Genomic DNA, 44,068 nt, shown 5'->3' with positions numbered 1-44,068 from the left:
AACCGAGCGAAAATGTACATATTTGTGTTGACATTTATAGTATTGTATTAAACTAAATTAGGGGTGTTCAAAATATTGATAAAATTCTTTGAATATAACTGGCAAGTAAGAGATGAATGGTTTGACTGGTGTAATCAATTAACAATTAAAGAGTTATTAAAAAATCGTATTGGCGGAGTAGGAAATATTTTATTTACACTTTTCCATATAATTGATGTGGAATATAGTTGGATTCGTGGTATTAAAGGGAAAGAGGATGTAGTATTTCAGTTTGATGACTATAATACACTTGAAAAGGTTAAAGCTCTTTCAGATAAATTACGGAAGGAAATCGCTGAATATTTGAGAAACATAGATGACTTGAAGGAACAGAGTGTCAGTGTCCCTTGGGATGAAAAGAAATACGCTGTAAATGATATAATTCACCATATTATTGCACACGAAATTCATCATATCGGACAACTTTCAGTTTGGTCGAGAGAATTGGGACTACAACCTCCGTCTTCTAGTTTTGTTGGCAGAGATCTAAAATTTGTTCATTTTTCTTGAACTATCAGGCACATTTTTTTCTTTTTGTTATTATCAGGAGCTGTATTTCTATAATAAATGTATTATGTGACAAACGGGATTAACTTAGGAAATTTAGTTATAAAGGAAAATGGAGAAGGAGGGAATTGTTATTTTCGGAATAAAAAATTACAATCCCAAATTGTATGAAGAATCGTTTGGAATCATAGCTGAATATAAATGTAAGCTGGAATCTCTGAAAGGGCAAACAATAGAAGAACTATGGGTGTCCTGGGATAGTATTAATGATGAATGGTTTAATGACCTGCCAGTAATATTAAAATTTAAAACTTGCCAGTTAGAACTATGTGCATACAAGACTAATCAATATGCTGTAACTTTTGACCACATTGACCTGTTACAAGAGATTAATTACTTTGGTAGAAAACTAGTTTGGAAAAAGAACAAATTGGTAGAGCTTAATAAATTTTTAAAGAAAGAAATAAATACTGTTGAAATTATTCAATGGATGGAACAATTGATTGGCGTCGGTTTTGAAACTAATGAAGGTTTTTTTGCAATATGTAATGGCTTAGATGAAAATGAAATTGTTACAAGAAAGCATATAGATCAGGATTATAATTATATCAATATATAGTTTGCTCAAAGGGTAACTTGCTTAATATAGGAAAAAAGAGGCAGCATGATTGGAATAAATTAAAGTAAGGGAAGAATTGTACTTAGACTAGGGGCATTGATCCAAGACGGATGAATGCTTTTTTATCCATTATGGTACTGAAGCGGCAGGCTGCTTGGTATTAAACTTATGAATACAAAAAAGGTGTGATCCATATGAAATTATACGATAAACCGATTAGAGCATATTTACACAACGAATTAAGTGCTATAGAGGAACATGACGGTGAACTCATTTATCATTTTGAAAAGGGGTACGTGACAGTTCTTGGTGAGTTTGAATGTGAGAAGTATGTTGGAGGAACAGCTTGTATTATTTTTAATCAAGAAGATGTTATATCTGTTGGAAAAGGAATGCTACGATTTATTGACAAAGGAGTCAATGAAAAAGAGGGAGCCTTTTTTTAATGACTAATAGATACTATGAAGCAACGGCACTCTTTCTTGATCTTGCTATAATGGCAGATTAGTCAGTAAAGAATTTATAAATATTGGTTTATTCTGCATTTTATAAGAAAATAAAATGATTATTGAGTTAATAGGGGGTAATTTATGAGTATTGAAATGATAAAAATTTACGATGAACAAAAAAATCCATTAGGCATAACTAGTCGTGATATCGTTCACCAAAAAGGTTACTGGCACGATACCTTTCATTGTTGGTTTTTAAAAAATGAAAATAATATAGATTATATATATTTTCAATTACGTAGTAAGGTTAAAAATGATTTTCCTAATTTATTGGATATTACGGCTGCTGGTCATATCTTGGCCAATGAAACTGTTGGAGAGGGTATTAGGGAAATAAAAGAAGAATTAGGCATGGATGTATCAATGGAAGATTTAGAATTAATAGGTGTTATAAAGGATTGTATTATTACTGAAAATTTTATTGATAAAGAATTTGGCAATGTATATATGTATAGAGTAAATGAAGAACCTGTATATAAACTTCAAAAAGAAGAAGTATCTGGCATTGTAAGAACCAAATTCAAAAATTTTTATGATTTTGTTTTTGAGAAGAGAACTGAAATTACTGTAAATGGTTTCATAATTAATACGTATGATGAAAAGTTAGAAATTACAAAAAGTGTTACAAAAGAAGATTTCGTACCACACTCTGGTTCATATTTGAAAGATGTTGTAACAATAATTAAGAATGTTATGGATTGCTAAAGAGAGGTATAGTTGTCAGGGATGCATTTCCTTAATAAATAAACAAATTTTATTTAAAAAGGCAACCAAGTTTGTAAAGAAATGTACTTCAACTAAAGGGGGCATTAGCTCGATAAAACGATGGTCAGTTTTTTGCGGACTTTCAACTCGAAGTAATAAATGTTCCTAATCGTCGTTATGGGAAAGTTACTTAACTTTATTCCAAATCTTTAAATATCTATTGTGAAATTCATTATGATAATCTGATTATATAGTATACTGGGAATCTTATTACAATAATATACATAAGGATTTTTGCAATGGAAAAGTGGGATTTATTTGATAAGTATCGTAATAAAATAGAGAAACAAATAGCTCAGGGAGGATGAAATGAAACCAGGAGAGTTCTATTTAATAGTACACATATGTATATTTAATTCAAAAGATTCAGCAACGTCAGCCCTTTAAGCAAGGGTGGTCGAACCTTTGGAATATCACTTGTGGTGGTAGTGCTGTTGCAGGTGATACAGTCAGCAGGCTGCTTCAAGCGAGCTATTCGAGGAATTGGGGAATTCATAATAACTTTGAAAGGATTCGTCTACAATTTACTATTAACTTTGAACATGGCTTTGATGATTATTATTTAATTGAATATGAATTAGATTTGAATGAATTGACAATACAGACTGAAGAGGTACAAGCAGTCAAATGGGCCTCTAAATAAGTACAAAGAACTTTTTAAGTTAGTAAATAATGTAGAAATCGATGAATGGATTCTCTATCCTATTAAAACCCAAATAAATTCTAAAAAAACATGGGACGATGTTGTTAGACAAAATAAGGAAGCAAGAGATGAAAGAATGTCTGAAGACCTTATTGCAATTGGTGATGATGGTTCGGGAGATCTACTGTGCTTTAAAAAAGTGAACAGAAAAATTGAAGATACCATTTTTCTCTGGAATCACGAAACAAGGGAATTAGACGAATATGCAGCTAGTTTAGAGGAGTTTATTAATTAAATATCTGAAGAAAATGATGAATTAAACAGTAACACCCTTATTCAACGAATGCTTTCGTTAAAGATGGAATGGCTGTGGCGCTCCCGTTTACTTCTTGTGCTAACTTGCAGTTTAATCGTTCATAGCTTTTTTTAGAGCCAGATATTATTCAAGAGAGACGAAACCGGCGCTCCCCTTTTGTTTAGGATAGAACCGGTTTAGGCATAATGAGTTTATAACTAGTCATAATGGATAACAATTTTAGATACCAGGAAAACCGTCTTTAAACATACATTCAACTTAGCTTTTTTCACTCTTTTTTTTACCTTTTTTCAAAAGCCATTTAATAAAAAAGTTTGGCTCTTTGATTCGACAGTTGTGAAAAGCAGAGATCTTCCATTCCCCATTTTGTTTGGCTATTACATTAGTATTGATAGATTCTCTTTTCTTATTATAATTTTTTTGGTTTGACATTTTTGTATTTCCTATACAGTGAACAATTGCTAGTTCATCATTTAGGAAACGAATGCTCGTAATTCGTCCTTGCATTTGTGATCCCTTTAAGACACCATTAAATAAATCCTGATGTGATCTCTCTACTTCTTTTTTTCCTTTTAAATGCTGTCCGAAAAAAGTAACATAGTCAACATCTTCCGTAAAGCAATTCGCAAATGCTTCGCCATCTCCATGACTCCATGCCGAAAACATTTCATTAAATAAAAAGTGTATGGCTTCTTTATCTGTTTTCCATTTTTGTGTCATTTGAATGTTCCTTTCTCTTATCGTTTTTTATGCTCATCTTAATCTGTTCTTTAAAATTAGTTGCCCATTGTTTTTCTAGATTCCATTGCTCTGCATTTAGGTGCATTAAACTTTCTATGGTCGTATAAAATGAGGTACGATGCATTGACTTAACATGCTCAGGATTTTCATCAAATTCTAATTGTTGGGCCTTGATATGATCAATTGCTGTTTGACAATATTTTATATAGTGATGAACCAAATAGAGTTGATCTTCTTCGTTTAGAAATTCAAAGTAGATGGCCTTTATGTGAAAAATTTTTTGGTAATTTCCAAGATTTTTTTTTGTATCCATCATCAACTCAAAAAAACGTGATTTACCTTTATTCGTTATTTCGAAAGTACGACTTGGCCGATCGGTAGGAAAAGGGACAGTGGCTGGATCAGATTCTTGAATCAGACCAGCTTTCTCTAATTTATTAAGCAATGTTGAAAGAGTTCCTCTGCTCACCTGCTCCCATGGACCAATGGTGTCATTTGATATTTTTGAGATAAGATATGCATGTAATGGAAATTTCATTAATAACGAAAGTACAAGAAGTTCATACATTCATTATCAAGCTCCCTTCTATAGTTTTGTTAAAACTAATTTAATAAAACTATATTCAATACTTTAACTTTTGTCAATGAAATATGAAAAAAGTACGTATTGCTTATTAAATAAACTGGCTCGTTTCTAATGTAAGAAGTTGTCTTTTTTATACTCTAAACAAAAGATTGTGAGGTTATTCACTTAAACTAACATGTGCTTTAAAGCTTGAAGTTAGATCCTACTTTTATAAAGCTGGATTTCAAAAATACATATTACAGACGCCTTTCTAGTCATGGCAGCTAATGTATCGTTCGTTGGATTGTACTTATTGTATTAATGCTTAAATCATTAAACGTCTAAACCTTGCTAAATAAGGATTAGACGTTTTCTTTATTATTCAATAATCTAGTTAATAGAAAAATGAACACTACTTCTTATATAATACTGTGCAATAGTTTAAATTAAATAGAGATTCTAGCTAGAGTTAGTACAAGCTGAATTATTTTTCCATTTTCCAGCATTGCATTAATTGGTGTATGCTTTCCTCGATTTTTTCTAATGGAATGCCTCCAAACCCTAACAGGAATGTTGGATACTTATATTCAATTGGTTTTATAAGATAATCGCTTAATGGATAAATGGAGATATGGCTTTTTGCTGCGATAGCTTTTAGCTCATTTTCACTTTTGGGCAAGGGTAGGGAAATTAAAATATGCATCCCGGCTTGATCTCCAGTGATGATGACTTCTGGATAATCTGTTTTAAAGATATGGATCAGTTTATCAAGTTTTTTACGATAAATTTTCCGCATACGATTTAAGTGTTTTGAAAAATAACCGTCTCTCATGAAGCTGGCTACTATATGCTGGTCAAACCTTGGTACAGTTGCCGAATAATAACTGAATGTTTCCTTATATTTCTTCAACAATGTAGAAGGCAAAAGAAAATAGGCCAATCGCAATGAAGGCATTAATGACTTGGTGAACGTACTTAGATAAATCACCTTATTGTTTTGGTCCATCCCGTGTAAGGCGGGAATGGGTTTACCAGTGTAACGAAACTCGCTGTCGTAATCGTCTTCAATAATGTAGCGATTTTTACTTTTGGCTGCCCACTGCATTAACTGTGTTCTCCTTGTGGCGGAAAGAACGGCACCTGTCGGAAATTGGTGAGAAGGTGTAATATAGACCACATTCGCCTTTGTTTTTTCCAGTTGATCCACCATCAATCCGTCTTCATCAACTGGAATAGGGATGGCTTTATTTTGCAGTTGAATTCTAGGGCTTGCTGAATAGCCAGGATTTTCAAGGGCTAAGGTTGAATCTTTTTCAAGCAACTTTAAAATCATAGGAAAGAGTTGTTCTGTTCCTGACCCAATCACAATTTGCTCTGGTTTACATATTATCCCACGCGATTGATATAGGTATTTGGCTATTTCCGCCCGTAAAGTGTATTCCCCTTGTGGTTCTCCAATCTGTAGCAACTCCTTTGACGGTGTATCATATAAATTTTTTGCATACTTTCTCCACTGGGAAAAAGGAAAGGAATCTGTGTCGATTTTTCCAGGATGAAAGTCAATTCGGATCATTTCTTTCTCTATATCCTCCATAGGCAACTCAACATTTTCTGTTTCAATATAAGGTAATTCGTTTATATCCTCTACAAAAAAACCAATCCGTGGTTTTGAGACAATAAATCCCTCTGCAACCAGCTGAGCATATGCCACTTCGATAGTTGTTTGGCTGATGTTTAAAAAATCGGCCAATTTTTTTTTGGAGGGGAGTTGCGTTCCAACTTCAATTTGTTGGCTTAAAATAGCAGATTTGATTCCCATATATAGCTGCTCATATAAGGGTTTTGTTGTGTTTTTATTCAATTCAAACATAAGCATATCCATTCGGGAAGTATCCTTTCTGACCACGTTATTTTTATAAAAATTGACACTTTTTATATTGTCAGATTTTATTATACTAGTAATCATGAAGAAGAGGATATTCTTTTTTTAAACTGAATAACAAATACTTGAAGGAAGAGGAGAATTTTGCATGTTTACGACAAAACAAAACAAAACGAGAATCCTAGTTCTCAATGCACTTTTTATTACTTTAACGTTTCTTGCTACAATGTTTATCAACATCAGGCTGCCACTGATGGGAAATGGGGGACTAATCCATTTGGGTAACGTGCCGTTTTTGATTGCTGCATTTCTTTTTGGCAAGAAATCTGGTGCGATTGTAGGCGCTTTTGGAATGGCTTTATTTGATATTATGTCAGGCTGGACATTATGGGCTCCATTTACATTTATAATTGTTGGTACTATGGGATATATAGCAGGACTTATTGCGGAGAAGATGCCTGGCAAAAAGTCTTTTGTATATATAATGGCAGTTGCTGTTGCCATGATCATCAAAGTTGTCGGCTACTATTTTACAGAAGTAATCCTTTATGGCAACTGGATCCAGCCATTCGGCTCCGTGCCAGGTAATATCATGCAACTTGTCATCGCCGGCATCATCGTCGTGCCACTTACAAAAGGGTTTGAACAACGAATTATTAAAAGTGTCCATTAAGAGTGCCTGGCACCACAAAAAGACAAAAGGGATTAAAATGTCCTTGCTGAGAGTACATTTTAATCCCTTTATTTAGTGTGGAACTAATCAACCAATTTGTTTACATATTAAAAAAATTCATACAACCCTTCGTCAAAATATCGAAATTCATCCATGGTAATCTGATAATGTTTATAGCGTGCATAAAAGGCTTCTATAAACCTGTTATTATGAACAAAGCTTCTAATGGCTAATGCTTCATCATAGCGGGGATCACCAACTGTCATGCCAGCGACATCAATGAACTTTGTTGCAGCGCCATTCACAACAAGAACATTGTCTGTTGTGCAATCTCCATGTATAATCGTTTGGTTTATTGGCGCTGGCTTATTATTTTTCAACAAAGTGAGAAGGTCATTGGATCCTTCTGTCCATCCTTTTTTAACATAATACTCCGCTTTTAGGAGACGTTCAGATAGCCATTCACCTACATGATGAAATGGATCCATTATTTCTGTAGTATGCAGATTATGTAAAAGTTGACCAAAGCTTTGGATTAAAGCACATTTCTCTGTGTCTGTTTTTGCTTGGTTTAAAGCAGCTGTTAAGGTAATCCCTTGTTCATAAGACATGATCAAATGACTGCTGGCTTGTTCCTTTATAAATCCATAGTAATACGGAACAGGAATAAATTCTTTCCCGATTAATTTTTCTAAAACACATGCTTCTGTCTGAAGCCAATCTCGATATTTTTCATCAAAAGCGCTTTTTAGTATGTAGGTGCCACTTCTGGCCAGCATTTGATACACGGTAGAAGTACTGCCTTGTTCAGCAACAAGAGAAATAGATAGAAGCGATCCAATTATTTTCTCTAACTGCTTTAGTGGTAATTCGTTCAATTCTTTCACCAGCTTTCCATTATTCTATTTTTATATGGCCAAGAAAAGAGTAAAGAAAGAATCTTGATGAGATAGGTCACTAGAATAATTTATAATAATATTATTATGTTAACTAATGATTTTGGGACATTTTTTTCAAGCATATCCTCTATAATGATAGAAGAGTGCAATAATTTATTGCTTTCGACCATTATCCTTTTTGCGATACATATTTAAAAGCAAATCATAGATAAGATAGACAATGACAAATACAATAAAAATGTTATACCAGATAGTATCAATGTTTGTTAAGATTAATAGAAGACCTAAACCAGTAATCAAAATTTTTATCAATACATGTAACTTATTCATCATGACTCACTCCTAACCATTTTTTTAAATAAACGTAACCCCATTCAAACAAATTAATAGTAATAACTCTATCAAAGAAAAAACATAAAGAGCTAAAAATAAATCAAAGTAGAATTCTCCTATAGAAAAAAATCCGCTTTATCTGTTATCAATGCCTTAAATAGAAAGTATATAAGGGAAACTAAGGGAAATTAAGGTTCATTCCAAAAAATTGAAGTAACAAACGGTACTATACCGTTAAGAAAAAGATAAGGACATTGCCGATAAGGCGCTAATTTGAATGACTCCTTTTTTTAAGAAACCAGAGATAATCCCAATGAGAGGAAGAAGCCATATGAGTATGATAGAAAGAGTATTGGAATAGAGACACGCATAAAAAATACAACGATAAAAGCCATCAGCGATATAATAAAAATAACAAAAGATCCAACACCAAAGAAATTCCGTTTTACATAATCTCTTATCCTTTTTTGTTTAATATTACCATATTGCAGCTTTTTCAGAAATAGAAGAAATGAAATGCCCTTTATTCGATGGCTGTATTTACAGCTTTTATAATAAAGAAAAGGAGCTTGATAGATAAATGCCTATTTACTTCACCAACCAAGAAATCGAAGTGGTAAATCAATTAAATAAAACTGGCTATTTAACTGGAAAAGCAGAATTTGTGGATATAGACTTTCTCCCTTCTTATAGATGGATGATAGAACAAATGGGTAAGAGGCTGAATCATAATGGCTCCTATCCTATTTGGCTGTGGACGACAAAACCAAATTTACAGTCGGAAGGACATTTTAATAAAGGAACAAAAGCTGTATGTTTAACAGTCGAGATACCAGAAAACCAAATTCTGTTTTCTGATTTTTCTGCTTGGCATTGTGTGCTAAATAACGGTTTTTGCCCTATGAATGAGGAGGAAGATACTTTATTCGACGATGGTAAATTAACTATTACAAAGGAGCAAAGCTGGGAAAGAATTTTCGATTTAGCAAAATTGCGTAATTCAGAAATGTGGAATAACGGGGATCAAATAGTTCAAGGGGTGACACCTATAATTCAAAAAGAACAGATTGTAAATATAGAATATTTTATTGCAAAATAATAGATTTATTGAAATAATATCGTGAATGAAAAAGAGGAATTAGCTCCTTTCTATGGAATTTTTAAATTAATGTCATAGATTAGGAAAAAAAAGATGAAAAATATATTAGTGCTAGGCGGCACGCGTTTTTTTGGAAGGAAGCTTGTGGAATTGCTGCTGAAAGAGGGACACCGTGTTACGATTATGACTCGAGGGACTGTAAGTCATCCATTTGACAACGAAGTGAAACATATTATCGCTGATCGTTCTAAAAAGGAACAATTACAACATCATTTCGCAGGTCAAACCTTTGATATTGTTTATGACAATATCTGTTATACACCTAATGAAGCAAAAGACTTTTGTGAAGTATTTAATGGGAAAATAGGAAAGCTTGTGTTTACTTCCTCTTTATCTACTTATCCTGTAGATGGAAACGAAAAAAGAGAGGCAGATTTTCATCCATACAACTATCCAATACAACTAGATAAGAGCGAATTTGTTTATGATGAAGGAAAGCGGCAGGCAGAAGCAGCATTTTTCCAGTATGCGGATTTCCCCGTTGTAGCGGTAAGATTTCCAATTGTGTTAGGGGAAGATGATTACACGCGCCGGCTGCATTTTCATGTTGAGCGAATTCAACAGGATAGAACGATCGGCTTTGTTAATATGGAGGCAGAAATGTCCTTTATTCTTGCTTCGGAAGCGGCCGCATTTTTAAAGTGGGCAGGTTTTTCAGAGGTGGAAGGGCCATTTAATGCGACAGCAAATGGGAAAATTACAATGAAAAAATTAATCCAAATAATCGAAAAGATTACAGGACATACTGCAAAAATTACCCTTGACGGAGATGAAGAAGATTTCTCTCCGTATGCCATTCCTGCATCATGGTATATGAATACGGAAAAGGCAGAAAAAGCAGGATTTACGTTTACGAATTTGGATGATTGGCTGCCAGCTTTGATTAAGAAGATTGCAAAAGATAATAAAAAATAATCTGTATTACTGAGATTTTAAGATAAAAATGTAACGAAGAAGAAATCCCCCGAGAATTAGACCATATTTAGTGTATGTCTTATTCTCTGGGGATGTTTTTGTGGAAAGGAGAAGTATAGTCTTAGAAAGAGAAAAGAAACTAAAGGAAGATACCTATTATACAAATGTTTTGTCAGATGGATAACAACGGAATTATCATTAACAAAAAAATTAGTTGATATGATAAGTCGTATACAAAAGAATAAATAGCTCTACAAAGCAATTTTCGGGAGACTGGCAGTTGTTTTATTAACGAAAGAATAGATGTTGATTATTTATAACACTTCCCTCATCTGTAAAATTCAATTAAATACAAATTGACATATCGTATTCTTTAGATATAATAAAAAACATGAAACCTATTGAAATCTTTAAAGCCTTATCAAATGAATCAAGGCTGCAAATTTTACACTGGCTAAAAGAACCTGAACGTCATTTTGTACCTCATGAAGGGATTGATATGAGAAAAACAGGGGTATGCGTTAGTCAAATAACAGAGCAATTAAAAATGACGCAATCAACAGCTTCTCAATACCTAAATATACTTTTGCGAGCTGGGCTGATTAAGACAGAGCGTATTGGAAAGTATACGTATTACAAAAGAGATGAAGAAGCAATAAAAAATATTGCAGCTATTTTGGAGCAAGAGATCTAAAGTAAATGTAACTGAATTCTCTCTAAGAATTCAGCTTTATTTACACCTAACATATCGATATATCACGATATGTTTATATTTATCATTTACATATCGTCTTTTCTAGATATGTAAATATAATATGCGAAGGAGAGATTATTTTGTCTAACACATTTAAAATTTATATTTTAGCACTTATTAGTTTTTTAGTTGGAACATCGGAGTATATTATCTCTGGTGTATTGGATAACATTGCAGATTCACTAGGAATCACTTTGGCGGCTGCAGGACAATTAATAACGATATTCTCGCTTGTCTATGCAATCTTTACACCCATTCTTATGGCACTAACATCAGGCATGGATAGACGAAAGCTTATGATTGTATCACTGGGCTTGTTTGTGATAGCAAACATATTTGCATTCTTATTGCCAGGTTACACCTTATTTGTTTTCTCAAGAATTATAATGGCACTAGGCGCTGGAATGGTCGTCGTTACAGCTCTGACTATCGCGGCAAAAATAGCACCTGAAGGTAAACAAGGTAGTGCAATAGCTACTGTAGTGATGGGATTTACAGCATCTTTAATCATTGGTGTTCCACTAGGACGAATTATTACAGATGCATTCAACTGGAAAGCAGTATTTGGCGGAATTGCGTTCCTTGGGTTATTAGCAATGATCATCATCTCATTCGTAATACCGTCAACAAAAGGAGATGAATCGGTTCCGTTGAGACAACAACTTGCTCTCCTAAAGGATCGAAAAGTAGCGATTGGTTTATCCATCACCTTTTTCTGGCTTGGCGGGTATTCAGTTGCTTACACATACTTATCTCCTTATCTTTTGAACATCTCAGGTATCCATGAAAAATTATTAAGTGGAGTTCTGCTTATATTCGGTGTTGCTAGTTTATTCGGCTCAAAATTCGGTGGTTTTAGCACAGACAAATGGGGTGTGTCACGTACATTAATAGGTTCGATGATTCTGCACATTGTCATGCTTATTCTTTTATCATTAATCACTCACACTTATGTTGGTGTTGTAATCATACTAATATTGTGGTCCTTTGCTGCGTGGACATCAGCTCCAGCACAACAGTTCAATTTGGCAACCATAAAACCAGAATCATCCGGAGTACTTCTAGGACTAAACCAGTCAATGATGCAATTATCGATGGCTGCAGGGGCAGGAATTGGTGGGATATTTGTAGAAAAGGTATCGCTAGGTTCCATCACCTGGGTAGGAGTACTTGGATTAGCTATAGCTATTTTTATGGTATTAAAGTCTTCTCGTGGCAACTTACATAAATAGTTGAAAACAAGGTAAAAGGAACAAAAGATTTCAAGTATAATAGGTTTCTCTCTAAGTTGTTAATACTAAATGGAAAGTTTTTAAAAGGTTGCTGGTGGATTATAACGGGTTCTTTTTTGGAGTATAGAGAAAACAATCCAATTAGATATGTAATTAACATGAAAACGACCAGATTTTTGTCTGGCCGTTTTTCATATCCTTATTTCTTAAAGTAAATACACTAATCATAAGAAATAAAAATCGTATAGTAACGACTAATAAAAAACTTTATGACCATTCTTTCTGCTTATAATATTGGCGTATTTTGCAAGTGGTTTGTCACAGTTCGCTAGTTACAAGACTCTATTGGAGAGGTATTATTAAACAGTACCATTTGTAAAAAAGGACATAATTACATTTAAAATTAGTAATGTAAATAGAGAAAGGAGGACCATATATATGACGTTTTATGCCTCTGACCGTATTAAAATTCCGGCAGGATTTTGGACAGGATTACGTCAATTGGGGATAGACGCCATCGACATGGTTGGAAAAGCACAATTGCCAATCACCATTGTTTCTGATCCAGTTGTCACCACAGCCCAATATTTTGCGATTTGGCAGGCTTATTCCGATCTCGTTGACGACACTGCGAAAGGAATCATCAAGCTTGCGACATCCTTTGAAACAGATCATTTCCCTCCGACTGTCTTAGCAACTTACCATGCTCGTGACTACCGTGATGCCTTAAAGCGGATGGCTAGGTACAAACAACTGTGCCCTCCTGAAAGCTTACATATTACCGAGGAAGGGGAACACTGTACAATTGAAATAAAATCATTGCATAGTGAACATCCCGGTCTGACCATATTAATTGGTATTACGATGGCATTTCTTCTCGAACTGGGACGTCGGGGTACAGGTCAACCTTTGACAGCAAGATTCGTAGAATTTTCTACCCATTCAATTGGCGACCTACAGTTACTTGAAGATTACTTTGGCTGCCGAATTCAGCTCGGTACAAATTGTAACAGGTTAACTATACATCGAGCAGATCTGAATCGTCCCTTTGTCTCATACAATGCAGAATTGCTAGAAATATTGACTCCCGTACTGGAACAGTCGTTGAATGAGCAAGTACGCAGACCTTCTATTACTGAGACAGTCAAGTGGATCATGAAACGCAGCCTAACAGGAGGTCGCCCTGATATTCCGGCTATTGCGAGCGAGTTAGGGTTAAGCGATCGTACTTTGCAGCGGCGGCTTACGGAAGAAGGCACGAGCTTCAAGCATTTGTTAACAAAAGTTCGACATGAGCAGGCAAAAGAGTACCTGGCAGACCCCTCACTTGATATTAAAGAGGTCGCCTTTTTAATTGGATATGAAGATCAAAGCTCGTTCTATCGAGCCTTTCATCTTTGGGAAGGTACTACTCCTTTAAAATGGCGCACTGAATATCTCGGTTTAAACTTGATTAATTGATCGTTTACTTTTGGAACTGTATTATCAGTCGGATAATTATTAATAATAACTAGAATTCACTTAAAACTAAAAGGAGCAATGGATTATGCAGCTAGATTTAAAAAATAAAACAGCTTTAGTCACTGGATCATCAAGAGGGATCGGCAAAGGAATTGCCATTGAACTAGCAAAAGAAGGTGTTAATGTACTAATTAATGGCCGAAATTACGAGGAGGTGGAACAAACCGTAAATGAAATTAAACTAGAGTTCCCTGATACCTTCCCTCAAAATGCCACTGCTGATATAGTAGATATTCAACAAAGGGAAGCATTATTTAAAAAGCATCCTCAAATTGATATTTTAGTTAACAATACGGGGATTTATGAAAAAATGAAATACGAGGACGTCAACGATGAAGTATGGGAAAAGTATATCCATACTAATGTTCTTGCCGCAAATGGATTATCTAAATTTTACTTACCGAGAATGATAAAAAATAATTTTGGTAGAATTATTTTTATTGCGAGTGAAGAAGCAGTTATGCCTTCGGGACAAATGCCGCAATATTGTATGACAAAAACAATGCTATTATCATTGTCAAAAAGTCTATCTAAATTAACAATAGGAAAAGAAGTCACTGTTAATACGATTATGCCAGGTCCAACACTCTCCGAAAATGTTCATCAAATAATTGAGGGGATGTATCCTAATGAAGATATGACATTTTCAGAAAAAGAGAAAAAATTTATGACCACAAATCTACCTCAGTCTGAAATCCAGCGATTTATCAGACCAGCCGAGATAGGTAGATTAGCTGCCTTTATATGCAGCCCTTATGCATCCGCCTTCAAAGGTTCTCCGATCCGTATGGATGGAGGTATGGTACCGACTATTTTCTAGTACTTTTATTAAACAAATCTTCGTCAAAAATGAAAAGCGTACTTTCTTATTCTGTTTAGTGTTGTTTACTGAAAATCACTCTTTTACTATTTATGCGAACTGCGCACCACTATTATTTTAAAGCATAATATTTATACATAGTGCTTTTGTGAATAAAAAATAAACAATTAAAATGTTCTATTTGTACTAAATAAATTGAAACTAATGAAAGTCTTGAGGTTGAACTAAAATTGTCCAACCCAGCTAAAATGCTTATGAAGTTTTTGAATGCATCACTGTGCAAGCATACTAATATTACTCTGTTCAGTATGAAAAAAGGTGAGTTTATTAACTCATCTTTTTCATCTCATTATGTCGCAAATTTATTAATTCAATGTATTCTAAAGCACAAAAGAACATTTTTCATTGTTCCAGAAAGGCGCTCTTAACGTAAGATTTGATTAAAAATATGTTTTTCTGGACTCTTCGTTCCGAAAGCTTTATACTACTTTATATGAATGGGGGTGTTATAAATTGGGGAGAAGGATTAGTTTTAATAAAGAACAGGCTATGAATAAAGCTATGTATTTATTTTGGGAAAAAGGCTATGATGCTACATACATATCAGATCTTATTGAAACGATGGGAATAAGTCGATCAACACTCTATGAGAGTTTTGGAGATAAGGATGAACTATTTAAACTGGTTTTAGAACATTATAAAAACTATGGCCGCCGAAAAAGAAATTTACTTTTTAGCGGAATAGACACTAAAGGATCACTTAAATCTTTTTTTTATCAACATATTGAAAAATGCTATTCAGATGACAATCCAAAAAGTTGTATTATAACTAATTCTTCACTGCTTATTGGACATATTGATCCTTCCATAGAAGAAATACTTATAAATGATTTTAATGAATTAGAAAAAGTATTTAAGCAAGTCATTGAAGAAGGAAAAAAGAAAGGAGAAATTTCACAGGAGGCTGACTCTGAATTAGTTGCATATTCTTTATTAAGTTTAAATCATAGCATTAATTTAATGTCCAGATACAAAAAAGAGAAAAATCTAGCCTATAATCTAGTGGATAAGACTATTGCAGACCTATAGTCTTTCTTTTTTTAGTATTTCGGAACGATCGTACCAAAATAAACAAAAGGATTGATAAAATTGATTAAAAAAACAAATTTTCTAATTTTCATTTTGGCAATTAGTTGCGGATCACTTGCTGCTAATATTTACTATGCTCAACCAATCGTACAGTTCATTGTAAAAGATCTAAACATCTCTTCTAATTTATCAGGATTGCTCACTACTTTGACCCAAATTGGATATGGATTGGGATTATTTTTTATTGTTCCAATGGCTGACTTATTTAAAAGCAAAAAAATAATTACTATTCTGATTGGGTTTACCGTTATTTCATTAATTGGTACACTGATTTCATCTAATGGAATTGTCTTTTTGTTATTAACAATCATCATTGGTATTGGGGCTTGTGCAGCTCAAATATTAGTTCCGCTAACTATGAGGATTGTATCTGTTGAAGAGACAGGTAAATATGTTGGCAAAGTGATGAGTGGCTTATTGATTGGAATTATGATTGCTCGCCCACTATCTATCGGAATAACTGAATGGTACGGCTGGAGAATGGTTTTTCTATTTTCATTAATAATCCTTGTTGCTGTATTACTGATCATTTTAAAATTTTTGCCTAATTATGAAGTTGTATCAAATAGTAATATGTCATATTCCAATTTAATTGCTTCTATGGTGAAGCTGCTAATAAATACTTCTCCTTTACAACAAAGAGCTTTTTATCACGCATGTTTATTTGCAGCATTTAGCCTTTATTGGACGGTACTCCCAATTTTATTAAGGTCTGAACCATTAGATTTTTCAAATAACGAAATTGCATTAATTGGATTTGTTGCAATTGCTGGTGCTTTATTAACTCCTACTATTGGTAAACTAGCAGATAAAGGCTATATTTTTTCAATGACTAATGTATCAATGGCACTCGTTCTATTATCTATCGTTCTATTATTTTTTGTTCAAGATCATTCACCATTGAGTGTGATTTTGATCTTAATCTCAGGCATTAGCATCGATGTTGGGGTATCAGGAAATTTATTATTAGGTCAAAAAGTTATCTTTAGTTTGAATCCCGAGGAAAGAAATAGACTTAATGGATTATATATGACTATTTTCTTTTTAGGAGGAGCATTTGGTTCATGGATTGGAAGTTATTCATACTATAAATTTAATAGTGAAGTACCATTGCTCATTGGAACAGCTTTGCCTTTAATCGCGTTATTAGTTCATTTAATAAAAAATAATACAATCAATATATCAAAAAACAATAGTAAAAATATATCCTGATTATCAATGCCTCCAAAAGCTAGAGTCAGATTCTAATTTTAGGACGGTAGTAGCAATATCTGCTGACTCAGGAGCATATTATTACTTATCTTTATTCGTTAGATTAAGGAATCCTTAAAGAATAAGGATCGTATTAACTAAGGGAAATGAAAACGCCCGAATTTCTATTTCTCCTTTTGAGGCGGGTGCGAGAGCCAATTAATCGGTCACGCCTCAAAAGCTGAAATTAGAAATGATGGCCAATAACGAGTTTAATAAATATCCTCAAGGAATCTGGTTTGCATATAAACTTTAGAAAACTTTTTAAAACAGCTGCATTCAGATAGATCAATATTAACATTTGCTATAGGAGAGGATTATTTTATTTACTGACCATGCTGTTGAACATATAGTTTATAAGTATACTAAATCATTTGTACAAGCTGGTGAGGATATCCCTCTTGTTATGGAATCAATTAGTCTGATATATTACTCTACATAAATGCGACTTGGGAAAGTCAAGACTTGCTGGAGACCGACTATTTTTAGTTAGATAAATTTTTTCAAATCATTAATCGCCTGTAAATGCATGCCTTCGTGAAAAATCGTACGAATCAGCACTTGTTCGATTGTCTGCATTCCCATATCAATTGGGGGATATTCTTTTTCCAGATCAGCGCCGTACTTCTCTAATATGGCTTGTGGTTGTGACTGCAAAAGTACTTTTAATTCCGTAAAAGAAGGTGTTTCTTCTGTAAAGTTGGCTGGTGTAGTACCGAAACCAAACCATTGATTGAATTGTTTTGAGATAGCAGTGGGTACTTTAGTCAATGCCTCAATCCATAATAACTGATCAAGATATAGGTGACCAAGATTCCAGCGGATATTATTCCTAAACCTCGCTGGAATGATTTCTGCCTGTTCTTCTGTCAACGATTCAACGGCCCCTAAAAGTTCCTTTCGATAGGTTTCTAATTGTTTAAACAAAACTTCCTGACGTGGTTCCATTTTATCCACTCCTTTAAACATTAAATTACTATAAACATTCGCTATATATTTGTCTTTTTCCTGCACTGAGAGAATAGAGATCTGTCTAACGGAAATAATAGAAAAAATAGAATTACAGTCAGGAGGAGAACAATGCCTCGCAAGGATGTAGAGATTAGTGAAGAAGTAGAAAAAAAAGAACCGACGAATATGAAAAAGGAGGAAGGAGAAGAAGATAAATTAAACCGGATGCTGGCAGCAGTAATGGAGTATATTTCCGATGATGAAGTGGAAGAAATCGACATTGAATACATATTGGATCAAACAGAAGGACTTCGCGACTGGTGGAATCAATACCGGGAGAAAAACCGCAAGCGCATGGAAAAAGAAATTAAAGAGTCATTAGGGGAATTGTCCCTTGAAGAATTGGAGAAGATTCGGGAACAAATAAAGGCAAAGCAATAGAAAAAAAGGTTTTCATCGTCGCTGATGAAAACCTTTTTAAATTTTTTTATTAAAAAAGCAGAAAAATGTGGATGTGATCAGCATATTCCTTTGATAGAATAAGAGAATCGAATTGGTAGATAAAATATTAAGAAATTCTTAAGAATTTTGCTTGGCAGATGTTAAGAAATTTTTTCTATGATAGAGACAGCGAAGAGAGAGAAAGCAGGTGGTTTTAAGGTGGAGAATGTCAATGTGCTCGTGGTGGATGATGAAAAAGAAATAAGAGATGCTATTGAAATATATCTTAAAAACGAAGGAATTACGGTGTTAAAAGCCAGTGATGGAATAGAGGCGTTGGAGATTTTAGTGGGAGAGACAGTTCATTTAATTTTAATGGATATTATGATGCCTAATTTAGATGGAATTTCGGCTACTTATAAAATTCGTGAGCAAAAAAATATTCCGATTATTATGCTGACAGCTAAAAGCGAGGATACAGATAAAATATTGGGATTACAAATAGGGGCAGATGATTATATCACCAAGCCATTTAATCCAATGGAGCTAGTTGCCCGAGTGAAATCGCAGTTGCGAAGATATGTAACACTTGGCACCTTTGATGGGGTGAAGAAAAAAATAGACCTTCATGGATTAACATTAGACCAGGAGGCGAAAGAAGTCGCCGTAAATGGAGAAAGTGTAAAGCTGACTCCGATCGAATATAAGATTGTTGTTTTGTTGATGAAAAATGCAGGCAGAGTATTCTCCATTGCAGAAATTTATGAAAGTGTTTGGAAAGAACCTGGATACAATGCCGAAAATACGGTAGCAGTACATATACGAAAAATACGTGAAAAAATTGAAGTGGATCCAAAAAATCCTCGCTTCTTAAAGGTGGTGTGGGGCATTGGCTACAAAATCGAGAAGTAAAGGCCTTTTTATTGTCTGGACACTGCTTATTACACTCGCGCTGAGTGGAATTGTATCTGTAGATATGTGGTTTAACCGTTATTTACACACGGATTTTTATCAAACATCGATATTTCAAGAAAGAATGCACTATTATAAGGATCTTCTAAGTGAAAATGAGTTATATTATATTCCGATTGAAGAGGCAAAGAAAAAAATAACCGTATCAGCTAAAGAAATAAATGAATATCGTTATTATTATGGTGATTTAAATGAACAAATTCAAAACATAAAAAGTCAGTATGAAGAGCAAATTCAGACCGCTAAAGAAACAGGAAGCTCAGAAGCAGAACAGCTATATACAGAAGAAAGAGATAAGAAAATCGCTGATATTACGAAAAATTTCCAAAGTGATGAATACGTAGAAGATAAGATTAAGAAAGAAAAAGCAAGACAATTAGATGAATACTATCAAGAATTACAGAATAGAGAATATGAGTATAAAGACTGGACTGATTCCTTCCTTTATTATTTTGAAAATAACAAAACAGGAGAAAAAGTAACAAATGTTAATCTTGCTCCGGGCGAAACAATTGAGAATAAGCTGAATCAGAAAAATACAAAATTTCTTGGCGATATCCATATAAATCCAAAGGATGAGTGGGAACAGCATTATATTTCTTTAGATTCTCCGTGGTATGAGTTTGGCGATCCCGATGCGGTTGCTATAGAAGTGTCTATTCTAAATAACATCAAGAAAAACATCGGCAGCTTTGAAGGAGTTATTGCTGTTCCTGACAATTTAAGTACTAAGAGTATGCTGCATAAAGACATGGATAATTATAAAACGCAACAAAAGCAAGTGATCTACTTTAGTGTTATTAGTATCATCAGCCTAGTTGCCAGCTGTATTCTCCTTTTAACTAAAAGAAGTATTTTAATACAATGGGAATACCCATTTTATAAGAAAATTCCAATTGATATCGGTATAATTTTTCTCCTTATAAGTTTAGCTGTTGCTATTATAGTTGTATGGGGAGTAAATGATCAAATAGAATTAAATTTATATAATGACGGCTCCTATTGGAAGGAAATTATTTTATTTGGCTGTTTAGCTTGGCTGTTTATATTCTTGTTCTTTATCCAAATGTCTCTATTATATAAGGAAATAGTAAAAGGCGATAAATCAATTTGGACAAAAACATTTGTTGGAAAATGTGTTAAAACAATCGGAAAACCAATGCTGCTATTATTTTCAAGTAGAAGTCCATTGACTAAATTAATCCTTTGTTTAATGATTGTTTTCGCGCTAGGATTTTGTTTAATGGCAGTGATTGTGGAACCATTTTTTGTGTTGTTCTTTCTTATTGCGGTCATAATTATCGGCATCCCAGCCATCCATTATTTAGTGAAAAATGCAAAGTCTCTAGGTCAGTTAGTTCTATATACAAAGGAAATCAGGAGCGGTCGAAAAGTAAGTGACTTAGATATAAAAGCATCTAGTGAACTTTCAGCATTAGCAAAGACAATCAATACACTAAAAAATGGCGTGATTTATTCTCAAAATGCTCAAGAAAAAAGCGAACGCCTAAAAACAGAGTTAATTACGAATGTTAGTCATGATTTGCGAACACCTTTAACATCAATCATCAATTATACGGAATTATTGAAGAATAAAAATCTATCTGAGGAAGAAAAAGAGGGCTATCTAGGTATTATCGATCGGAAATCCCAACGATTAAAAGTACTAATTGATGATTTATTCGAGGTTTCGAAAATGGTCAGCGGCAATGTGGAATTAAAGAAGGAAAAGATAGACTTAGTGCAGCTTTTACAGCAAGCGTTAGGTGAATATGATGAAACAATTAAAGCCACAACACTTGATTTTCGTGTAACCAATCAAGAACCGTCGATTTATGCAACTGTAGATGGGCAGAAGCTTTGGAGAGTATTTGATAATTTAATAGGCAATATTTTGAAATATTCTTTAGAGCATTCACGTGTCTATATTTCCATTAAACTAGAAAAAGACCAAGCTATTTTTCAGTTTAAAAATATATCTAAGTATGAGCTTGACGATAATCTTGATGAATTATATGAGCGTTTTAAACGCGGGGATACATCGAGGCATACAGAAGGATCAGGTCTAGGACTTGCGATTGCGAAATCAATCATGGATCTACACCAAGGCATGATGAAAATCGAGACAGATGGCGATCTATTTAAGGTTACGCTCGCATTAAATCTAAGCGATTTGTAGTGAAAAGAAGTATGAATAAAAAACAAGCAGCCAAGCTGTATGCCTTAATATTTCCGATTACTCGCAATAAAAAGACAGCAACAAAAATAGTAATGGAAATGCTTCAGGCCGATGATAACCTAGGAGAGAAAGAATTAGCCCGCAAAGCAGTTAATAGAGCCATTGAAATGGTGAAAAAATAAATACGAAAAAGTACTTTCTTTTCAACTAGAAAAGGAGGTATTTTTTCGTAGGAGAAATTTATGGTAAAATAATGGAAAGATTGCAAAAAATCGCAAAAAGAAGGGATGGGGGAAAGCAATTGACTCAAAATACACAACCGCAATATGCGCCGCCTAAACATATTGTTTCGACTGCTTCGATAGTCATCAATGAACAAAAGGAAATTTTATTAATCAAAGGACCCAAAAGAGGCTGGGAAATGCCAGGTGGCCAAGTGGAAGAGGGAGAGTCACTGAAAGCTGCTGCGATAAGAGAAACAAAAGAGGAATCAGGAATTGATATTGAAGTAATAAAATTTTGTGGAATCTTTCAAAATGTCAATGGTTCTATATGCAATACATTATTCTTAGCTAAACCGGTTGGCGGGGAATTTACTACATCACCAGAAAGTTTAGAAGTAGGATTTTTCCCTATTGAGGAAGCGCTCAACATGGTGAAATATAAGAATTTTAGACAAAGAATAGAATACTGTTTGGATGAGAAGCGACAACCTTTTTATGTGGAATTTTGAGAATGACATCGAAATAGATATAAATGGTGTCAAAATGCCCATAAAAGGTGGATGGTTTACTCCTCGCAGGATCAAGAAATCCCACCGAGATTAAACCATTTGCCGAAATTCATTCTTTTGATCGTTTATTGAGTTATTTTCCATAAGATAATAATCGTTATTTCAGAAATTAGAAGTAGACGTTTACTTACATAAGGATTCACACACCTTTTTTGAGTGAACCTGCTTGAATAAGCGGATATTTAAAAAAAGCTGAACCATCAGGTATGGAAAAAGGGGAATTGATGATTTCCCTTTTTCTATACTCTATTTACAATAAACTATTATCTATTTACCTATAAAACAAACACAAAATAAGCTTCTTCTTGCTCGGTATCCTCGAAATATTTAATGCCCATATATTGAAAACCAATTTTGCCAAGTACATCTAAGGAAGCCTTGTTCGCAATACTTGCAGAAGCATTTATTTTTTGGATATTCCCTTGCTCTTTTGCGAAGGTTAAACAGGCAATGCCAGCTTCTGTAGCGTACCCTTTATTCCAATTAGGTTTGGAGAAATGGAAAATAAGCTCAGCTTGATCAACGGAATCTTCCATATTAAAGCCTGCTGCTCCAATAACTTGATTGGTTGCCAAATCAATAACACCATAAACGGAGAGTCCAAAATCTTCTTGGCATTGCTGATAAAAGTCAATAACTTGAGGCAGTAATGCAGAGGAAGTGCTGCCGCCACAATATTTCATTACTTCCTCATTTCCCCAAAATTGTTCACATGCATCTATATCTTCTTTTGTTAATAAACGAAAACCTAATCGCTCACTTGTAAAAAGTAAATCCACTATAAAAACTCCTTTAAAAAATTCTATTGTCATTATAATCATTTTAGCGTATGGGAACCAATTCATGCAAAAGTAAATAAAAATACCAGAAGACCGCACAAGTGAAGATATCATTGAACGAAAAATAGAGGATAGGAAAAGTCACGAGGATAACAGATTATATACAATTAGAAAGATAGAATGGGGAAAGGAATTTTATCCTTCTTTTAACGGTTAGCAAGCATCAAACTATTGGAGGGAATTAGATGGGGAATTTGCTGTTAAATCAGAAAGTTACAACCAAACCATCAAGTGGGCGATGAACTTCCACTTGATGGAAGTTTTGATTTATTATGAAGTTTCATATTTACTAATAGAACTTGTGATACTTTCAGCTAGTTGGGAACAGTCACCTTCAAACATGTGAAAAGTTAAGGAATGTAGTAAATGGTCGAATTGATTGTGTGGAGATTCTGCATTGCTTATTTCGGTAGACCAATTAATTTTAGGGATGGAAATAACAAACGAATCAGTTGTTTTCATGATGTATAATTTCGTATCTTTTAGTCCATGTTGGGCAATATCTTCTAATAAAGTAATCATTTCAACAACCTCCCCCTATTTTTATTTCCATTATACTCCTTTTTTTCGACGTTTTTTTCCAATAATAGAATATTTAATAAAATTGTTAAAGAATTGTTATTTTTGAAATAAAAAGAGCAAGGTTCATTTACCAGTTAGTAGACAAAAAGATATTGGGGAAGTAGAATTGCATTTTTATGTATTGCTTGGAGTGAAGAGGGAAGACTCCCTATGGGAAAAGGGAGTTTCAGTCAGAGACCCTGCAGTTTAGCAGGCAAATCGCGGTTCATTCAGATTCAAAGAGATTAATAAATATACTTTACTCAAACTTTCATTTCCAAAATACAGGAGTTTGTCTACAGTTCTGGGTTGATTTTCATATGCTTTTTTCTTTTCATCGTAATGGATAATTAATTAGTTAAATTCCCATTATTTAAAAAACGGGATATTTTGGAAAAATGAAACGGTAAGAATTATTGTCAATAAAGAACCAGCAGATGTTAATAAAACGATTTTGCGATTGTTTTGTTCTTTTGATGGCTTCAAAAACTCATATATTTGTATAGACCATATAGCTATTGCTACTAATGCTATAATCAAGATAACGGTACTATTCATATTTTTCACTCCCCAAGATAGTTTTTTATTATATAATTTATCATTCGTAGAAGAGATGACTGTCTTACACAACTTATTACGTTTAGACCATTCTCGTCTTCATAAAAGTCATCCCCACCATGTTCTACGGATTTGATAGAAAAAAGGTTTCATTTTTTAGTGTCATGCTCGGCTATTGGGAAAACGTGTAAGTTGTAGGGAAGAGAAAGCACCAGAAATAAACTCTTGAAAAGGTTAATGTTTCAAACAATAGCAGACTGTTATATACTAATAGTTCATTATGTACGTTTTTTACCAGAATAAAAGGATAAGACTAATTAATGTTACGTAATATATTAGAAAAATCGGAGTTGATTTTATGAGTAAAGCAAAGGCTAAAGGTAAAGGCGGTACAGGCAGAGGAACAGATAAAAAAGGCTGGAATCGTTGGCAGGCTAGTGCCAATAAAGCAAAGAGTAACAAGCCTTATAAAAGCAAAGGGGTTAAAAATCGTAAAAATGCAGAAAATACTAGCAATCCTGCTTCAACCGAAAAAAATAATTAATCTCCATATTAAGAATTTTTTACTGAATAGATAAAGTAGCGATGCTTCCCTTAGGAAGGATCGCTTTGTTTTCTTGTCCAAGAAAATTCTCTATTGGAAATGTCATAACCATTTTGCTTTAATAATATGTTTGACGGATGGCATCTCAATAATTCCTTCTCCAGAAGTAAAATGTCCGCCAAAAGGTAATAAAATAAAAGGAATTTCAAGTTTTGTCCACTATTTGTATATGGAAGAGTTCTTAAAGTCTTTTTTTATATCAGAAAGCCAATTTACTTTAGGTGACCCTCCATATCCATCAATTAAGTATAATCTTTTCATTTATTTTTCCTAAACCATGATGTTAGAGTAATAAAAATAGCATGGAAAGTGCATAACATAGTGTATTGTTCGATCAAGTCTTTATTTATAATTTCAGTTCTTCATTTATGATTGTTAAAAACCGATTATTCCAAATAGATTCATGGTGGTTAATAATATCAACTGCATTTAAAATGGAGCTGTTAATGGTGCTATGAGTGTTTTGATAAAGGAGATTCTGCTGAAATCCCAAGCTATAGGCTGCTCTGATAGTAGTATCAAGACAAAACTCCGTTTGTGCACCAGCAAAAATAAGCTGTTCGATTTTCTTGCTTTTTAAATAATCCAAAAGTTCTGTTTGGTAAAATGCATCCCATTTAGATTTTCTAATTATCTTATCAGTAGTGGATAACAATAGATTATGATGGAGGTTCCAATCGTCCTTCCCCTCATAAAGCTCGGACTGTTCATTTGGATCTGTATGTTAGATAAAGATAACCTGAATATCTTTTTCGTGTGCTTGATTGATTAGTATATTGATGTTTTTTACTAGTTGAATTCTATCGAATAAATAATTTTCACGATGGTTAAAGAAAATTTCTTGCATGTCGATGATAATAAGTGCCTGTCTCATATAATTACACTTCCTGTTCGTTTCTTTTAAAGTATAGCAAATCGAAAAGGAGCTGGACAAGGACATTTAAGATGGAAGCGATCTAATAGACTTAAAACTTTGGATGGTTTGAATTTTTTCTTGATCAAAAAGTCGGAATTAACGAATATTTATATTGAACTTATGATAGATTCGTCTATAATATAAAAGCGAACATATATTCGTTGTAAGGAGGGAGTTAGTAGTGAATACCTATATTAATAGTGCACTAAATCAAATAGAAATAGCTTTAAAAACAACAATCCAAATGGTTGAAGTTATTGAAGAGGCGGACTTACAGAAAAAGCCAGCAAGTAATAAGCGCTCGATAGGTGAGCTTTTAGAGCACATAGCCGTTATTTGTAAGGCTGATTTAATGATATCGAACGGTGCAACACAAAAAGAGATGTATCAATATTATTCGAGTGTTGCATTATTAAGCATACAGGATGTCAAGAGTGCTATTGCAGAAAATTATAAAACTTTAAAAGATATTTATATGAATCTTACAGAAATAGAGTTACAAGAAAGGACTACAGCTTATTGGGGAGCGACCTATACAAGGTACGAGTGGTTGTTAGAAATAGTCGCACATATCTATCATCATAGAGCTCAATTACACACACTGCTTGTCTACTGTTATGAGAAAAACCTGAATATATCATTATTTGAGTAAGGAACTTCCATAGATACATACATTTTATTAATAGGGAGGAAGAAAGATGCCATACTGCAAAGTGAAAAATGCAAACATATATTACGAAGATATAGGAACTGGAATTCCCATTATCATGCTACATGGATTTACGCTAGATCATAGACTCTTGAGTGGGTGTATGGAGCCTGTTTTTAGAGAGAAAGATGGATGGAGAAGGATATATTTGGATTTACCTGGCATGGGGAAAACCATGGATTATGACTTAATCAGTAATTCCGATGAAATGTTAAAAGCAGTAGCAAGCTTTATAGAGACAAAGATTGCTAATCAACCTTTTCTGATTATAGGAGAATCCTATGGCGGCTACTTAACTAGAGGAATCAGCAAGCTTTATAAAGAGCAAATATTAGGCGCAGCATTCATTTGCCCGATGATTTTACCAGAAAAAGAAAAGAGAACACTTCCAGAACACACGATTGTTTATGCAGATAATGAATTTTTATCAAACTTAGTAGAAGAAGAACGTAACGATTTCAAAACCAATCAAGTAGTTTTAGATGAATACAATTGGATACGATATAAGGATGAAATTTTATCAGGATGCAATATAGCGAATACAGCATTTTTGAATAAAATTCAAAAGAACTACGGATTTTCCTTTCCAGTCGATGATGTCCTATTTCAAAAACCAACTGTCTTCTTACTAGGAAAACAAGATTCGGTAGTCGGATATGAAGATGCGTTTGCAATTTTAGGGAATTATCCCCGAGCAACATTTGCAATTTTAGATCGAGCCGGGCATAACTTGCAGATTGAACAGGCAAAGTTATTTACTGCGCTTATGAATGAATGGTTAGATAGGGTAGAAGAGGACATGTAGGAAAAAATAGTTTGATAGAATGGAAATAAAGTATAGTAAAAAAAGTAGTTATGTTTATGTAAAACTTAACTGCTTTTTATGTACTTACTTATTTTTTTAGGTAAGAAATAATCCCCCCCTGATTGAAAAATAGTAGAAACGGGTAGAAAAACAGATAATATAAAAAAACAAAAGGAAGAAATCTGTAGAAAATGAATCATCTAAGTGTACCACTCTTTAGAATATGACATATAATTTATGAAAAAGGTGATTTATATAAAACATTTTTGGAAGCCATTTACGTTTTTTGTGACAATCAGCCTCTTTATTATCTTTTTCCGATACACTGATATTTTTCAGGCGATTCGTGAAGGGGAGTTAAATTCAGTCACATCTGCATTTAAAGAGAATATTTCTTATGCACTTATTGTCAGTTTATTCCTTATGATTATTCAAAATAGCTTTACCGTTATTCCTTTAATTTTAGTAATTACCCTCAATTTTTACTCATTTGGCTTCATTTATGGCTTTCTATGGAGCTGGTTTTCTAGCATCATTTCTGCAATCATTATCTTCTTAGCCATTCGTTTTTGGTTCCAAGATTTTGTGATCAAAAAAGTGCAAAATCACCAAGAAATGTTAGATAAAATCGAACAAAAAGGGATGCGCTATGTGTTCTATGGAAGGGTTTTTCCGTTTTTTCCGACAAGTATTTTAAATATCATTGCTGGTATAAGCAAAATATCGATACGTCCTTTTACTATCGGTACAGCAATAGGTAATTTCTTTTACTTTTTTATCCTTGCGTTAATTCCTTATGGTGTATTCTCTACAGATATTAATCCATTAGCATTAATTGTAATTATTCTACTGATAACAGGGATTTTCTATTATTTCAGTAAAAAGAAGCCTTCCGTTATGGAAAGAGTAAAGGAAATAAGGAAAAGAGCATAAATTAATCTATCCGAAAGGTAGTTTGCTACTTTTCGGCTTTTTTAATTGAAAAAATATGAAACTATTTCCAATCAGCCTACGTATATAAAATAGAACAGCAAGTGAGGGAGGAATAAAGTATGTTTGGAATTATTATGTTGGTATTTGTGGCAATCGTCGTGGCTCAAATTTTTTCCCGCAAAGAAAAGACAAACAATATAAATAACCATCATTATCCGCCTTTTCAGGGAAATCCAGGAGATAGCTCACAAGCGTCTTTCTTTGATGGAGGAAATGACTGTGGATCCTCGTTTGATAGTGGAGGAAGCTGTGGGGGAGAATAAGAATAATATCGCTGGAATTTTCTATTTATAAAGAAAAATCGAAACTTTTCTGCAATATCAATCGTCCAATATATAAAAGAGGAATGAAAGGGGACAAAAAGGTTCACATGTTTATGGTGGTAACAATAATTGCTTTTATTTTTGCCTGTATTTGGGTTCTAATGGATACGATTTATTTTTCCAAGCCACCAAAACCTGAGGTATTATGGAAGAATAATAGAATTCCGACAACAATTGGTTCTAATTGCTGGCAAGGTTCATTAAAAGGATCTTGTGTTGATTATGTCTATGCATCTCCATGGGATATGGGGTTACAAAATGGTTCTGTGAAAGTGGAACCGAATTCAACGATTACCATCGATTTTAATAAAAAGCCATTAGCTGGATCTTTACAGGTTGCAGAAGTGTTTGAAGATGGAGAAGAGGAATTTATTAAAGTAGATAAAAATAAAATGACAGTGCCAGCCAAAAAAGGAACATATGTTTATATGATTTATGCTAAATGGGATCAAGGAACTCCCAATTATACGTTTTCTATTAGGGTCGAATAAGGTTGTCTAAACCTAGAGCTAGGGATAGACAGCCTATTTTATCGTGACGATACATATTTTATCTATAAAAAAGGAAGGGAAATGAATGAAAAATCATCCAATATTCAATTTGTTGATCACACTAGTGTTTTTAATATTATTTATTGCCAGTAAGAAGCTATTTGCCAATTACTTAGCAGCACTTATTATTTTGGTGCCTTTTTTTGTATTTACTTAGGGCGGTATATCCTTTCTTTAATCCGATATATTGATGAGAAGAAAACCAAGGATATATCTGTCAAAAGCAAGCATAAATGAACAGGAAAACCAACAGTAATCCATGTATGCTATTTTTAAGGATGTGATGAATGTGACATGGTTGGAAGGGTTACAAAAGGCATTAATATATATCGAAAATAATTTGGAAGAAAAGCTTGAAATTGAAGCGATTGCGCGTGTCGCAAATGTTTCAATATTTCACTTTCAACGAACATTTACAATCCTTACGGAAATACCAGTGGGAGAGTATATTAGGCGACGCAGACTATCAATGGCTGGTCAAAGCTTGCTTCATTCAAGAGAAAAGATAATCGATATTGCATTAAGATATGGATATGATACACCAGAAGCATTTACGAAAGCATATCGCAGACAGCATGGAGTTACACCAAGTGAAACGAGACGAGGAATTGGTAGTCTAAAAATATACAATCCACTAGTCATTCAAGTACAGCTGAAAGGGGCAGAACCAATGAAAGTAAAAGTAGTGGAGAAAGAGGCATTTACGATTGTCGGGATGAAAAAATCTTATACTTTTAAGGAAGATGAAAATCTCCGTGAGATTCCAAAACTCTGGGATGAAGTTAATAAGAATGGAACAGTGAACGAGCTTCTGATGCTGACTAGGGGAGAAATTCCAGGTGTTCTTGGCGTTTGTGTAGAGGAGTCAGAAGCAGCGGGTAAGGATATGGATTACTGGATAGCGGTTGCAACAGAGGATAAATCTGAAAAATATGCTCAGCTCGTTATTTCAGCATCCAAGTGGGCAGTTTTTGAGGTGCATGGACCAATGCCGCAAAGTATGCAGAAGGTTTGGAAGCAAATATATTCGGAATGGATGCCGTCCAGTGGTTATCAACAAGCAGGATTTATTTCCTTTGAACGCTATACAGATGATGATCCGTCAAGCGAAAATTGCTACTCTGAAATATGGATTCCAGTTAAATAACAAAAAGCGATGGAATGACTATGCGGGCATAGTGTCAAATTCCATCGTTTTTTTGATATTTAAGGATGATTGTTATAGGGGGGGATATGTCAGTTAAGAGAGAGGGATGCTAGACTTGGAGTATAGCAAGGAGATTCAGTATTTTAATAGATTGAAAACCATTTTATAGAGGAACCTAGGGGAAAGTGGTGTTCATAAAGGGGATGAAACCCCATAATTTTGAGGAAGCAAGGGAAAAAATGCGTTCATAAAGGGAATGAACACCATTATTTAAAGAAACCGGGGAAAAAAGGTGTTCATAAAGAAGATGAAAGCCATTATTTAGAGGAACCAAGGAAAAAGTTGCGTTCATAAAGGGGATGAACACCATTATTCAAAGGAACCAAGGGAAAAGTAGCGTTCAAAAGCACAGTAGTTTAGCCGACAAAACTAGATGCACCTCCATTGTTCCCGATAGGTGCATTTCCCTTTGCCTCCATGCACTACTCGTTATCTGTTGTAAAACTATTATTTGCTGATGATTGCCGCCAGTATCTGTATCTGCTGATGCACTGGCATTAGTAGGAGCTTGTCCTAACAAAGCTCTTTTCTCGGTAGGAGCGTCTCTATAAGATTCTTTCCCATGATGGATTAGCAGTAACCTTCGCAATCTGGCGAAAAAATAAACAAATAAGCATAGCGGAATAATATCAACAGCATAAAAAGGCAGCAACTAGAATTTCTCTAAATGGATGGAATCTAGTTGCTGCCTTTTTTCTGAAATCAATAATAGGGATAATATCCGTAAGTAGAATAAGCGGGATTATAGCCATATGGTTGTGAGTATGCTGGGAAATGCTGACCATAATTCCAATGGTGTTGAATAGCAGGGCTATGATGAAAAGGCGTATAAAATAGAGGGTTGCCTCCAGCAAAGCTAGCTGATGGTGTAACTGCACCAAGGGGGATAGCCCCGATTCCCACTGCGCCATGCCCCACGCCTGCAAAACCACCGGCTCCAACAGGACCAACTGCACCAATAGGACCAACGGCCCCAATATGTCTGTCAAAAGCTCGATTTTGAGTATTCATAAATGTTTCACCTCCTCCATTACTATATGTAAACGGAAATGATTGGCGCTTGTCTTTCTTTTATAAAAATAAAAAAGTATTGGATTCTTCCGAAAAGTGTGTGTATAATAAGAAAAAATATAGAAAATCGTAGAAAAAGAGAGTAGCTGGTTGTAAAGCAATAGCGAATTAGGGATGGTGGAAGCCTAATGTGGAGCAAGCAGTGAAACGCACTTTGGAGATATCATGCTGAAAAGGAGTAGGCATGATCGGTAACAGGCCGTTAACTGATTTAAGTGGTTATGAAAATAACAATTAGAGTGGTACCGCGGGAATTATAAGCTCTCGCCTCTTCGTATGAAGGGGCGGGAGTTTTTTTATTTTATTAAAATATCTAATATAGAAAAGGAGAATATAGATGAACATCAAATCAGAACTAGCAAACGTATTAGCAACACAATTAGATGTAGAATTATCACCAGAAACGATTGAACAGTTATTGGAAAAACCGAAATATGATCATTTAGGAGATCTCGCTTTTCCTTGTTTTACACTTGCCAAAAAATTGCGGAAAGCACCTACGTTAATTGCGGAAGAGTTTTCTCAAAAGATAGAATCTCCGCTGATTGATCATGTCGAAGTGGTAGGAGCTTATATTAATATTTTTTTAAATCAGCAATTAATTGCCTCTAAAGTAATCAAGGAGGTTCTCGAACAAAAGGAGCATTATGGGGATTTACCTACGAATAAAGGAGTCATGACAATTGATTTGTCTTCACCTAATATTGCAAAGCCGTTTTCCATGGGGCATTTGCGTTCCACTGTTATCGGCAATGCTCTTGGCCTTATTGCCGAGAAAAATGGCTACACACCGATTCGCATTAATCATCTTGGTGATTGGGGGACCCAGTTTGGTAAATTAATCGTCGCCTATAAACGATGGGGAAACGAAGAGGAAGTGCAGAAGAATCCTATTAAAGAATTATTAAAGCTGTACGTGAAGTTTCATGAAAAAGCAGATGAAGACCCCTCGCTAAATGAAGAAGGGAGAAAATGGTTTAACTATCTAGAACAGGGAAATGAAGAAGCCATTAATCTTTGGAAATGGTTTCGAAAAGAATCGTTAGAAGAGTTTAATAAAATCTATCAACTATTAGGAATTACATTTGATTCAAATGATGGCGAAGCTTTTTTTAACGACAAGATGGGAAGGGTTGTCGAGTTATTAAAGGAGAAGCAGCTTTTAGTAGAATCAGAAGGGGCACAAGTAGTAGAGCTTGAAGACTTCCCACCGTGTTTAATCAAAAAGAGAGACGGTGCGACACTTTATGCCACACGGGATTTAGCTGCAGCGATCTATCGTCAAGAAAACTATCATTTTGTGAAAAGTTTATACGTAGTAGGAAATGAACAAACTCTCCATTTTAAGCAGCTATTTCAAGTGTTAGAGAAAATGGGCTATGATTGGGCAGAAGGGATGGCTCATATTCCATTTGGTATGATGCTGAAAGACGGCAAGAAGATGTCAACGAGAAAAGGGAAAGTTGTTTTATTAGAAGAAGTGCTTCAAGCAGCTATTCAATTAGCGGAGAAAAATATCGAAGAAAAAAACCCTTCTCTTGAAAATAAAGAAGAAGTGGCAAAACAAGTAGGAACAGGAGCAATTATCTTTCATGACTTAAAGCATTATCGCCTAACAGATATTGAGTTTTCTCTAGAAGATATGTTGAAGTTTGAAGGAGAAACAGGACCATATATCCAATACACACATGCAAGAGCCTGTTCCTTACTGCGGAAAGGTAATTTCTTCCCACCAGCTAATATAGACCAATTACAATGGGATCAGCTAAGTTTTCCAATTGTAAAGCTTTTAATGGACTTTCCGACAATTGTGGAAAAGGCGATTGTGCAATATGATCCTTCTGAAGTGGCAAAGTACGTTATTGATTTAGCAAAAACATTTAATAAGTATTATGCGCATGTTCAAATTTTAGAGGAAAATAGCGGAAAAGAAGCGAGACTTTCTCTCGTATATGCTGTAACACTTGTTTTGAAAGAAGGCTTAAGATTACTAGGAATTGCCGCACCAGAGGCAATGTAATAGAAAGATAAACCCCTTGATTAAAGATGAATTATTTTGGCTAAAATGGGGAATAGGTCATTTAAAAGTACATTTGTCATAAAATGTTCACAGAATAGACATAATCCAAGCTGTTTTTTCTTTGAACGAAGTATCTCTATTTGATATGATGAAAGAGGTTAACACATTCAAAGTAGTGTTAACCTCTCTTTTTGCAAAACTGCAGAAATAAGGAAAGGAGATTTGAAATGATACATAAAAAGAAATTTTTATCTGGATTAGTAGCATTAGCGGCTGTCTTCTTTATAGCATTACCAGTCAGCGCCCATGTTACCGTGAATCCATCCCAGTCTACTACAGAGGCTTGGGAAACGTATACTGTAAGAATTCCAGTTGAAAAAGATGTGGATACAACAAAAGTGACGATTAAAATTCCAGATAATGTGGAGTTTAAAATGTATGAACCTGTCGATGGCTGGAAAACGACTACAACTACCGATGATAATGATAAAGTGGCAACTGTAACTTGGGAGGCAGAATCAGAAGAGACTGCGATTAAGGCTGGTCAATATCGCGACTTTACCTTTAGAGCACAAAATCCCAAAGAGCCTGGCGATATTGCATGGGATGCATTCCAGTACTATACAGATGGCAGCATTGTGGAATGGACTGGAGACAGTGATGCAGAACTGCCTCATTCTATCACTAGTATTGCTCAATCCAATGAAACGGTTGACAGTCATGGACATAGCACAAAAACGGATGATGCAGCAGATGATCAACAGGAAGACAAAGATGCCGAGCATGCAAATGAAGGTACTAATATAAATACGATATTATCAATTATCGCTATTGTTTTATCTCTAGCTGCGATTGTAATAACTTTTATAAGAAAAAAATAAGAGATAGCTAAAGAGTTCATTCCTAAGGAAGAGATTAACTTCAAGGAATGGACTTTTTCTTTTTTTTGGAGAATTTAAGGACATCGGCATGTGCTGAATGTACATATTGGTTCGATTAGTTTCATAGCGAAAAGTAATAAAAAATATTTTATTACACATAATAAGTTCATACTAAACAGAAAAAGGAATGATTATGCAAAATACATTACGATATATATCCATTGTATATCTAGTTCTTCTATCAGTTGGCCTATTTGCCCATGTGGAAATAATTCCAGGCATTTTAACAATAGTTAGAAGAGATGCGTGGATTAGTGTCTTATTAGCGCTGATTTTTGTGCCACTTTGGGTGTTCTTACTAAATAAAATTAATACCATTATACATACGGACTCTTTCATTAAAATAGTGAAACAGTATAGCAGCACCTTACAATACTATTATTTTTTAGTACCATTAGGTATATATATGTATATTAGTGCTTTTATTACGGCGAAAGATATTGTTTTCTGGTCGCAATTAACTTATATGAAAGACTATAGTATTTTTTTGCTTGGAGGCACTTTGCTTTTTTTTATGTTTGCTGTGCAGTAATTTAGGATTATTCTCTATGGGGATATTGAGCACTATTCTATGCCCAATTGTGATTTTCTTAGGCTTCTTTATTTCCTTTGCAAATACGGAGAATAAAAACTATGAATTATTATTACCGATATTAGAAAACGGATTTATCCCTGTTTCAAAAGGGCTTGTATATACGTTTTTACCAATAATAGAGCTTTTTGTTATTCTTTTTCTATCCTCAATCTTAAAAAAATCAATCAAAAAGAAGCAGCTCATTGTTTTAAGTGTTTTCATTATAGGTTTAATGATAGGTCCGACAATAGGGGCAATTGTTGAATTCGGACCAGAGCTTGCTTCCCAATATCGTTATCCAGCATATGAACAATGGCGTTTAATAGCTATTGGAAAGTATATTTCACACACCGATTTTTTTGCAATTTATCAATGGTTATCTGGTGGGGTCGTCCGAATCAGTTTATTTGTTTTACTTACAAGTCTTATTTTTACAAAGGATGAAAAGAACAGCAAGCTGTTAACTTTACTTTATGTTTTTTTATTTATCGCACTGCTTATTCCTGTGGATCAAAGTATATTTTCAGAAGTTGTTTTCCTTTATTTTAGACCAATATCCTTGGTGTTATTGATCATCCAGATAGTAACCTTAACTCTATTTATAGGGAAAAGAAAAAAAGCGACTAGGAGTTGAAGTTTGTGGATTATCCTCTTTTTACGTCAGAAGCGTTAAAACAATTATTTAATGAATCCTCTGATATTATAGTGAAAGAGGATAAGGGAGAATTACAGATTATCATGGTATATTGTGTACCACTGACGGATACAAGCATGATTAAAACTATACATCTTCCAGAGTTTGGGGCGGAAGAGTCGGATATCTATCAATATGTCCAGATGGAAAGCTTTAATAAAAAAGAATTTAATCGAGAAAAAATTCAAGAAGAAGTTTTCTCCGGAAAGCTACTAGTAATTCCCCCAGGAGAGAAACTTTATCTTTATGATATAAAGAAATTTCCCAGCAGACAGCCTGATGAATCTGTCGTGGAGGTATCAGCGGTCGGACCAAAAGATGGATTTGTAGAAGATATAAATACAAATATAGGCTTAATTCGTAAAAGACTACGTACCTCTTCTTTCGTTATAAAGGAATATACAATTGAAAAAAGAACAAATACAAAAGTGGGTCTTCTTTATATGAATGATATTGTGAATAATGAAATTCTTGCAGATATTAAGAAGCGCCTTTCTCAGGTAGATATCGATGTTTTAACTAGTTCCAATATTTTAACGGAATATCTAGAACCACGTAAGTTTTCCTTAATTCCGACTATCCACTATTCTGGAAGAGCAGATTTTATCGTTCAGGCCCTAAATCAAGGAAGATTTGCCATTGTGGTGGATGGTTCACCCACAGCATTAATTGCACCTGTTGATTTATCCCTTTTATTTAAATCGGCAGAGGATGAAAATTCAAGTTTTTATTATACTTCCTTGCAAAGAACTTTACGGATTATTGGAATTTTTACAACCATTTTGCTTCCAGGTTTTTATACAGCAATAATTACCCATCATGTAGGACAATTGCCATTACCAATCCTAGCAACAATCTCTGTATCTAGACTAGGATTGCCTTTTTCCCCTTTAATTGAATCGCTCCTAATGGTTGTAATGTTTGAATTGTTTTTTGAAGCGGGCTCTCGATTGCCCAAAGGGATCGGACAAACAGTTTCTGTCCTTGGTGGCTTAATCATCGGTGATGCTGCGATAAGAGGGGGAATCACTTCTCCATCGATGCTTGTAATAATAGGAATAACCGCGCTAACAAGCTTTACATTAGTAAATCGCTCTTTGGCAGGAAATTTATTTTATTTTCGTGTTTTTGTCTTATTAATAAGTTATTTTTTGGGCATTTACGGTTTTTTCTTAAGCTTTATTTTCATCATCCTGTATATAGCAAGGCTAGATTCCTTCGGTATTCCGATGTTTTCGAATATAACGACCCCATATGGGAAAGATATATTGTTTACGTTTCTACGTATACCTAATAATCTTCTAAAGAAAAGAAATGCTGGTTTATCCATTAAAGATGGAAAAAGAAAAGGTGACTAAATGAAAAAAATAGTTATTGCTTTCGTTTCTCTTTTCTTCCTTGCAGGATGTACAAATATAAAAGAAATTCAATATCAAGCATATGCAGTGGGTTTAGGGATTGACTTTAAAGATAACCAATATATTGTAACTGTTCAGTTCTTGGATTTTTTAAATGTTGCCAAATCAGAACAGGGCAAGGGGGATCAACCTAGTAAGGTGTGGTTAGGAAATGGGACTGCTAAGTCGATTGAAGATGCTATCGACCAAATAAATAAAGGAATTCAATTACCTTTGAATTTTGACCAAGTGAAAGTTATTGTATTCGGAAAATCACTGTTGAAAAGCAAATTAAAACCAACATTAAATGCTCTTGATTCTAGCTATAATATTAGATTGACAGGGAAGGTTTATGGAACAAATCAGGCTATTGAGGATATATTCACAGCTAAGATTCCTTTTTATTATCCATTTAATGAGTCGCAAATAAGTTATCCAGATGCCATGCAGCATCAAAGCTCTACGGTTCCTCCTTTAACTTTACAAAAATTCATGTATCAATTTAACGAAAAAATCAATACCATTCTTTTGCCATCTCTAGTGGTGAATAAGGAAATAATTAAAGAAGATGAGCAAGATTATGTTGTCCCAACTATTAACGGAGCCCATCTCATTAAAGAGAAAGATTGGAAGGGCTTTTTAAACACCGATGACTTATCTGGATATATCCGGGTAAACAATGAAACTGTCCGTACTAAGCTAAATCTCGATATTGATAATAATGAAATGGAGATCGAATTGATTAAACCGAAATTAAGACAGGTAGTAAATAAAGATAAAAAGAAATATTCTTTTGGGCTGAAAATAAATATAGATGCAACTGTTCTAACTTCGAATAAAAGAACAAATGCTAATAAAATGAAAAAGCAGCTAAAGAAACAACTTGTAGAAGAAATATACACTTCTTATGAAAAAAGCAGGGAAATTGACGCAGATATATCAATTTGAGAATTACCTTTACCGATATCATCGGGATATTTGGAAATCATCTAAAGAAGAGGCGTTTCCGACGCTGGATACTGATGATATTGAAATCAACGTGAAAAACTTTAAGAGTGTTCCTAAACTCCAATCAAAATATCAATCTTAAGAAACAAGCTGCTGAGAAGTAGCTTGTTTTTTTGAATCATAATATCGTTTGACATAGGAATGAACTATGATTTTGATAATCAAGTTTAAGTAAATGAATTATCCTAAATGTTGGGATTGTCCACATATAAGGCTACAATGTAACCGCAGTGAGCACAATATTCTGCTGATATGGGAGAGGGTTTCTTCCTAAGGTTTTTTTCGGAATACATATGAACTTGTCCAACAGTTGCTGCCATTAGCCCTTTTTTTATTTCTTCGCTATTGCATTTTGGGCATACTTTATTTTTCATCCGAAAGTCCTCCTTGTATATTTTGTCTATATACTTTTATTGTAACATAGCAAAATCCCTTCCTGAAAAAACAAATTTACGAAAAGGTTGCTGTCAGAGGTTTAGCGGAACTAGATTAAAATTATCTGATGCTATCCAGAGCATATGAAAAAATCTCAAATGTATAAGTAAATAAAGTCGGAGTAATGAACGTTAAGATAAAAAAGGTATGTTGTATCGAAAGAGTTCAATGTTGTTTAAAGATGAGAAATTAAGCTATAATGAAACAACATAAAAATGAGACAGCTGTCTTTATGGAGACAAAATATAGTAAAGAAGTGTGGAAACAATGGAGTGGAAACCTAATCGACAAGTAAAAAAAGCAATATATAAGCAGCTGGCGGAGTATATAGAAAATGGTATCGCAGATGGATCCTTTCCCTTAGATAAACCGCTGCCATCGGAAAGAAAGCTAGCAAAACTGCTAGAATTAAATAGAAGTACAGTAGTTGCAGCATATGATGAGTTAGAGTCAAATGGATTAATTGAAAGAAAACGCGGCAGCGGAACAATGATAAGTAAAGATATATGGGGAATAACCAAAAAACGTGTACCTAGCTGGAATCGTTATATAGAAGCGGGATCTTTTCTTCCTAATCTACCCGTCATGCAGCGGATACGAAAAGAAATGACGGAACATGACCTGATTAATTTAGCAAGCGGGGAACTTTCCGAAGATCTTTTCCCCTTAAGTTCATTGCGGAAAATTACTTCTGACCGAGCTTACATAGGATCATTGGGATACGATCATCCACAAGGAAGTGAAGTGCTAAGAAAGACCATTGCAAATCATATGGAGAAATATCGTGGTTTACAAACAACGCCTTCTTCTATATTGATTACATCTGGAGCCCAACAGGCTTTACATTTGGTTATTCAATGCTTGCTGAAACCTGGCGATGCGGTAGCAATGGAAGATCCATCTTATCATTATAGTCTTCCGCTATTTGAATCAGCCGGAGTTAAACCTCATTATTTGACTGCAGATGAAAATGGCATAAAACCTGACGATTTAATCTTATTATACAGAAAACACCGAATTAAGATGATATTTCTAAACCCAGCTTTCCAAAATCCATCTGGAGTATCTCTCGGTCAAAAAAGAAGAAGAGAGATTTTAGAAATTTCTTCTCAATATGGTATTCCCGTTGTAGAGGATGATCCATATAGCTTAACTTCTTTTAGCGGAAAGCCATTGCTTCCGCTAAAATCGATGGATCAAAATGGCAATGTATTATATATAAGCTCTCTCTCCAAAATTGTCGCCTCTGGTCTGCGAATTGGCTGGATTATAGGACCTAAGCCAGTGATAGAAAGGTTATCCGACGCTAAGCAGCAGATTGATTTTGGCCATTCTAGTTATTCTCAATGGGTAGCAAACGACTTCTTAGAATCACCCTCCTTTGCAGTCCATTTAGATAATTTAGTTAAACAACTTGAAAGCAGAAGAAATCAAATCATCGAAAGCTTGAATACCTACTTAAAAGGAGAAATGGAATTTCTAACACCAAATGGTGGGATTCATCTGTGGTGTAAAATAAAAAACGCAGTCAATGAAAATCGCTTATTAGAAGAGTCGTTAAAAAATGGTGTTATTTATGCGCCTGGATCTACAATGGGTTCAAACGCTAACTATGTTCGTTTTACGTATGCGAAAGAAATAGAAAAAAATATTGATGAGGGGATAAGGAGATTTGCTTCAGCGCTTAAATCCAGTAGAGAATAATGAGGGAAGGATGCAAGGATAAAACTTGCATCTTATTTTTATAGCGTGAGCTAAAAAGTGGATGGTCAACTTATATGAGAATTGGATGGTCTATTTAGAAAGGAAATTTAGTACTATTAATAATGTAGAAATATTAATTGAATAAGCAATGGAGTGAATGGAATTGACTTGGATTACTATTATAGCATTAGTGTTCTTTTGTATAATAAAAATTTTAATGACGTGCTTGCCAACAGGAGTAGTGGATTGGCTGCTGGATAAATATAAATTGCATTTAAAACTTAATAACATTGAAACAGAAATAATCTACAATGAAATGAAAATAGATGGAGAGAATAAAGAAGCAATTATTAAGATATTCAACGAAGCGATTGTTAGAGAAAAGTATAGTTTATATCCAGGAAGTGAAGAAGCATATCTTAATGCTAAAAATGCGGAGTATTCTCTTGTTATTCATACCAAAAAAGGGAATAAGAACATAAACTTATTTTTGAATAGTTATCAAGACCATGTAGATATTGTGAAAAAGTACAAAAATAAAATGGTTGCATATAGCACCTATCCACTTCAACTAGATGTTTTAACTAAAAAATAAAATATATTTTTACAAATTTATAAAAAGCTATTAAAGGGCTAAGCCATTTGCTGCTGCCACTTTAGTAGTTTTTTTATGCATTTTTTTAAAAATTAATTTATTAAGCAATAATGACAAGGGAATTGGCAAAAAATGTCGAATTTAATACGTATAATTTTATTTTGGAGTGTTGCATATAATGGAATTTCTTGTTGAAAGTGAGTACTTTAATAGAGCGATAACAGATGTGAGCAAAGCAGTATCTCAGAAAACGCCATTTCCTATTCTTTCAGGTATCAAAATAATGGCTACTAAAGAATCATTAATTGTTATAGGAAGTAATGCTGATATCATTATTGAACAAGTAATTCCGATGGAAATAGATGGAGTACAAGTGCTAGAAGTAAAGGAGGTAGGCAGTGTTGTACTATCAGCAAAATATTTAAGTGAACTTGTGAGAAAATTGCCAGGGAAAATTCATCTAACAGTAAACGAAAAGCAAATAGCTACGCTTAAAGCGGATGAAATCGTGACAACACTTAATGGTTTTCATGCAGAAGAATATCCCACGCTTCCAAGTATGGAAGAAACAACACATATTAGAATGCAAAGCACCGATTTAATCGAGATGATCAACCAGACAGCTTTTGCTGTATCAAAAAGTGAAGCGAGAGCCGTTTTGACTGGCGTTAATATGTTATTCGAAGAAACAAAACTTACATGTGTAGCTACTAATTCTCATCGACTAGCATGGAGAGAGCTTCCGATTGAATCTGGTGTAAGTGGTGCATTCATCGTGCCAAGTACAAGCCTCCATGAGCTTACTAAGTTAATGCAGAAAACAACGGGAATGATTAAAATATTTGCTACAGATCGCTATATTGTATTTAAAACGAATTCAACTACTCTTTATTCTCGATTAATCGAAGGGAATTATCCAAATGTTGCTGGATTATTCTCCAAAAATGCAAGGACAATGATTACTGTTAATACAAAACAGCTGTTAAAAGGAGTAGATCGAGCTTGTCTTTTTGCAAGTGAGTGGAAGAATAACAATGTCCATATGGAAATAAAAGATGGTTTGAAATTAAAAATCACCTCTAATTCTTCAGAAATAGGAAAAATAGAAGAAACGCAACCGATCAATAAGCTTTCTGGAGAAACAGATTTAAGCATTTCTCTAGATGGAAGCTTCCTTATGGATGCATTAAAGGCAATTAAGGAAGAAGAAATAAAAATCAGTTTCGGAGGTACAATGAGACCAATATTGATGGAACCAGTTGGAAACAATTCATATATGCATTTGATTTCTCCTGTACGCTCCTATTAGAGATTATGGATTGCTGATATGTATTGGATTTTAAATTTTCTGAAACCTTTGTGATGTTACATTCGTAATTAATCAAAAGGGGAGGGGAATATATGCAAAAACTTGGAGCTGTTGTTATTCTGTTTTCTTTCCTTCTATTAATCTCTTGTGAACTGAAAGAGACGATAAAAAAAGAGAGTGAATCAGATAATATTTATTTTACTTTTAAACACCCTGAAACCGACCAAGAATATGAGATTGTGCATGCTTATAAACTTTATAAAAAATATGAGAAGAGAATGAAAGAAGATTCAGCTACGCCGAACTTTTTGCTGTTTGATGAGGAGGTGATAGAACCAATTGTAGATGCATGTTATAAAAATGCAGAATTTTTTGTAGGTAATTTTGATCTTACTGTAAAAGCACCAGAAAATATGGAGGAAGTTAATAATATTATTAAAACAATGGATGAGAAGCAGCTTAATAAGGCAATTCAAGAGGCACTCCTTAAATCATCAGATTACATCCCATCAGAAAAGAAGACGAATATATGTATTTTCCCTATAGAAGAAGATCACATTACCCAAAGTATGGATACTTGGGGCGCTGGAAAGATAAGTTTTTACTATAATAATAAGTTTTATACCGAAGAGTTTATCAAGACAACGATTGCTCATGAATATAATCACAGTGTATGGTTTGAGAAATATTATAAAAAAGAAGAGGAAGAAACAGTTTTAGATCGATTAATTTTGGAAGGAAAAGCAGTTATGTTTCAGAAATTAGTCTACCCAGATATTGACGTAGATAATTTATATTACAACTTTAAACTAGATTTTTGGAATAAAATTGAACCAGATTTGCAAACGTACGATTTAAAGAGAGCGCAGGAAATATTGATTGGTGGAAACGGATTACCATACAACTATGGTTATAGTGAGGGCTATAATATGGTAAGAACATATTTAAATAAGCATCCTGACATAACACCAGAAGAATGGACTGGACTTACTAGTAAAGAAATATATGAAGAGGGAAATTACATAGAGAACTACCAGTAAGTAATTTGTATGGAGATAAACGTTTCTTCATTGAAAGAAATAAAGAATTGGAAGCGTATTAAGAAGAGACGTTATGTCATCAGTTTAGATAACTTTTTTTAGAATCTTGATGTTAAGTAAAAATATCCATTTAGATAATAAAAAGAGAGTAGTGGTGTATTTATGGAGTTTATTATAGCGATGGGGCTGATAATATTAGCCATTACGTGTTTATCTATAGAAGTAAAGCTAAGAAAATTAACGGAACAAAACAAGGAAATTTTAGAATTGTTGAAAAGGAAAAAGGAAAAATAATCTGTTTAGTAGAAGCGTTTTTGTAGCTATTGTACTTTTGTTTTAGCGACGTATTTTTGTGATAAAAAGACCACTTCTAAATAGAGGGATTTTTTCAAAAAGAAATCAGGAGGAGAACTGTTCTTAATTATATGCCCTAACATGATATTTTTTAATTTAAGGAGATAGTAAAATGTGTAAACGCAAGATTGGAATTTGATTATATGACTATGTTGATCTTTAGATTTTGCCGGTCCTGCGGAGGTTTTCTCGTTAACAACTGAAAGTAAAGCAGAAAAAGGGTTAACTCTTT

General features: G+C 34.1%; 47 protein-coding genes, 2 pseudogenes and 1 other annotated feature. Of the genes and pseudogenes, 37 read left to right on the top strand and 12 right to left on the bottom strand.

Translation table 11 applies throughout. The features are described 5' to 3' along the window. Window positions 1-75: 75 nt before the first annotated feature. The 5 genes and pseudogenes from BCI01S_RS18295 to BCI01S_RS18275 all read left to right on the top strand — a co-directional run. Window positions 76-549 (top strand): DinB family protein, encoded by a 474-nt coding sequence (locus BCI01S_RS18295; protein WP_144545915.1) that lies wholly within the window; start codon window positions 76-78, stop codon window positions 547-549. A gap of 109 nt (window positions 550-658) precedes the next feature. Then, on the top strand, window positions 659-1,165 hold the full coding sequence (locus BCI01S_RS18290) for a hypothetical protein (RefSeq protein ID WP_061800561.1): 507 nt from the start codon (window positions 659-661) through the stop codon (window positions 1,163-1,165). A gap of 194 nt (window positions 1,166-1,359) precedes the next feature. Continuing rightward, a complete protein-coding gene (locus BCI01S_RS18285) occupies window positions 1,360-1,611 on the top strand; it encodes a hypothetical protein (RefSeq protein ID WP_047940185.1) in 252 nt (83 codons plus the stop codon). Between the two features lie 144 nt (window positions 1,612-1,755). Next, the gene (locus BCI01S_RS18280; protein WP_047940186.1) at window positions 1,756-2,379 is read left to right on the top strand and encodes an NUDIX hydrolase; all 624 of its coding nucleotides are present in this window, start codon (window positions 1,756-1,758) and stop codon (window positions 2,377-2,379) included. A 701-nt stretch (window positions 2,380-3,080) separates the two neighbouring features. Beyond that, window positions 3,081-3,377, top strand: a pseudogene (locus BCI01S_RS18275) (SMI1/KNR4 family protein); the annotation flags it as partial. A gap of 279 nt (window positions 3,378-3,656) precedes the next feature. On the opposite strand, the gene BCI01S_RS18270 reads toward BCI01S_RS18275, so the two are convergent. The 3 genes from BCI01S_RS18270 to pdxR (BCI01S_RS18260) form a co-directional block, all read right to left on the bottom strand. After that, window positions 3,657-4,118 carry an SgcJ/EcaC family oxidoreductase gene (locus BCI01S_RS18270; RefSeq protein WP_047940188.1) on the bottom strand — a complete coding sequence of 154 codons (462 nt, stop codon included), beginning with the start codon at window positions 4,116-4,118 and terminating at the stop codon, window positions 3,657-3,659. Next, the gene (locus BCI01S_RS18265) at window positions 4,093-4,707 is read right to left on the bottom strand and encodes a PadR family transcriptional regulator (RefSeq protein WP_053215551.1); all 615 of its coding nucleotides are present in this window, start codon (window positions 4,705-4,707) and stop codon (window positions 4,093-4,095) included. The genes BCI01S_RS18270 and BCI01S_RS18265 overlap by 26 nt, the downstream gene beginning before the upstream one ends. A gap of 481 nt (window positions 4,708-5,188) precedes the next feature. Then, on the bottom strand, window positions 5,189-6,586 hold the full coding sequence (gene pdxR / locus BCI01S_RS18260; protein WP_172885233.1) for a MocR-like pyridoxine biosynthesis transcription factor PdxR: 1,398 nt from the start codon (window positions 6,584-6,586) through the stop codon (window positions 5,189-5,191). A 148-nt stretch (window positions 6,587-6,734) separates the two neighbouring features. Between pdxR (BCI01S_RS18260) and BCI01S_RS18255 the strand changes: the two genes are divergently transcribed. Further along, window positions 6,735-7,259 (top strand): ECF transporter S component, encoded by a 525-nt coding sequence (locus BCI01S_RS18255; protein WP_047940189.1) that lies wholly within the window; start codon window positions 6,735-6,737, stop codon window positions 7,257-7,259. A 107-nt stretch (window positions 7,260-7,366) separates the two neighbouring features. Here the strand turns inward: BCI01S_RS18255 and BCI01S_RS18250 are convergent, their stop codons facing one another. Together BCI01S_RS18250 and BCI01S_RS25375 are read right to left on the bottom strand one after the other, a co-directional pair. Beyond that, window positions 7,367-8,146: a phosphotransferase gene (locus BCI01S_RS18250; RefSeq protein WP_235844538.1), complete on the bottom strand. Its 780-nt coding sequence runs from the start codon at window positions 8,144-8,146 to the stop codon at window positions 7,367-7,369. A 165-nt stretch (window positions 8,147-8,311) separates the two neighbouring features. After that, complete coding sequence (locus BCI01S_RS25375; protein ID WP_156485460.1) at window positions 8,312-8,491, bottom strand: hypothetical protein; 180 nt, start codon at window positions 8,489-8,491, stop codon at window positions 8,312-8,314. Between the two features lie 580 nt (window positions 8,492-9,071). Here BCI01S_RS25375 and BCI01S_RS18245 point away from each other — a divergent pair. From BCI01S_RS18245 to BCI01S_RS18210, 8 genes are all read left to right on the top strand, one after another. Then, a complete protein-coding gene (locus BCI01S_RS18245) occupies window positions 9,072-9,590 on the top strand; it encodes a DUF3841 domain-containing protein (RefSeq protein ID WP_082810093.1) in 519 nt (172 codons plus the stop codon). Window positions 9,591-9,683: 93 nt separating this feature from the next. Beyond that, the gene (locus tag BCI01S_RS18240) at window positions 9,684-10,565 is read left to right on the top strand and encodes an NAD-dependent epimerase/dehydratase family protein (protein WP_047940191.1); all 882 of its coding nucleotides are present in this window, start codon (window positions 9,684-9,686) and stop codon (window positions 10,563-10,565) included. 391 nt (window positions 10,566-10,956) lie between these two features. Beyond that, complete coding sequence (locus BCI01S_RS18235; RefSeq protein WP_047940192.1) at window positions 10,957-11,259, top strand: ArsR/SmtB family transcription factor; 303 nt, start codon at window positions 10,957-10,959, stop codon at window positions 11,257-11,259. A 140-nt stretch (window positions 11,260-11,399) separates the two neighbouring features. Next, window positions 11,400-12,551 carry an MFS transporter gene (locus BCI01S_RS18230; RefSeq protein ID WP_061800557.1) on the top strand — a complete coding sequence of 384 codons (1,152 nt, stop codon included), beginning with the start codon at window positions 11,400-11,402 and terminating at the stop codon, window positions 12,549-12,551. A 438-nt stretch (window positions 12,552-12,989) separates the two neighbouring features. Then, window positions 12,990-14,012, top strand: a complete 1,023-nt coding sequence (locus BCI01S_RS18225; protein ID WP_061800555.1) for a helix-turn-helix transcriptional regulator — start codon at window positions 12,990-12,992, stop codon at window positions 14,010-14,012. Window positions 14,013-14,097: 85 nt separating this feature from the next. Next, entirely contained in the window at window positions 14,098-14,892 is a 795-nt protein-coding gene (locus BCI01S_RS18220; protein WP_061800553.1) for an SDR family NAD(P)-dependent oxidoreductase, read from the top strand. 513 nt (window positions 14,893-15,405) lie between these two features. Then, window positions 15,406-15,981 (top strand): TetR/AcrR family transcriptional regulator, encoded by a 576-nt coding sequence (locus tag BCI01S_RS18215; RefSeq protein WP_061800551.1) that lies wholly within the window; start codon window positions 15,406-15,408, stop codon window positions 15,979-15,981. A 60-nt stretch (window positions 15,982-16,041) separates the two neighbouring features. After that, entirely contained in the window at window positions 16,042-17,253 is a 1,212-nt protein-coding gene (locus BCI01S_RS18210; RefSeq protein ID WP_061800549.1) for an MFS transporter, read from the top strand. Between the two features lie 528 nt (window positions 17,254-17,781). Here the strand turns inward: BCI01S_RS18210 and BCI01S_RS18205 are convergent. Next, the gene (locus tag BCI01S_RS18205; protein ID WP_047940196.1) at window positions 17,782-18,240 is read right to left on the bottom strand and encodes a DinB family protein; all 459 of its coding nucleotides are present in this window, start codon (window positions 18,238-18,240) and stop codon (window positions 17,782-17,784) included. Between the two features lie 132 nt (window positions 18,241-18,372). Here BCI01S_RS18205 and BCI01S_RS18200 point away from each other — a divergent pair, with 132 nt between their 5' ends. The 5 genes from BCI01S_RS18200 (at window position 18,373) to BCI01S_RS18185 (ending at window position 22,568) form a co-directional block, all read left to right on the top strand. After that, window positions 18,373-18,684: a hypothetical protein gene (locus BCI01S_RS18200; protein ID WP_047940197.1), complete on the top strand. Its 312-nt coding sequence runs from the start codon at window positions 18,373-18,375 to the stop codon at window positions 18,682-18,684. Window positions 18,685-18,903: 219 nt separating this feature from the next. Next, window positions 18,904-19,596 carry a response regulator transcription factor gene (locus tag BCI01S_RS18195; RefSeq protein WP_047940291.1) on the top strand — a complete coding sequence of 231 codons (693 nt, stop codon included), beginning with the start codon at window positions 18,904-18,906 and terminating at the stop codon, window positions 19,594-19,596. Next, a complete protein-coding gene (locus BCI01S_RS18190; RefSeq protein ID WP_061800547.1) occupies window positions 19,574-21,835 on the top strand; it encodes a histidine kinase dimerization/phospho-acceptor domain-containing protein in 2,262 nt (753 codons plus the stop codon). Before BCI01S_RS18195 ends, BCI01S_RS18190 begins: the two co-directional genes overlap by 23 nt. Window positions 21,836-21,846: 11 nt before the next feature. Further along, window positions 21,847-22,017, top strand: coding sequence for a hypothetical protein (locus BCI01S_RS25370; RefSeq protein ID WP_156485459.1), 171 nt, complete (start codon window positions 21,847-21,849; stop codon window positions 22,015-22,017). A 119-nt stretch (window positions 22,018-22,136) separates the two neighbouring features. Then, window positions 22,137-22,568 (top strand): NUDIX hydrolase, encoded by a 432-nt coding sequence (locus BCI01S_RS18185; RefSeq protein WP_061800573.1) that lies wholly within the window; start codon window positions 22,137-22,139, stop codon window positions 22,566-22,568. 335 nt (window positions 22,569-22,903) lie between these two features. Here BCI01S_RS18185 and BCI01S_RS18180 read toward each other — a convergent pair whose 3' ends face one another. The 3 genes from BCI01S_RS18180 to BCI01S_RS18170 all read right to left on the bottom strand — a co-directional run bounded on the left by BCI01S_RS18180 (window position 22,904) and on the right by BCI01S_RS18170 (window position 24,586). Further along, entirely contained in the window at window positions 22,904-23,407 is a 504-nt protein-coding gene (locus BCI01S_RS18180) for a GNAT family N-acetyltransferase (RefSeq protein ID WP_061800545.1), read from the bottom strand. 330 nt (window positions 23,408-23,737) lie between these two features. Further along, window positions 23,738-23,989 carry a YueH family protein gene (locus BCI01S_RS18175; RefSeq protein ID WP_047940201.1) on the bottom strand — a complete coding sequence of 84 codons (252 nt, stop codon included), beginning with the start codon at window positions 23,987-23,989 and terminating at the stop codon, window positions 23,738-23,740. Between the two features lie 408 nt (window positions 23,990-24,397). Further along, a complete protein-coding gene (locus BCI01S_RS18170) occupies window positions 24,398-24,586 on the bottom strand; it encodes a hypothetical protein (protein ID WP_061800543.1) in 189 nt (62 codons plus the stop codon). 358 nt (window positions 24,587-24,944) lie between these two features. Between BCI01S_RS18170 and BCI01S_RS18165 the strand changes: the two genes are divergently transcribed. Next, window positions 24,945-25,130: a DUF3934 family protein gene (locus tag BCI01S_RS18165; RefSeq protein ID WP_047940202.1), complete on the top strand. Its 186-nt coding sequence runs from the start codon at window positions 24,945-24,947 to the stop codon at window positions 25,128-25,130. A 406-nt stretch (window positions 25,131-25,536) separates the two neighbouring features. On the opposite strand, the pseudogene BCI01S_RS18160 reads toward BCI01S_RS18165, so the two are convergent. Further along, window positions 25,537-26,064, bottom strand: a pseudogene (locus BCI01S_RS18160) (isochorismatase family protein). A gap of 223 nt (window positions 26,065-26,287) precedes the next feature. Here BCI01S_RS18160 and BCI01S_RS18155 point away from each other — a divergent pair. From BCI01S_RS18155 to BCI01S_RS18130, 6 genes are all read left to right on the top strand, one after another. After that, on the top strand, window positions 26,288-26,758 hold the full coding sequence (locus BCI01S_RS18155) for a DinB family protein (RefSeq protein WP_082810091.1): 471 nt from the start codon (window positions 26,288-26,290) through the stop codon (window positions 26,756-26,758). A gap of 46 nt (window positions 26,759-26,804) precedes the next feature. Further along, a complete protein-coding gene (locus BCI01S_RS18150; protein WP_061800541.1) occupies window positions 26,805-27,620 on the top strand; it encodes an alpha/beta fold hydrolase in 816 nt (271 codons plus the stop codon). A 237-nt stretch (window positions 27,621-27,857) separates the two neighbouring features. Continuing rightward, on the top strand, window positions 27,858-28,553 hold the full coding sequence (locus BCI01S_RS18145) for a TVP38/TMEM64 family protein (protein WP_047940206.1): 696 nt from the start codon (window positions 27,858-27,860) through the stop codon (window positions 28,551-28,553). Window positions 28,554-28,672: 119 nt separating this feature from the next. Further along, entirely contained in the window at window positions 28,673-28,876 is a 204-nt protein-coding gene (locus tag BCI01S_RS18140; RefSeq protein ID WP_047940207.1) for a hypothetical protein, read from the top strand. Window positions 28,877-28,959: 83 nt separating this feature from the next. After that, the gene (locus BCI01S_RS18135; RefSeq protein WP_156485458.1) at window positions 28,960-29,427 is read left to right on the top strand and encodes a hypothetical protein; all 468 of its coding nucleotides are present in this window, start codon (window positions 28,960-28,962) and stop codon (window positions 29,425-29,427) included. 349 nt (window positions 29,428-29,776) lie between these two features. Next, complete coding sequence (locus BCI01S_RS18130) at window positions 29,777-30,634, top strand: AraC family transcriptional regulator (RefSeq protein WP_061800567.1); 858 nt, start codon at window positions 29,777-29,779, stop codon at window positions 30,632-30,634. A gap of 762 nt (window positions 30,635-31,396) precedes the next feature. On the opposite strand, the gene BCI01S_RS18120 is transcribed toward BCI01S_RS18130, so the two are convergent. After that, window positions 31,397-31,705 carry a hypothetical protein gene (locus BCI01S_RS18120; protein WP_061800535.1) on the bottom strand — a complete coding sequence of 103 codons (309 nt, stop codon included), beginning with the start codon at window positions 31,703-31,705 and terminating at the stop codon, window positions 31,397-31,399. A 121-nt stretch (window positions 31,706-31,826) separates the two neighbouring features. Next, window positions 31,827-32,040 (top strand) — a binding site (T-box leader). A gap of 62 nt (window positions 32,041-32,102) precedes the next feature. On the opposite strand from BCI01S_RS18120, the gene argS reads away from it, so the two are divergent. The 6 genes from argS (at window position 32,103) to BCI01S_RS18090 (ending at window position 38,339) form a co-directional block, all read left to right on the top strand. Continuing rightward, window positions 32,103-33,785, top strand: coding sequence for an arginine--tRNA ligase (gene argS, locus BCI01S_RS18115; protein WP_047940213.1), 1,683 nt, complete (start codon window positions 32,103-32,105; stop codon window positions 33,783-33,785). A 227-nt stretch (window positions 33,786-34,012) separates the two neighbouring features. Continuing rightward, entirely contained in the window at window positions 34,013-34,666 is a 654-nt protein-coding gene (locus BCI01S_RS18110; protein WP_047940214.1) for a YcnI family copper-binding membrane protein, read from the top strand. A 193-nt stretch (window positions 34,667-34,859) separates the two neighbouring features. Next, entirely contained in the window at window positions 34,860-35,258 is a 399-nt protein-coding gene (locus BCI01S_RS18105) for a hypothetical protein (RefSeq protein ID WP_061800532.1), read from the top strand. Window positions 35,259-35,274: 16 nt separating this feature from the next. Then, window positions 35,275-35,934, top strand: a complete 660-nt coding sequence (locus BCI01S_RS18100; RefSeq protein WP_061800530.1) for a GerAB/ArcD/ProY family transporter — start codon at window positions 35,275-35,277, stop codon at window positions 35,932-35,934. A gap of 5 nt (window positions 35,935-35,939) precedes the next feature. Beyond that, window positions 35,940-37,352: a spore germination protein gene (locus tag BCI01S_RS18095; RefSeq protein ID WP_061800529.1), complete on the top strand. Its 1,413-nt coding sequence runs from the start codon at window positions 35,940-35,942 to the stop codon at window positions 37,350-37,352. Then, a complete protein-coding gene (locus BCI01S_RS18090) occupies window positions 37,353-38,339 on the top strand; it encodes a Ger(x)C family spore germination protein (protein WP_061800527.1) in 987 nt (328 codons plus the stop codon). Window positions 38,340-38,584: 245 nt separating this feature from the next. On the opposite strand, the gene BCI01S_RS18085 is transcribed toward BCI01S_RS18090, so the two are convergent. Then, complete coding sequence (locus tag BCI01S_RS18085; RefSeq protein ID WP_061800524.1) at window positions 38,585-38,773, bottom strand: hypothetical protein; 189 nt, start codon at window positions 38,771-38,773, stop codon at window positions 38,585-38,587. A 328-nt stretch (window positions 38,774-39,101) separates the two neighbouring features. On the opposite strand from BCI01S_RS18085, the gene pdxR (BCI01S_RS18080) reads away from it, so the two are divergent. From pdxR (BCI01S_RS18080) to BCI01S_RS26245, 5 genes are all read left to right on the top strand, one after another. Beyond that, window positions 39,102-40,538: a MocR-like pyridoxine biosynthesis transcription factor PdxR gene (gene pdxR / locus BCI01S_RS18080; RefSeq protein WP_061800522.1), complete on the top strand. Its 1,437-nt coding sequence runs from the start codon at window positions 39,102-39,104 to the stop codon at window positions 40,536-40,538. A gap of 163 nt (window positions 40,539-40,701) precedes the next feature. Next, window positions 40,702-41,133 carry a YfmQ family protein gene (locus BCI01S_RS18075; RefSeq protein WP_061800520.1) on the top strand — a complete coding sequence of 144 codons (432 nt, stop codon included), beginning with the start codon at window positions 40,702-40,704 and terminating at the stop codon, window positions 41,131-41,133. Window positions 41,134-41,311: 178 nt separating this feature from the next. Beyond that, complete coding sequence (gene dnaN / locus BCI01S_RS18070; protein ID WP_061800518.1) at window positions 41,312-42,442, top strand: DNA polymerase III subunit beta; 1,131 nt, start codon at window positions 41,312-41,314, stop codon at window positions 42,440-42,442. A gap of 92 nt (window positions 42,443-42,534) precedes the next feature. Then, window positions 42,535-43,482, top strand: a complete 948-nt coding sequence (locus BCI01S_RS18065; protein ID WP_061800516.1) for a DUF2268 domain-containing putative Zn-dependent protease — start codon at window positions 42,535-42,537, stop codon at window positions 43,480-43,482. A 162-nt stretch (window positions 43,483-43,644) separates the two neighbouring features. Next, a complete protein-coding gene (locus BCI01S_RS26245; RefSeq protein WP_268874867.1) occupies window positions 43,645-43,776 on the top strand; it encodes a hypothetical protein in 132 nt (43 codons plus the stop codon). Window positions 43,777-44,068 lie beyond the last annotated feature (292 nt).

Origin of the sequence: Niallia circulans NBRC 13626 (assembly GCF_001591585.1) — a bacterium.
GTDB lineage: Bacteria > Bacillota > Bacilli > Bacillales > Cytobacillaceae > Niallia > Niallia circulans.
Note: the sequence above shows the minus strand (reverse complement) of the source record. Positions and strands in the feature narration are given on the sequence as shown.

What these genes read in the sequence shown, in the direction of transcription:
- BCI01S_RS18290 (WP_061800561.1), top strand. Translation starts at nt 659, where the DNA reads ATGGAGAAGGAGGGAATTGTTATTTTCGGAATAAAAAATTACAATCCC.
- BCI01S_RS18285 (WP_047940185.1), top strand. Translation starts at nt 1,360, where the DNA reads ATGAAATTATACGATAAACCGATTAGAGCATATTTACACAACGAATTA.
- BCI01S_RS18280 (WP_047940186.1), top strand. Translation starts at nt 1,756, where the DNA reads ATGAGTATTGAAATGATAAAAATTTACGATGAACAAAAAAATCCATTA.
- BCI01S_RS18270 (WP_047940188.1), bottom strand. Translation starts at nt 4,118, where the DNA reads ATGACACAAAAATGGAAAACAGATAAAGAAGCCATACACTTTTTATTT.
- BCI01S_RS18265 (WP_053215551.1), bottom strand. Translation starts at nt 4,707, where the DNA reads ATGTATGAACTTCTTGTACTTTCGTTATTAATGAAATTTCCATTACAT.
- pdxR (WP_172885233.1), bottom strand. Translation starts at nt 6,586, where the DNA reads ATGGATATGCTTATGTTTGAATTGAATAAAAACACAACAAAACCCTTA.
- BCI01S_RS18255 (WP_047940189.1), top strand. Translation starts at nt 6,735, where the DNA reads ATGTTTACGACAAAACAAAACAAAACGAGAATCCTAGTTCTCAATGCA.
- BCI01S_RS25375 (WP_156485460.1), bottom strand. Translation starts at nt 8,491, where the DNA reads ATGATGAATAAGTTACATGTATTGATAAAAATTTTGATTACTGGTTTA.
- BCI01S_RS18245 (WP_082810093.1), top strand. Translation starts at nt 9,072, where the DNA reads ATGCCTATTTACTTCACCAACCAAGAAATCGAAGTGGTAAATCAATTA.
- BCI01S_RS18240 (WP_047940191.1), top strand. Translation starts at nt 9,684, where the DNA reads ATGAAAAATATATTAGTGCTAGGCGGCACGCGTTTTTTTGGAAGGAAG.
- BCI01S_RS18235 (WP_047940192.1), top strand. Translation starts at nt 10,957, where the DNA reads ATGAAACCTATTGAAATCTTTAAAGCCTTATCAAATGAATCAAGGCTG.
- BCI01S_RS18225 (WP_061800555.1), top strand. Translation starts at nt 12,990, where the DNA reads ATGACGTTTTATGCCTCTGACCGTATTAAAATTCCGGCAGGATTTTGG.
- BCI01S_RS18220 (WP_061800553.1), top strand. Translation starts at nt 14,098, where the DNA reads ATGCAGCTAGATTTAAAAAATAAAACAGCTTTAGTCACTGGATCATCA.
- BCI01S_RS18205 (WP_047940196.1), bottom strand. Translation starts at nt 18,240, where the DNA reads ATGGAACCACGTCAGGAAGTTTTGTTTAAACAATTAGAAACCTATCGA.
- BCI01S_RS18200 (WP_047940197.1), top strand. Translation starts at nt 18,373, where the DNA reads ATGCCTCGCAAGGATGTAGAGATTAGTGAAGAAGTAGAAAAAAAAGAA.
- BCI01S_RS25370 (WP_156485459.1), top strand. Translation starts at nt 21,847, where the DNA reads ATGAATAAAAAACAAGCAGCCAAGCTGTATGCCTTAATATTTCCGATT.
- BCI01S_RS18175 (WP_047940201.1), bottom strand. Translation starts at nt 23,989, where the DNA reads ATGATTACTTTATTAGAAGATATTGCCCAACATGGACTAAAAGATACG.
- BCI01S_RS18170 (WP_061800543.1), bottom strand. Translation starts at nt 24,586, where the DNA reads ATGAATAGTACCGTTATCTTGATTATAGCATTAGTAGCAATAGCTATA.
- BCI01S_RS18165 (WP_047940202.1), top strand. Translation starts at nt 24,945, where the DNA reads ATGAGTAAAGCAAAGGCTAAAGGTAAAGGCGGTACAGGCAGAGGAACA.
- BCI01S_RS18150 (WP_061800541.1), top strand. Translation starts at nt 26,805, where the DNA reads ATGCCATACTGCAAAGTGAAAAATGCAAACATATATTACGAAGATATA.
- BCI01S_RS18145 (WP_047940206.1), top strand. Translation starts at nt 27,858, where the DNA reads ATGAAAAAGGTGATTTATATAAAACATTTTTGGAAGCCATTTACGTTT.
- BCI01S_RS18140 (WP_047940207.1), top strand. Translation starts at nt 28,673, where the DNA reads ATGTTTGGAATTATTATGTTGGTATTTGTGGCAATCGTCGTGGCTCAA.
- BCI01S_RS18135 (WP_156485458.1), top strand. Translation starts at nt 28,960, where the DNA reads ATGAAAGGGGACAAAAAGGTTCACATGTTTATGGTGGTAACAATAATT.
- BCI01S_RS18120 (WP_061800535.1), bottom strand. Translation starts at nt 31,705, where the DNA reads ATGAATACTCAAAATCGAGCTTTTGACAGACATATTGGGGCCGTTGGT.
- argS (WP_047940213.1), top strand. Translation starts at nt 32,103, where the DNA reads ATGAACATCAAATCAGAACTAGCAAACGTATTAGCAACACAATTAGAT.
- BCI01S_RS18110 (WP_047940214.1), top strand. Translation starts at nt 34,013, where the DNA reads ATGATACATAAAAAGAAATTTTTATCTGGATTAGTAGCATTAGCGGCT.
- BCI01S_RS18105 (WP_061800532.1), top strand. Translation starts at nt 34,860, where the DNA reads ATGCAAAATACATTACGATATATATCCATTGTATATCTAGTTCTTCTA.
- BCI01S_RS18100 (WP_061800530.1), top strand. Translation starts at nt 35,275, where the DNA reads ATGGGGATATTGAGCACTATTCTATGCCCAATTGTGATTTTCTTAGGC.
- BCI01S_RS18090 (WP_061800527.1), top strand. Translation starts at nt 37,353, where the DNA reads ATGAAAAAAATAGTTATTGCTTTCGTTTCTCTTTTCTTCCTTGCAGGA.
- BCI01S_RS18085 (WP_061800524.1), bottom strand. Translation starts at nt 38,773, where the DNA reads ATGAAAAATAAAGTATGCCCAAAATGCAATAGCGAAGAAATAAAAAAA.
- pdxR (WP_061800522.1), top strand. Translation starts at nt 39,102, where the DNA reads ATGGAGTGGAAACCTAATCGACAAGTAAAAAAAGCAATATATAAGCAG.
- dnaN (WP_061800518.1), top strand. Translation starts at nt 41,312, where the DNA reads ATGGAATTTCTTGTTGAAAGTGAGTACTTTAATAGAGCGATAACAGAT.
- BCI01S_RS18065 (WP_061800516.1), top strand. Translation starts at nt 42,535, where the DNA reads ATGCAAAAACTTGGAGCTGTTGTTATTCTGTTTTCTTTCCTTCTATTA.
- BCI01S_RS26245 (WP_268874867.1), top strand. Translation starts at nt 43,645, where the DNA reads ATGGAGTTTATTATAGCGATGGGGCTGATAATATTAGCCATTACGTGT.